32 protein-coding genes are annotated in these 41489 nt (G+C 47.6%); 21 read left to right on the top strand and 11 right to left on the bottom strand.

Annotated features, from left to right (window positions below):
* Positions 1-263 precede the first annotated feature (263 nt).
* From OXH00_25865 to OXH00_25830, 8 genes are all read left to right on the top strand, one after another.
* Entirely contained in the window at positions 264-1556 is a 1293-nt protein-coding gene (locus OXH00_25865; protein ID MCY3744457.1) for a redoxin domain-containing protein, read from the top strand.
* A gap of 59 nt (positions 1557-1615) precedes the next feature.
* Positions 1616-2509, top strand: a complete 894-nt coding sequence (locus tag OXH00_25860) for a hypothetical protein (protein ID MCY3744456.1) — start codon at positions 1616-1618, stop codon at positions 2507-2509.
* 146 nt (positions 2510-2655) lie between these two features.
* On the top strand, positions 2656-4533 hold the full coding sequence (locus OXH00_25855; GenBank protein MCY3744455.1) for a sigma-70 family RNA polymerase sigma factor: 1878 nt from the start codon (positions 2656-2658) through the stop codon (positions 4531-4533).
* Positions 4534-4923: 390 nt separating this feature from the next.
* Positions 4924-6003 (top strand): mandelate racemase/muconate lactonizing enzyme family protein, encoded by a 1080-nt coding sequence (locus OXH00_25850; GenBank protein ID MCY3744454.1) that lies wholly within the window; start codon positions 4924-4926, stop codon positions 6001-6003.
* Between the two features lie 263 nt (positions 6004-6266).
* Complete coding sequence (locus tag OXH00_25845) at positions 6267-6950, top strand: DUF547 domain-containing protein (GenBank protein MCY3744453.1); 684 nt, start codon at positions 6267-6269, stop codon at positions 6948-6950.
* Positions 6951-7102: 152 nt separating this feature from the next.
* On the top strand, positions 7103-8137 hold the full coding sequence (locus tag OXH00_25840; GenBank protein ID MCY3744452.1) for a Gfo/Idh/MocA family oxidoreductase: 1035 nt from the start codon (positions 7103-7105) through the stop codon (positions 8135-8137).
* Between the two features lie 12 nt (positions 8138-8149).
* Entirely contained in the window at positions 8150-8539 is a 390-nt protein-coding gene (locus OXH00_25835) for a RidA family protein (GenBank protein ID MCY3744451.1), read from the top strand.
* A 352-nt stretch (positions 8540-8891) separates the two neighbouring features.
* Positions 8892-10004: a terpene cyclase/mutase family protein gene (locus tag OXH00_25830; GenBank protein MCY3744450.1), complete on the top strand. Its 1113-nt coding sequence runs from the start codon at positions 8892-8894 to the stop codon at positions 10002-10004.
* Positions 10005-10208: 204 nt separating this feature from the next.
* Here the strand turns inward: OXH00_25830 and OXH00_25825 are convergent, their stop codons facing one another.
* Positions 10209-10424 carry a hypothetical protein gene (locus tag OXH00_25825; protein ID MCY3744449.1) on the bottom strand — a complete coding sequence of 72 codons (216 nt, stop codon included), beginning with the start codon at positions 10422-10424 and terminating at the stop codon, positions 10209-10211.
* Between the two features lie 157 nt (positions 10425-10581).
* Between OXH00_25825 and OXH00_25820 the strand changes: the two genes are divergently transcribed.
* Entirely contained in the window at positions 10582-11409 is an 828-nt protein-coding gene (locus OXH00_25820) for a carbon-nitrogen hydrolase family protein (protein ID MCY3744448.1), read from the top strand.
* Positions 11410-11419: 10 nt separating this feature from the next.
* On the opposite strand, the gene OXH00_25815 is transcribed toward OXH00_25820, so the two are convergent.
* Entirely contained in the window at positions 11420-13390 is a 1971-nt protein-coding gene (locus OXH00_25815) for a WD40 repeat domain-containing protein (protein ID MCY3744447.1), read from the bottom strand.
* Between the two features lie 384 nt (positions 13391-13774).
* Here OXH00_25815 and OXH00_25810 point away from each other — a divergent pair, with 384 nt between their 5' ends.
* From OXH00_25810 to OXH00_25790, 5 genes are all read left to right on the top strand, one after another.
* Positions 13775-15076 (top strand): ABC transporter permease, encoded by a 1302-nt coding sequence (locus tag OXH00_25810; GenBank protein ID MCY3744446.1) that lies wholly within the window; start codon positions 13775-13777, stop codon positions 15074-15076.
* A 200-nt stretch (positions 15077-15276) separates the two neighbouring features.
* A complete protein-coding gene (locus OXH00_25805; protein ID MCY3744445.1) occupies positions 15277-16578 on the top strand; it encodes an ABC transporter permease in 1302 nt (433 codons plus the stop codon).
* A 186-nt stretch (positions 16579-16764) separates the two neighbouring features.
* Positions 16765-18066 carry an ABC transporter permease gene (locus OXH00_25800; GenBank protein MCY3744444.1) on the top strand — a complete coding sequence of 434 codons (1302 nt, stop codon included), beginning with the start codon at positions 16765-16767 and terminating at the stop codon, positions 18064-18066.
* Positions 18067-18078: 12 nt separating this feature from the next.
* Positions 18079-19395, top strand: a complete 1317-nt coding sequence (locus OXH00_25795) for an ABC transporter permease (GenBank protein ID MCY3744443.1) — start codon at positions 18079-18081, stop codon at positions 19393-19395.
* 98 nt (positions 19396-19493) lie between these two features.
* Positions 19494-21380, top strand: a complete 1887-nt coding sequence (locus OXH00_25790) for an HlyD family efflux transporter periplasmic adaptor subunit (GenBank protein ID MCY3744442.1) — start codon at positions 19494-19496, stop codon at positions 21378-21380.
* Between the two features lie 118 nt (positions 21381-21498).
* Here the strand turns inward: OXH00_25790 and OXH00_25785 are convergent, their stop codons facing one another.
* On the bottom strand, positions 21499-22299 hold the full coding sequence (locus OXH00_25785; protein MCY3744441.1) for an MBL fold metallo-hydrolase: 801 nt from the start codon (positions 22297-22299) through the stop codon (positions 21499-21501).
* A 112-nt stretch (positions 22300-22411) separates the two neighbouring features.
* Here OXH00_25785 and OXH00_25780 point away from each other — a divergent pair, with 112 nt between their 5' ends.
* Entirely contained in the window at positions 22412-23173 is a 762-nt protein-coding gene (locus OXH00_25780; protein ID MCY3744440.1) for a GNAT family N-acetyltransferase, read from the top strand.
* Positions 23174-23181: 8 nt separating this feature from the next.
* Here OXH00_25780 and OXH00_25775 read toward each other — a convergent pair whose 3' ends face one another.
* The 6 genes from OXH00_25775 to OXH00_25750 form a co-directional block, all read right to left on the bottom strand.
* Positions 23182-24441: a DegT/DnrJ/EryC1/StrS family aminotransferase gene (locus OXH00_25775; protein MCY3744439.1), complete on the bottom strand. Its 1260-nt coding sequence runs from the start codon at positions 24439-24441 to the stop codon at positions 23182-23184.
* A gap of 135 nt (positions 24442-24576) precedes the next feature.
* Positions 24577-25524 (bottom strand): hypothetical protein, encoded by a 948-nt coding sequence (locus OXH00_25770; protein MCY3744438.1) that lies wholly within the window; start codon positions 25522-25524, stop codon positions 24577-24579.
* A 37-nt stretch (positions 25525-25561) separates the two neighbouring features.
* On the bottom strand, positions 25562-25774 hold the full coding sequence (locus OXH00_25765; protein MCY3744437.1) for a hypothetical protein: 213 nt from the start codon (positions 25772-25774) through the stop codon (positions 25562-25564).
* A 99-nt stretch (positions 25775-25873) separates the two neighbouring features.
* A complete protein-coding gene (locus OXH00_25760; GenBank protein ID MCY3744436.1) occupies positions 25874-26554 on the bottom strand; it encodes an HAD-IB family hydrolase in 681 nt (226 codons plus the stop codon).
* A gap of 11 nt (positions 26555-26565) precedes the next feature.
* Positions 26566-29184: an AMP-binding protein gene (locus OXH00_25755; protein MCY3744435.1), complete on the bottom strand. Its 2619-nt coding sequence runs from the start codon at positions 29182-29184 to the stop codon at positions 26566-26568.
* A 7-nt stretch (positions 29185-29191) separates the two neighbouring features.
* Complete coding sequence (locus tag OXH00_25750) at positions 29192-30808, bottom strand: SDR family oxidoreductase (protein ID MCY3744434.1); 1617 nt, start codon at positions 30806-30808, stop codon at positions 29192-29194.
* 190 nt (positions 30809-30998) lie between these two features.
* On the opposite strand from OXH00_25750, the gene OXH00_25745 reads away from it, so the two are divergent.
* Positions 30999-32180, top strand: a complete 1182-nt coding sequence (locus OXH00_25745; GenBank protein MCY3744433.1) for a SpoIIE family protein phosphatase — start codon at positions 30999-31001, stop codon at positions 32178-32180.
* A 148-nt stretch (positions 32181-32328) separates the two neighbouring features.
* Here OXH00_25745 and OXH00_25740 read toward each other — a convergent pair whose 3' ends face one another.
* A complete protein-coding gene (locus OXH00_25740) occupies positions 32329-33531 on the bottom strand; it encodes a hypothetical protein (protein MCY3744432.1) in 1203 nt (400 codons plus the stop codon).
* Positions 33532-33628: 97 nt separating this feature from the next.
* Between OXH00_25740 and OXH00_25735 the strand changes: the two genes are divergently transcribed.
* Both OXH00_25735 and OXH00_25730 read left to right on the top strand, forming a co-directional pair.
* Positions 33629-35170: an O-antigen ligase family protein gene (locus OXH00_25735; protein MCY3744431.1), complete on the top strand. Its 1542-nt coding sequence runs from the start codon at positions 33629-33631 to the stop codon at positions 35168-35170.
* Positions 35145-36092: a hypothetical protein gene (locus OXH00_25730; GenBank protein ID MCY3744430.1), complete on the top strand. Its 948-nt coding sequence runs from the start codon at positions 35145-35147 to the stop codon at positions 36090-36092. Before OXH00_25735 ends, OXH00_25730 begins: the two co-directional genes overlap by 26 nt.
* A gap of 81 nt (positions 36093-36173) precedes the next feature.
* Here the strand turns inward: OXH00_25730 and OXH00_25725 are convergent, their stop codons facing one another.
* Positions 36174-37241: a WD40 repeat domain-containing protein gene (locus tag OXH00_25725; GenBank protein ID MCY3744429.1), complete on the bottom strand. Its 1068-nt coding sequence runs from the start codon at positions 37239-37241 to the stop codon at positions 36174-36176.
* Between the two features lie 871 nt (positions 37242-38112).
* Between OXH00_25725 and OXH00_25720 the strand changes: the two genes are divergently transcribed.
* The 3 genes from OXH00_25720 to OXH00_25710 form a co-directional block, all read left to right on the top strand.
* Positions 38113-38715 carry an RNA polymerase sigma factor gene (locus OXH00_25720; GenBank protein ID MCY3744428.1) on the top strand — a complete coding sequence of 201 codons (603 nt, stop codon included), beginning with the start codon at positions 38113-38115 and terminating at the stop codon, positions 38713-38715.
* Between the two features lie 406 nt (positions 38716-39121).
* Positions 39122-39949 carry a hypothetical protein gene (locus OXH00_25715; GenBank protein ID MCY3744427.1) on the top strand — a complete coding sequence of 276 codons (828 nt, stop codon included), beginning with the start codon at positions 39122-39124 and terminating at the stop codon, positions 39947-39949.
* Between the two features lie 126 nt (positions 39950-40075).
* Positions 40076-41489 (top strand): hypothetical protein (locus OXH00_25710; protein ID MCY3744426.1); only part of this gene is annotated, 1414 nt, incomplete at its 3' end.

The following is a 41489-nucleotide window of genomic DNA, read 5'->3' as shown; positions in this document are numbered from 1 at the left end:
AAAAATCTGGTACTGCATATATGAACCTGCATTTCGACGATAAAACGCATGCCACTGTTGACATCTATCCGGACAAAGCGGTAGATCAGAGAAGTTTCTTTGAGGAAGTCGCTGGTGCCCTTGCTATTGATCCCATTGGAAAATTAGCAACAACTTGGGGTGTTATTAAACGCAAATAGAACATGCCACGGCTTCTATGGGCGTATTTTCTAATCCTACGGCGAGGTTTCCTAACCTCACGAGTAGTGTGTAAGGACAATCAAATGAAAGTGATTTTGACGTTAGGAATCGTGTTGGGGGTGCTGGTTAACTTCGCTCATGCGGAGATAGCAACACCAAAACCGCCTGAACAAAATGAAAAAAATATCGAAGTCTGCACCGAAAACCTGCTTGCTATCGGCAAGGCGATCCAAGCCTATCAGAAAGAGCATGGCGATTTTCCAGCATGGCTTTCAGATATCCATCCAAAACATTTGACAGATGAGAATGTGCTAATCTGCCCTTCAGATAAAGAAGGCGGTAAACCGATTTTTACGCAGAGTACAGATCCAGAAATGCCAGTGAGCTATAGCTATGAGCTTAACCCAAACTACAGAGCATCGAAAACTGAACAACGCAAGTTGTATGGTGATGCCATGCCGCTCGTCCGGTGTCGACATCATGAAAATGAAGAATTTATGGCTCTAAACTTGAGTTTTTCCTCAAGAATTTACTGGTCATCCAGTGTTTGGGAATACAGACCCGAAGAGATATACGAAAACCTTGAAGAAACCATTTCCACCTTGGCTGCTGGAATTCAGGAGCATCCAGACAACGAGGATCGGACTTATGTATATTTGGCACTTGTGCGCCTCTACATGAAAGTCGAACGAGCGGAAGATGCCGAGAATCTCACCAACCGTTATAAAGAAACACTAAAACCTGACAACCTTCGAGAACACTTTGTCCTCGGTGATATGCTTCGGATGATGAACCGGGATGAAGAGCTGCTGCAGCTTTTTACGAAACTTGAGGAGCAGTTCCCAGAAAACAGTGGTGTTTTCAGGAGACTTGCCAAGATTCATGAAAGATTAGGTAACACCGAACTGGCAAATGAATACCGCATAAAGGCTAATCCTGCGCTGGCGTTAATTGGTAAGACTGTGCCTAATTTTTCCGCTACGGACCTTGATGGCAATCCAATTTCACTTGTGCAATATCGTGGCAAAGTCGTCCTACTCGATTTTTGGGCAGTCTGGTGCGGTCCGTGCATCGCAGAAATGCCGAATGTCAAAAAAGTCTATGACACCTATAAAGACGAAGGATTTGACGTTATTGGTATTAGCCTTGACACTGATGAAGATATACTGCGGGATTACCTCAAAGAGAATGAGATTCCTTGGCGGCAGGTGTTTAGTGGGAAAGAAGGACAGAGCCCCGTCGCACGACAGTACCACATTAACTCAATCCCAACACCGTGGCTTATTGATAGAGATGGCACGTTAATTACGCATCAAGCGAGAGGGGACGCGTTAGAACGTCTGGTAGCAGATGCACTAAAAGATAAATTAGACTAATTATCAATTGAATTTCCAAGACTCACAGATTTTCTTTTTCGACGAAAAAGGGGAGGAAAATGGGACACCGACAATTTTTTACATGCCTCTTTTTGATTGCTATAATTCCACTAAGTACTAAAGCGTTGCCACCGCCTTCACCCGCGGGGGGTAACTATTTAGTCCTTGACGGGGTTGATGATTACGCCATTTTGGATTTTGAAACCTTTGGTTATCTCTTACCGGATGGCACGGAGGAATTCACCTTTGAAGCATGGATATATCCCACCACACCGCCCGACAACAAGGACACGTTATTGACAATACTTCATCAACAGGTGCGTATGGTCATCGTGAACGATGAATTCCAACCGTACCTAAATAATCTGGCTAATCTGCACAATATCGAACCCCTGAAAGGGGACCTCATCTTACTAATAAATGCCTATCGCTTTGGGGGAGCCAACAAAGGCAGGACCATACCTTTCCCATTCCCACTTGAGCTGAACCAATGGCACCACATCGCTTACCAGTCAAAAGGGGATCAGAAAATAACAATCGTCAATGATCTCGTAGGAATATGGCAAGACGGGGCACCTCTTGGACGCGTTGTTTTCTTGCGTCCACAAGACTTCGTGCTTGGAGGGTTTGGAAAAATAATTGAGATACCTGGTCGTCCGCCAGACAAAACGTTTTGGGGTTCCTTTACTGGATATATTGACGAGGTCCGCATCTCAACGGAGGCGCGTTACGATGTAGACAAAAAAGGCTTTATGCCAGACAACAAGTTCAAAAATGACGCAAAGACAGCTGCGTTGTGGCATTTTGATGAGCCGGGTGGCACCCAGCAATTTTCAGATGCATCGGGCAACGCACATCATCTGGAGGGTAAAAATGGCGCGAAAATTGGGAACGCGCTTGCTGTCGAAGCAGAAGGGAAACTCGCTATAACATGGGGACGACTTAAGCGATGAAACCTCTAAAATGATTTCTATCAGCAGCGTAAGGGGTACCGGTGTATAGGTAATTTTAGATTTTACTATAAATTTTTTGTGAGATAAATTATCATGGCAATGTAGGTACAACTAAATCTGCTCGCGCACCATGGGAGATTGTAACAGTGGAAAACGATGCTCAACTGATTCGCAGAATTCTGTCAGGCGACGATGATGCCTTTAACACTTTAGTTCAAAGGCACCAAAGGGGTGTTCACGCCCTTGCGTGGCGGAAGGTTAGCGATTTTCACTATGCTGAAGAAATTACACAAGATACCTTTCTTCAAGCATACAAGAAACTCTCAACACTCAAAAATCCGAATCAATTTGCGGGGTGGCTCTACGTCATCGCAAATCGACTTTGTATTAATTGGATCCAAAGACACAAACCCGCGATGCAGTCGCTGGAGGACACGCCTGTGGAAGAAATAGAAGAATCTTCTTATACCCATTATGCCGCGGAACAGCGCGAAGCAGAAGGCACCGAGCATCGTTATGCAATGGCCGAAAAACTTTTGTCCAAATTGCCAGAGAGCGAGCGTACGGTAATGACGCTCCACTATCTCGGTGAAATGACAGCGAAGGAGATCAGCAAATTCTTAGGAGTTTCCGTAAACACGATTACAAACCGTCTCTGGCGGGCGCGAAAGCGTTTGCGGGAGGACCAAGAACTCATGATTCAAGAAGTTCTCGGCGGCGTACAGTTCCCTGCCAATCTAACCGAGAACATCATGCGGGAAATCGCTGACCTGAAACCGACACCGCCTCCGGTCGCAAAGCCACTACTCCCGTGGGGTGCTGTTGGTATAGCGACCCTTCTGGTTACCATGCTATTAGGCGCAAGCAACCAATACCTCGCCCGCTTCCAGAAACCGTACAGTTTCGAGGCAGTAGCTGAACCCACGGTTGAAATTGTTGATACCGCTATCCTTCTTGATATTGATTCAAAACCCGATCTACGGAACCAGGTCGGACGACCAGTTTCCACCGATAAAAACATCGGGGCAGGACTACAGGCTGTTGAAACGCCTCTTGTGTCCGATACCCAGCGGAATTCTCTCGGACCCGCTACGTTGCAGTGGACACGGAAATCCGACATGCCAACAGCTCGAACGGGTTTTGCTACATCTGTCGTGAATGGAAAAGTGTTCGTGATAGGCGGGAACATACAACTCAAAAGGGGCGAATTTGGGGATATATCGGTTTCAAGAGTAGAAATGTACGACCCGAAAACCGACACATGGGAACGAAAATCGGATATGCCAACGGCGCGGGCTGGTGTATCTGTCTCAGTTGTGGATGGAAAAATCTACGCCATTGGTGGGTCAAAAACAAAGACAATTCAGGTGCCTCGCGGTTCCACTTTCGAGAGTGAAGAATTCGCAACCGTAGAAATGTATGATCCGGTTACGGACACATGGACCCAGAAAGCAGATATGCCGACACCAAAGAAAACCATGACCTGCGTTGTGAACGGAAAAATTTATGCCATTGGTGGGTGGTTAACTCCTAATGAAAAGCCGCACTTAGAAACTGTGGAGGTATATGATCCAGCAACGGACACATGGACAAAAGCCCAAAGCATGAACTGTGCGCGTTGTTCCGCAGCAATTGATGTTGTAAACGGAGAAATCTATGCTATAGGTGGGTTAGGTTCGCACCCTATTCAGGACCAGTCAGATCTGTATCTTTCCAGCGTTGAAGTATTCAATCCAAAAACGAATCAATGGCAAGAAAAAACAGAAATGCCTGCTCCGAAAGCATTGCACACAGCCAGCGTAATTGATGGAAAAATCTATGTCATAGGTGGTTACTTTAAGAAAGACAGGGAATTTAAAAAACTTTCAACGATTGAAATCTACGATCCCGCAACCGACCGTTGGACCCAAGCGTCGGACATGCCCATTGGTAAATGGGGACATAAAACTGAGGTGATAGATGGGCAAATCTATATTTTTGGGGGCGGCCCCGTGACGAGTGTCCAAGTTTACGACCCAAGATAAGTGGAAACGGGCAAACGATGAAAAAAAGTCGGTAATTGAATTTCCAATATTGTTTTTTCCAGATGTGTCTCCTTCTTCATTGGCGGGGTTTCTAACCTCGCCTTTTTCTTTTCCATGCAAGGTTTCGCTCACTCATATCTTCTGTAGAAGCGAGTGTTTTTGCTTGGGTATTTGATAGGGGTATTTGATAGGGTGTTTCTGCGGATTTCTGCGGATTTCTTGTCGCTCGCGATCATACCAAACCCCAACTGCTAATGGTTTCCATTTATACACTCTATCACATTCCATTTTTCCTGCAAAAAATGTGGCGGTTGTGATAGAATAAATGTAAATCGTGAGCACTAATACGACAAGGTAAATACTTTAAAATCAAACACAAATGCCTAAATCATGAAAATCACCGACGTTAAAACTTACGACTTACGCTACCCGCTCCTTGAACCCTTCGCGAATTCGCGCGGTTGGACGGGGACGCGGTCTGCCGTTGTGGTCGAAATTTGCACGGATGCCGGAATTACGGGTTGGGGTGAAGGTGTAAGTATCCCGTCCACCTCAGCGGTTGAAACACATCTGATTGGACAATCGCCCTTTGAAACGGAACGGATTTGGGAAGCGATGCGCGGCAACATCGGTGCCTTGAGCGGGATTGACATCGCCCTATGGGACATCATGGGCAAAGCACTCGATATGCCGATCTACCAACTCCTCGGTGGTGCGTTCCGATTGAAAATTCCGGCTTACGCAAGCGGACTTTTCAAGAAAGACAAACCCGACATAACCCAAACGTTGATGGATGAAGCGAAAGGCTATGTTGATGCAGGATTCCCCGCTGTCAAGATGAAGATCGGTTTCGGTGAGGCGTACGATGTGAAAAACGTCGCTGCAGTTCGACGCGCCATTGGTGACGATACCCTCTTCGCTGTTGATGCTAATTGTGGCTATGATGTCGGCACGGCAATTGACGTTGGGCAAAAGATATTAGACTACGACCTCTTTTGGTATGAAGAACCGATTACCAGTGACGATGTCGCAGGCTATCGGGAAATCCGAAACGCACTGAAGGTGAGAATTGCTGGTGGTGAGATGCTGATGGGACGTTGGGCGTTCCGCGACCTATTACAGAAACGCGGGTTGGATATTGTGCAACCGGATGTGAGCATCGCAGGCGGTTTCACGGAATGCCGAAAGATCGCCGCTATGGCGAGTGCAAATTACGTTCGAGTGCTACCGCACATGTGGGGTGGCAGCATTCGTCTCGCAGCAACCCTGCACTGGCAAGCCACCCTTCCAGACGCACCGCAGGCACTCAACGCGATCCCCTCACTCTTGGAGTTTGATATGACCGAAAACCGTCTCCGTACGGCACTGGCACAGCAACCGATAAACGCTATTGATGGCTATGTCAATGTCCCACAAGCACCCGGACTCGGAATTGAAATCGACCGAGATGTATTGGAAAAGTATGCATAAAAGCTTATCCGCTGGCGGTTTATTTTTCATAACAGAGTGTATCATCAATTACAAATCTTATTACAACGAAAACCGGTTTTTTGACAGGGGGCCCCACCCGTTACTGGGAAGAGGGAGAAAAACCGATCAGAAACCCCATAATTAAAAACATGAAAAACCGAATCTTAATTGTATGCCTCTTGCTCTTATCTGTGTGCAGCGTGCTCTTTCTCTATCATTTTCGCGTCGAAGCGGATTCGCGCACGCAGGAGTCTGTAGACGTAGTGTCATTTTCTCATGATCTATTTGATCAGGTTTTGCAGGAACATGTTGATAAAGAGGGACGCGTTAACTATACAAAACTGAAGGCGAACCCTGAAAAATTGGAGCGGTATTTGGATCTATTAGCGGTTGCCAAACCTACAGAATTGCCCTATAATGCACAGTTGGCGTTCTGGGTCAACGCTTACAACGCGCTTGTCATTAAAGGCGTTATTGATCACTACCCGACAACCAGCGTCCGAAAAGTCAAATGGTTCGGTGGGTTTTTCTCTCGACTAAAATTCCAAGTGGCAGGTGAAACTTACACACTCAATCAAATTGAACACGGCATTATCCGCACAGAATTCGTGGATCCGCGCGTTCACTTCATCCTTGTCTGTGCCTCGACGAGTTGTCCTCCCTTGGAAAACAGTGCTTTTTCCGCTGAAACAATTGAGGAACGTCTTGAGACTGCAACGTTCAAATTTGTTCAGAACCCTGAACAGGTTAGGATTGACCGCGCGAAACGTCGCGTCTACCTCTCGAAAATTTTTAAGTGGTACGACGATGATTTTACGGAAGGTTATGAGGGGGTAGCGGATTTTCTCACCGATTACCTGCCCCCTGAAGACGCTGAATTTTTGGCATCAACGGATGTGAAACTTCACCATTTGGACTATGACTGGACACTGAACGATCAACATTAGACATTATAAATTTGCAAATTAACTTTTAAATAAAGGAGTCGTCAGTCATCAGTCATCGGTTTTCAGTCAGAGATACCTTGTGGCGGTAACAGATAAAACTTCTGTCACAAGAGCGTAACTGAAAACTGAAAACTGAAAACTGAAAACTAATCATGGTAAATACTGCCGTTATCGGTTATGGTTACGCTGGACGCGCTTTTCATTCTTACCTCGTCGGCTTGGCAGATGGATTGAACCTTTACGCTATTGCCACGCGGAATGCTGAACGCCGCGAGGCTGCACGTCAAGCATACCCAAACGCACAAAACTATCAGACAATTGATGAAGTCATCGCAGATGATACCGTTGATCTCGTTGTATTAGCCACACCCCACGACACCCACGCCGAACTCGCTATCAAAGCAATGGATGCAGGTAAACACGTCGTCACAGACAAAATCATGGCGATGAATACCGATGAAGCGGACGCAATGATCGCCGCGAGTCAACGGAACGATGTTCTGCTCAGCGTCTTCCATAATCGCAGATGGGATTGGGACTATACCACGATCAGAAAGATTATTGACGACGGTCTGCTCGGAACACCTTATCTCTATCAAGTTGCGATTATGCGTTACGGCGCACCGGGGGGTTGGCGTGGCATTAAAAGCCAGAGCGGTGGCATCCTTTACGACTGGCCCGCGCACTTCGTCGATCAGGCACTGCAACTCGTAACGGCACCCGTTGAATCTGTCTTCTGTGATATTCACTACAACACGAGATGGAACACGGACATCGGTAACTACGGGAACCTCATTATCAAGTTTGAGAACGACGTCCGGTACCAGATTGAGATCGGCAACCTCTCAAAAGCCGAGAAACCGCGCTGGTATATCGTTGGAGATTTGGGTGGGTTGATCAAATACGGACTCGACCCGCAGGAGGGACCGATGCGCGAGGGTAACATTGATGCCGCGCAGCAAGACCCCGAAAACTATGCCAAAGTCTGGACAGAGGCAGGTGGTGAGAACCGTGAACTTGTCGTCGAAAGTATCCAGACGACGTGGAAATCCTACTACCAGAACATCGCAGACGTGCTGAACAAAGGCGAAGAACTGGTCGTCAAACCTGAGGAAATCCGAAAAGTCATGCAGGTCTACGACGCAGCGATGCAGTCTGCGGATAGTGGAGAGACGGTGCGGATATAGGAGGATTCCTAAATGAAAAGACAAAACATTTCAACAGGAATAAAATGGGAACCGATTGTAGGTTACTCACGGGCTGTCCGAATAGGACAACATGTCCATGTTTCAGGAACGACAGCAACAGATAAAAACGGCAAAATCGTTGGTGTGGGAGATGCCTACAAGCAGACAGTGCAGACCATAAGCAACATAGAAAATGCGCTCAGATCCGCCGGTGCTAGTCTGAAAGATGTGGTTCGCACACGTATCTATGTGACGGCTATCAACGATTGGGAGAAGGTTGGAATGGCACACGGTGAATTTTTTGGTGAAATTCGTCCCGCTACCAGCATGGTCGAAGTCAGCCGCTTGATTGAACCGGAAATGTTAGTGGAAATTGAAGCGGACGCGGTCGTGGTAAAATAGACATCTCTTACACACTGTGAAATCTCATTCATTTTAGTACACTTTCTAAAACTGTATCCAAAACTTCTAAAATAGCACTATATAATTCATCTTATAAGACCTTAGACAACATTAGGATTTTTTCTCATCGACACCCGATGGCAAGCCGTTAAGAGTCGGGATTTGGAAATCCCTCCTACAAGAAGGCGGGTAGATCCTAATCAAATTGTTCAGATTATGGACAATAGCGTTCATTTTTTGACACAATTGTTCCTTGAATTCCGAGGAATTAGGGGAAAAAAAGGCTTTCAGCGTTGGCATCGTATTTGCTACACAGTATGACACAAACAACTGGTCACAACGGAGAGACACAATGAAAACGAAAACACAGTATGGGTTCATACTGATATTACTCCTCGTATTTGCCGTTTTACAGAACGGTATAGCCGATCATCACGCAGCAGACACGTCAACATATACAGAATTAAACAAGCAGGTTGTCAAAAGCATTGACAAAGGGTTAGAGTGGCTCAAGGGACAACAAGCCGAGGATGGACTCTTCGCCAACCATCCCGGAATAACGGCTCTGGTACTCACCGCCTTTTTGCGGCATCCTGAAAAGAAATATGCAGAGGCGGATCATCCTTTCATCCAGAAAGGTCTTCAGCGATTGGTTGCGATGCAACAACCGAACGGTGCGATCTACGATGTTGAGATGCAGCCTGCACTGCCGAATTACAACACCTCTATCTCTGTAATGGCTCTTTCCTCAACCGGAAATCCAGAGTATAACTCTGTCATTGAAAAGGCGCAAGGCTTCCTGAAAAACCTACAAGTCACAGATGAGGAGAGCGTCTATTACGGTGGTATCGGTTATGGTAGCCGCCAAGATGTGAAAGACTTGTCCAACCTAAACATTGCTATCCAAGCCCTAAAAGAGAGTGGTTCTGATGACCAAGAGGTTTGGGACAAAGCGATTAAATTTCTCGAACGCACTCAGAATCGCAGTGAGAGCAACGATCAGAAATGGGCAGGCAACGATGGCGGTTTTATCTATTCGCCTGACGGTGAAAGCAAAGCCGGAACAGATGCCGCAGGAAGTCCGCGCTCCTACGCCAGTATGACGTATGCTGGTTTATTGAGCTTCATCTACGCGAATGTCGACAAGGACGATGAACGCGTGCAGGCTGCTTTCAAGTGGATAAATGAACACTTCACGCTTGAAGAAAACTACGGTATGGGTTCACAAGGGTTATACTATCACTATCACACAATGGCGAAAGCACTGCGGCTTTATGGTCAATCAACTTTTGTAGACGCAAAAGGCATCTCACACGATTGGTACCGAGAATTCGCAGAAAAAATGATTGAATTGCAGAAACCGGATGGATTCTGGGTGAATGAACAAAGTCGCTGGATGGAAGCAGATCCGAGACTCGTGACCGCTTACGTCGTTCTCGGTCTCGATACCGCTTACCCGAAATAGATGACCTATCTTACCAACCTTCCCGCCAAAGCCCCATGCTTAAGCTTGTGGGATGTAGGCGGGCTAAGGGTTTATGTCAAAAAAAAAACTTGACATTTACACAAAAATGTTGTATAAGTATACTGACACTTTGGACACCGTTCTGACCCTCTACAAACCCTGTAGAGGAGGTGTCCACTACCGTCAGAAGTAGTCAAAAAAGTGTTAGTGTTCAATACCACTGAAAAAGTATTTTGGGCAGTTCACGCGTAAGTTTCGGAGCGAAGGTGAAATCTCGCACGTTGTATTGCTGCCCACTTTTTCAACTTTTCTCTCTGTTTTCGGAGAGAGGTAGGCGGGGATAGCCAAGAACATTTCGACTTGATATGCCCGCGGAGATTTTTCACCCTTCGGGGAATCGCCTACTGGTGGAGCAGACATAAGACGTTCAACCTTCGGGAAGAACGCAAACTGCTACGAAGCCGAAGCCCCTATCTTCAGGTAGTGGGTGCTATCACAATATCTTTCACACTCCTGCGGGCGAGGTTCTTTAACCTTACCAGCGGGAATGAGGACTTCCGGAGCATGTAGGTGAAGCATGTACCAGTCAGTCAAAGTATCCGCAATTTCGCTGAAACCTATCAAATGGGATAAAGCCTCCAACGCTGAAAAATTGGAGGCTTTCTTCGTTGAAGCCGCCAAGGACGCGCCACAGTTAATTTTGGCGACCGAAGGTGTATTGGAAGGTTATGTCGTTATGGATATCATTGAAGGCAGAGCCACGCCAGAGGCGATGCTTGATATCGCAGAACCGCTTGATGGCGCATATATCCACCGATTCCGTAAACTTGCGAAGCAACTCAAGACGTGCCTCTGTTTCGGTTTCGCTGAACGGTGTGGTTCCGCCTCCGTCTACAATTCCGCTGTGTTTATTGACAGCAATGGTGAGATATGCGGTACCTATCATAAAACACAATTCGCCGAAGGCACACATCCATCGTGGAATTTTAACTGCATCGGCGAGACGATTCGTGCGTTCAACACACCCTTCGGACGCACCGGCATCTTAATTTGCAATGATCGGTGGAATCCATTGATTGCACGAACGCTGGTTTTAGATGGGGCGCAATTTCTACTGATCCCTTCCTATGGTTCAAAGGGCAAATCACAAAATCAAACCGTCCTCGCCAGAGCCCGTGAAAACGGTGTGCCGATTGTAGAAGCAAACGTCGGCATGAATCTCATCATCAGCAAAGGCGAAATTGTCGCCTACAAATGGGGAAACGACCAGATCAGCACCGCAGACATTGACATTCCCCAACCACCTTCAACCGAGGCTGCACGTCGCTCGGAGCAAGCGTATTTACAAACGCAGGGACCTGAGATGGAAGCACGTTATCAAAAAACCGTTGACCGTTTGCGGTAACACGGATACACTACCTATAGGATGTTACATCCCACAAATAGGTAACTCCATCAGAACCGCCACTTGCAAGCAGACGACTATCAGGCGAAAAAGCGAGAGATTGAATACCGCGCTTGTGTCCGATGAATGTTGCAATAGGCTTTCTTGTCGCTATATCCCATATTTGAACCGTCGGTTGCCGTCCACTCATACCGACAGCGATGCGGGTGCCATCAGGCGAAAATGTGAGGCATGTTGCGTTGACTGTACTCAGCGTTGCAATATCTTGCCAAGTTTTTGTAGATCGGATATCGGTTCTGCCAGCACTCGTAGCGAGAAGTGTGCCATCAGGCGAAAACGCTATCGCTCTGACTTCATCCAGATGTTTAAAGGTAGCAATATTTTCCCCCGTTGCTACATCCCATACCTTAGCCGTTCTATCCACAATACTATCGCGCAGGGAAAGGATATAGGTGATGCCATTGTGACCTTCCTGTTCTTCCCAATTGCGGCTACCACTACTCACCAGAAGTGTGCCATCAGGCGAAAAGGCAAGTGTTTTAATGGGACCTATATGACCGGACAATGTCTGCTGAAGTTCCTCAGTTTCCACGTTCCAAAGTCTGACCTTTTTGTCCTTCCCTCCGGTCGCTAACAATGTCGCATCGTCCGATATTTCAGCAGCCATAACCCGCGTCTCGTGTCGAAAAAGGACGACAATTTCCGCGCCCCAAAGTTTGACTGTGTTTTCAGGCATAATGCTAATCCCAAGATAGTCTCCTTCAGATGAGAGTGCCACTGTCTTAGTGTACCCACCAGTACTTGTGAGTGTTTTGACATGTGCCGCAGTTTTAATATCTCGCGCCCTGATTGTATTGTTCGCGCTAAGACTGATGAGATATTTTCCATCCGGTGAAAATTCGACATGCCCTCCCTCCGACGTATGTTCCGCAGGTAGTTTCTTCGCGTTTCTGCGAATCCACGCTTCCGTATCTGGATCAAGAGCGATAGGTGTACCATCCTCAACCCCTAATACATGAACAACCTCGTCGGAGAAGTACGTTGCGATAAGCGTTCCATCCGGTGAAAATGTGATAGATTTAGCCGATTCTGCGTGGGTAACAGACCAACGTTGTTTTCCAAGCGCAATATCCCACAATTTAATATCTCTGTCCTGATGGATACCACCCGTTGCCAAAAGTTTGCCATCGGGTGAAAACGCGACGCAACGAATACCCCCTTCATTGTAGGGCATGGTGTGACCGGACGGAAATGTGACAGATTTATGGTGGTCCGGGTGCGCAAAAGATCGGAGCTGCTTCCCAGTTTCAATGTCCCACAACTTTGTGGTCCCATCCATACTGCCTGTAGCCAAGCGTCTACCATCTGGCGAAAACAGGACTACCCTTATAGAATCTTCATGTTTGAAGGTGAAGCGGATTGCCCTATCAGCAACATCCCATAACGTAGCACTATTGTCCGAACTCCCTATCGCTAAGAGTTCTCCATCGGGTGAGAATGTAACCGAGGTCACAGCACCACCATGAAGAAAGATGGGAAGATCCGCCTCAACGTTTTCAATAAAAACATTCCACAATATTACACGACCGTCCCTATATCCAATAGCAACTTGGGCACTATCGGGTGAAAAAGCGACTGTTGATGGAATACGCCTATGTTCAGAAGAGAGTAGCGATAAAAATTCATCGGTGTAAGCGGAATAGAGCCATACACCAACACTGGATGCTACAGCCATGAGACTTCCATCTGGCGACACCGCGACATGGGATCTACCGCCTCTTCCAAATCGCGCAACTGCATCGGATGGTAAAGCAATCGTGGTTTCTTGTGGATAGATATTTGCTAAAACTTTTGGATCTATATCTACTGTTTCAACCTGCTTTGCCCGCCCTTTCTCGTCAACTAAAACTGTTGTGAAAAAAGAAAAAGATATTAAATTGGCAAGGAGCAATGCAAGGATTGATAGCATACATTTAAACATTGGCGCGTTTCCTTAGATGGTGGTTAATAGGGACCTTTGGTCACTTAAAATTATCCAAACTTAAGTCGTAATTATAAAGAGGTAGATTTTGAAAAAAAGGTTTAAAAAAATGAAAAATTCAGAGACACACCTATCAGATATTCCATGCTGAACCGAATAGATTGACTGAGAAACCGGTTCCGAGATGCTCAACATTTTCAGAAGCTTCCCTTCAGGTCAATCACTGGTACTATCCTAACATATCTGTAAAAAAACAAGAAACCCTTTTCGCTTTATGTGAAACTTGCTTAAACCTATCTCCGTTAAGTCAGTCAAATACCTCTATGTTCTTAATGACATATCAAAAATACACGAATAGATCCGTTAAAATACTTAGGAGAAAACATGCGTTTAATTGAAGGAATATCTATTGGGGTCGCTGCAATTCGAGCGCACAAAATGCGTTCGCTATTAACGATGTTAGGAATTATCATCGGTATCGCAGCGGTCCTGGCAATGATCGCCATTGGTGATGGTGCTAAAGAAATTGTAATACAGGATGTCCAAAAGTTAGGCGGCGCGACCCGATTCACACTCTACCATACATCATACAAACGCGAAAATAACAGATGGATCCGCATCCGTAGCAGTGAATACATGGCATACGAAGATGTATTGGCAATCGAAGCAGAATGCCCTTCCGTGAGCGCAGTCACGCCTCGACTTGCCGACTGGAGAGGCGTTTTGTTTCAAGCCTCGGATGGTACTGAAGCCTACGCCGGTTATAACGGCGTAGATGCCACCTATACAACCGCAATGGGTTGGGATGTCAAAGAGGGACGCTTCATTACAGATGGAGATGTCGAAAACGCAGCAAGAATCTGTGTACTGGGTGATGAACTCGCGACCGAACTGTTTGGTAATCAATCTCCGATCGGACAAGAAATCAAAATTGTAAAAAGGATTCGCTACCGCGATCAATGGGGACGGAGGGCAAGCAGGCGATCCACCGAACGCCTCACGGTTGTTGGGACAATGGTGCAAAGGGGTACCAGTCTCCAGTTCGGCTGGTGCTACGACAATCTCGCTTTTATCCCTATATCAACCGTACAAGAACGCTTCACCGGTAACGATAGGATTGGGGACATTATGGTTTTTGCAAACACCATTGACGTTATCCCGAAAGCAATTGAAGAAGTGAGAACAGTCATCAGAAAACGACATAGAGACCAAGATGACTTCGTTAGAATTCGGGCGATGCGTTCAGGCATGGCACAATTAGAAAAAATCAGCAAGGTGATTAAAGTCGCCTTAGGCAGCATCGCCGGGTTCTCGCTCCTCGTCGGTGGCATCGGTATTATGAATATGATGTTAGTCGCCGTCACTGAACGTACGCGCGAGATCGGCTTACGAAAAGCACTCGGTGCCAAACCTTTAGATATCCTACTTCAATTCTTGATAGAAGCCGTAATCATGTGTGGTGTTGGTGGCGCAATTGGCGTTGGATTAGGTATCTTTGCCGGCGAAGGTATGGCGATGCTCGCCGTCAAAATCGCTAAAATTGTGCCCGAATGGCCCGCCGTCGTCTCTATGGAGTGGGTACTCATCTCGGTATCGTTCTCCGCGGCGATCGGTATCTCCTTTGGACTCTATCCTGCCATAAAAGCCTCTATGCTCCAGCCCAAGGAGGCTCTACGCACAGACTAAACCCAGCATTCAAGTAACATCTGTTCTTGTAGGCGCGCTCAGAAAGCGCGCCTTAATTTTTTCATTTCCATCCCCAGAACCGACATCAATCCAGAATCAGAGATTAACCGCTATAAACCTATTTCGCTTAATTACGTCTAATTAATCCAAACAACGTGACTACAATCAATACATAATTTTAAAGGTTTTGGAAACATTATATGCGTCTAATTGAAGGACTCTCCATCGGAATCTCCGCTATCCGCGCAAATAAGATGCGCTCGTTGCTTACAATGCTCGGTATTATCATCGGCGTCGCTGCAGTGCTGGCAATGATAGCTATCGGTGATGGTGCCAAGATAATTGTGCTACAAGATGCACAAAAATTAGGCGGCGCGAACCAGTTCACAATGTATCGAACGTCGTATAAACGAGAAGGTGGACGCTGGATTCGCATCCGTAGCAACGAATACATGGAATATGAAGATGTCCTCGCGATTGAAGCCGAATGTCCGTCGGTCAGGGCAGTCACACCTCGAATCCCAGATTGGAAAGGGTTGTTAATTCAAACCGCTGACGGAACCGAAACCCGCGCAGGCTATAACGGCGTAGATGCCGCCTATCCAACCGCAATGGATTGGGATGTTCAAGAGGGACGTTTTATTACAGACGCAGATGTCGAAAATTCAACGAAAATCTGTGTCCTCGGCGAAGAAGTCGTTACTGAACTCTTCGGCGACAAGTCGCCTTTGGGACAGGAGATCAAAATCGCAAAAGGGAGTGGTCGTTATGACCGATGGGGACGTAGAGACAGTAAACGCTCCACAGAACGGTTCACGGTCGTCGGAACAATGATGCCTCGCGGGCGAAGCCTCCGGTTCGGTTGGAGTTACGATAATCTCGTCTTTATACCGATCTCTACAGTCCAAGAACGGTTCACGGGCGATAACCGAATTCAGGATATCGTCGTCTACGCGCATACCGTCGCGGATGTCCCGAAGGCAATTGAGGAGGTAAAAACAGTTATCCGAAAGCGGCACAAGGGCGACGATAAATTCGTTGGAATCTTTGAGATGCGTTCAGGCATGGCACAATTAGAGAAAATTAGTAAGATGATTAAAATCGCCTTGGGCAGTATCGCAGGGTTTTCACTCCTCGTCGGTGGTATTGGTATTATGAATATGATGCTCGTCGCTGTGAGTGAGCGAACCCGCGAGATCGGCTTACGCAAGGCTCTCGGTGCTAAACCCTTCGATATTCTGGCACAGTTCTTGATGGAAGCTATTGTCATATGCAGTGTCGGCGGCGCAATCGGCATTGGGTTGGGTATCTTTGCTGGTGAAGGCATGGCAATGCTCGCCGTCAAAATCGCCAAAATCGTACCCGAATGGCCCGCTGTTATCTCTACGCAATGGATATTGATCTCCGTGTCGTTTTCGGCTGTGATCGGTATCTTGTTCGGGTTATATCCTGCGGTAAAAGCATCATCGCTCTCGCCGATTGAAGCACTCCGCACGGAATAGCCCACGCCAACACAATACGGAATACTAAACCGATTTCAGGGGATTGCGTCTAATGAAGTGGTCAGTTTCATGAAAATCGCAATTTAGGATCGCCTCTAAGAAAATTATTCCAAAAAAAGCGAACTTTGTTTACCCTTCTTTGTCTAAAAATTAAGCATAGGAACACACTTAATTTGGAGGCGAGAAATGCGTATATTTGAAGGGTTATCTGTTGGAGTTTCTGCGATTCGCAGCAATAAGTTGCGCTCCTTGCTTACCATGCTCGGTATTATCATCGGTGTGGCCGCGGTACTGGCGATGATCGCTATCGGGGATGGTGCCAAGGCGATTGTGCTGCAAGACGCAGAGAAATTAGGCGGTGTGAATCAGTTTACGATGTACCGCAGTTCTTACAAACGGGTTGGAAGTCGTTGGATGCCGAACCGTAGCAACGAATACTTTGAATTTGAAGACGTGTTAGCGATTGAAGCGGAATGTCCATCTGTGGAGGTTGTCGTGCCGCGAATTCCAGAATGGCGAGGTGTCCTCGTCCAAGTCGCCGATGGCTCTGAAGCACGAACAGGCTATAACGGCGTAAACTACACGTTCGCGGAGGCGATGGATTGGGACGTTGTGCAAGGCCGGTTCATTTCTGAAGAAGATATTGAAAACGAAACAAAAGTCTGTGTATTAGGTACAGAGGTTGTGATGACCTTATTCGGTAACGCCTCACCTATAGGTCAAGAAATTAAGATTAGCAGAGGCGGCGATCGGTATAGCCGGTACGGGCGAAAGGAAGAAAATCGCTTAACAGAACGGTTTACCGTCGTCGGAACGATGGCACCCCGCGGGCGAAGCCTACGATTTGGGTGGAACTTGGATGACATGGTCTTTCTCCCACTCACAACAACACAGAAACGTTTCACGGGCAACGATAGGATTATGATGCTTTCCGTCCACGCCAATACCGTTGAAGAGGTTCCACAAGCGATTGAAGAGGTGAAAGCCGTTATGCGGAAACGGCATAAGAACCAAGACGATTTCTTTTCGCTCAGGGATATGCGCGAAGGCATGGCGCAATTGGAGAAAATCGGTAAAGTCATAAAAATCGCACTTGGGAGTATCGCAGGGTTCTCGCTTCTCGTCGGTGGCATCGGCATTATGAACATGATGTTGGTCGCTGTAACCGAACGCACGCGTGAGATTGGGCTCCGAAAAGCACTCGGGGCAAAACGTGCGGACATTCTGGTGCAGTTCTTAATAGAAGCCGTTGCTATGTGTGCTGTCGGAGGGGCAATCGGGGTTCTGGTAGGTCTATTTGCTGGTGAAGGGATGGCACTCCTTGCTGTTAAAATCGTCCAAATTGTACCCGAATGGCCCTCGGTTATCTCCACACAGTGGATACTGATTTCCGTGTCATTTTCAGCCATAATCGGTATCTCTTTCGGGCTATATCCTGCAATAAAAGCATCAGCACTCTCACCGATCGAAGCACTACGTGCCGAGTAGGAGGCACTATAAATGAATTTGATTGAATGTATCATTTTAGGGATTTCGAGTTTGCGGCGAAACCCGCTCCGCTCCGCCTTGACGATCTTAGGGATTATCGTGGGTGTTGGATCCGTTGTCAGCATGGTATCCGTCGGAGACGGATCAAGTGCCATGGTTCTACGTGAGATTGAGCGAACCGGTGGTACGAAAATCATTGAAATCTATAAAGACGATTGGGACAAACAGTCTGGAACACTGAGTCGCGCAGCTGGGGAAGCCGTACGCGGCAGAGGCCGCTGGCAAAGGAATCGCGCCGAGAACTTGGAAACCGAGGATGCTTTTGAGATCTTAAAGTATGCCCGCGGTGTTATTGATGTCGTTGCTGAGGATGATATGGGCGGATGGAACGTGAATTATAAAGGACGATCAAAGGAATCCCGTATCGTCGCCTCAACCGCTGGATACGACCGATCGCATAACTGGTACCCCTCAAGTGGTAGATTCTTCACCGCTGAAGAGGTGGAAGCTGCGAGTAGCGTCGCTGTGATTGGCTCGAAAATTGCCGAAGAAGTCTTCCTTGAAGAAGACCCTATAGGGAGAGAAATCAAAGCCTCGCGTCCGTCTTATTGGCGCGGAATGAGTGGACTTTATGAGGTACGTCTCAAAGTGATTGGTGTGATGGAAGAGAAAGGCGACGCAATGGATACTTCCGGTTGGGATGACCGGTTCATTATTCCGATAACCACACTCCAACAGCGTTTCAAAGGACGCCAAGACGTTGAACGCATCCGTGTCGAAGCCGTTGATGTTGATACTATCCCCACCGCAATAGTGGATGCCAAAGATATATTAGGGAGACAGCACAACAACACCGGTGAAGAATATAACTATTGGACAGCTACAGAGGAATTAGCAACCGCCAATAAGGTCGGCTTGGTCATGAAAGCCTTGATGGGCGGCATCGCTGCTATCGCGCTCATGGTCGCGGGTATCGGCGTGATGAATATTATGCTCGTCTCTGTCACTGATCGGACAAAGGAAATTGGGCTCCGGAAAGCACTCGGTGCTACGCGGAACGATATTTTAGCCCAATTCTTGATCGAGGCATCGGTGCTGACGCTTGCGGGGGGTATTCTTGGTGCGATCTTAGGTGTCTTTATGGGGCGCGGTACAGCTGCACTCATCTCTAAGTTCGTCTGGGAAGGTAGCAACTGGCCCTCGGTCATCTCATTTGGAACGATGGTGATTGCGTTACTCGTCTCTGTCGCAATCGGTGTCTTCTTCGGGTTATACCCTGCCAACAAGGCAGCGAAATTGACACCTGTCGAGGCACTTCGGACCGATTAGTCAGAGGAATGGCTGTCAGCCTTCGGCTGTCAGCAGTCAGAAAGAGAACCTGATAGCCGAAGGCTGATGGCTAACGGCTACTATAGGAGGGATTAGCCTTGAAAAATCTAATTATTACTGTCGCCGTTGTCTTGGTCCTCGTTGTAGCAATCGGTTGGGTTGTGCTTGGACGTAGCAAAAACGGTGCCGATCCGGCTGCATTGAAAAAAGTCGAGGTCGTTGAACGCGGCGATTTCCAAATGAGTATCCGCGCCACCGGCAACCTAGAACCGCTTATTGACGTAGAGGTCAAATCCAACGTCGAAGGTGAGATCGTTGGACTTCATGTTAAAAACGGTGAATACGTAGAAGAAGGTCAAGTCCTGATAGAACTCGATCCCGAACTCTATGAGGAAGAAAAAAAACAGGCGGAAGCGGATGTCCGAGCTGCTAAAGCGCAACTCAAGCAGGCGGATCTGAACATCTTACTCAAAAAGGAACGCCTCGAAAGCCAGTTGGTTCAGGCTGAATCCGACTTTAAAATCGCTCAGGCGAATTTTGAGACGACACAAGCCTCAACCATAACACAAATCAATCAAGCAGAAACAGACATTCTGACCGCGAAAAACTCACTTGACCAAGATAACATCGCTCTGGAGCAAGCCCGAATCGCGCTTGAACAGGCAAAAATCACACTGTCTGAACAGGAGACATCACTAAATTCAGCCAAGATTGCCTGGGATAACGCGAAATCGGAACTCGATCGAAATACCGAACTTTATGACAAGGAATTGGTTTCCAAAAAAGCGTTGGAAGACGCGCAAGCTGGACACGTGAACGCCAAGGTGCAATATGAAAACGCCGAAAAACGGGTGGAATCACAGAAACAGACGATCACTTCACAGCAAAGAACGATTAAAGTACGAGAAACTTCCATAGCATCACGCGAATTAACATTGGAAAACCAGAAGCACAACCTTGAAGATCTGAAAAAGATGCGGAAAAATTCAGAAGAAGAAGCCAGACTCCGCGTCGAAAATTCTCGAACCCGTTTAGACGAATTGAATCTCACTCTTGAAAACGAGAAATCTCTAACCGAGCAATCCAGAGTGAGTGCCGACGCCAATCGACTCCGACGCGAGAGTACGCTGAAAAACCAGACAGAACGGCTGGAATGGACGACCATCAAGGCTCCTATGGCAGGAATCATCACACTTCTCGAACTTGAAGAGGGTGAAATCGTGACTTCCGGACGTTCAGCATTCTCGCAAAGTCCACCGTTGATGACCATCGTTGACCCATCAAAAATGGTCGTCAAAACCTTCATCAACGAAGTGGATATGGAACGGTTGAAAGACGGACAACGAGCAGAAATCAAAGTCGATGCCTACCAGACCAAAACATACGAAGGTAGGGTTTATGAGATATCGCCCAGTGGACAGCAACAGGACAATATCATCTCTTTTGAGGTAATGATAGAAGTACTTGGATCCCCAGAGGAACTCAAACCCGGTATGAGCACAGATGTTGACATCATCACCTACGAGGAGAAAAATGTACTCATGGTGCCCATTGATGCCCTCATCAACGAAAAACGTGTGACGGTCAACGCACTGGTGGGTAATACATCTCCTTTCAAACCGAAGCAACCCATTGAGATGCAGACCATTAGCGAGAAGATATTCAATGGCACGGTTGAGAGCGTTGGGGACGGTAGCGTCACCATCAGTTTGGATAGCAGCCAACGTGGGATTATGCCAGGCCCCTCGACTGTATCACTTCTGATCAAAGGGAAAAAGGAAGCCGACGGTGTCCGCGCCCAGGTAAATGTCTCAAAAGGGAAGTTCGTCATGTTGGATGATGGCAGTGCTAAAGGCAAGAGAACGCCCGTTGAAACAGGCATGCAAAACGAGACGAAAGTCGTTATCACAAGCGGTGCCACCGAAGGCGACCGAGTTATTCTGCAAAAAAGAAAACCGCCACAAGGCGGCGGTTGGGGAAAATAAGATAACTTAATCTATATCACAAGCGGTTATCGGCTATCAGCCTTCAGCAATCGGAAAGAGGTTTTGAAGTTCCGTAGACTCTCTTAACTGACCGCTGATGGCTGACGGCTAATGGTTATTATAGTTGAATAATCTGACCATCATAAGCTAAATCAGCGTTATCAGGCAGTTCAATGTCTACCTCTTCACACTGCTCTTTGAAATAACGATGATCCAGTCGGTGCATAATGTGCGTGAAATAGGTTTCCCGCGTTTTCAGCGCATCGCTAATCTCTAACGCCTCACCAACCGAAAGGTGCGTTGGATGCCTCGGATTGAAACTCAGCGCGTCAATCACCAATACCTTTATCCCGTTTAACAAGTCCTGCGATTCCTTTGGAAGTCGCTTCACATCTGGCAGATACCCGAAATCATCAATCCGGTAGCCGTAAGTGGGAACATTTCCGTGTTCAACAGGAACCGGAATAATATCAAAACCGAGCAGCTCGAACCTTTGATCCCGTTCAACGACATTCGGGAGCAGATGACCAACACCACCACCTTGGAACGTCTCCTTTGTGAACATATAATCGAAGTTCCGTTGTAAGATACCAATCGTTTGCTCCGGACCGTAGATCGGCATATCCATCTGCTGTTTCCGGCACGGCATCACAATATCGTTTGTTCCACTGACGTGATCGGCGTGAGAATGTGTGAAGATAACAGCATCTATCCTGTCAATCCGATTTCGGACAATCTGATCCATGAAGTTGGGTCCGAGGTCGAATTGGAGATGTTTGCCATCTTTCTCAATATGGATTGATGAACGGGTCCGGTAGTTTTTCGAGTTAACATCCCGTGCATCTTCGCAGGTCTCGCACTCACATTTATACTCAGGAACGCCTGTTGAGGTGCCTGAACCCAAAATCGTAATCTTCATTTATTATCTCTCAATTTCTATAGTTTTCTATCTCGGAGACGTGGTTGTCGGTTTTCATGTAGAGACTTGTTTTCTTTCGGATAACCGACAACTGATAACTGACAACTATTAAATGACCAAACTTACACCCCAAGAATGTCTGGTTCTGGCTGATGTCCTCGGTGATACTCCGATGACAGTTATCTCCGCATCCCGTTTGAAACAGGGGATGTGCAATGCCTATGTCGCTGGCACGCTGCCGGATGTAACCGCTGCACTTGTTTTTGATGCTTACTGTCCAGATGAGCCGTGCGGTTTCGGCACCGATGCCGACGCATTGTGGCAGCTGTTAAAAGCAACCGACGGTTGGGGTTGTATCAACGTTGACACCCCATGCGCTGCATCGCTCGGTGCCCTTATTGAAGCAGACAGAGACACAACTATCCGCTATTATGGCGATGTCTGTCACGCGCTTTTAGAACCTGTCCACCGTCATTCAAACGAGGCAGTTCGCCTTCTAACCTTAGCGGATGTCGAACGTCTGACAAAAGCCCCTGCAGAAGTCCAAGGCAACGGTTACAAAACACACGAGGCAATGGTAACAGAGGGCATCACCGCTGGAGCCGTTGTGGACGGCGATATTGTTGCCATCGCGCATACTTATGCAGAAACCGACCTGCATGCCGACATCGGTGTCTCCACACTTGAACAGTGGCGCGAAAAAGGATTCGCTACCGCTGCGGCATCCCTTGTCGCCAAGGAGATTCAGGCGAGAGGTAAAATGCCAGCTTGGAGCTGCGGTGAAGACAATTTCGCCTCGCTCCGCGTCGCGCAAAAATTAGGTTTCACCGAAGTCGGTCGGCGTACTTATGTTATTCCCACTTCACCAGAATAGAATCTCTATTATCCGAGAGCATCGTCCACTTTATTAATCGCGGCAGCCATCAATCGCGCGTGCTCTTCTTGCATATTCACGTTGAACCCAAACCGTAGCGCACGCCCTAAGATAGATAATGTCTGTGGACACATATCCCGTGAATACTCAACATCCCCTTTATAGCGCGGATCCTTCCACGGATACCCCGACGCGTCGGGTGAATGCTTGAATAAGATGGAGTCCCAATAGGTATAGATGTGTCGATCAGGGAAACCCTCGTTGTAAGCGGTGCCAGCATTGAGCCCCTCAGACCTGAGCGCATCGGCGTACTTCTTCGCGAGTTCCACATCACGCACGATAATCGCCGCACTTATACCGCACTCACCGGTTGGATCATCTACATGTTGCCGGATATAACCCTTCGGATCGTCGGCAAGTTCTGCGGTGAACGCCTTTTTGAGGCGGCGTGTATGTCCCAAGATATCTTCTAACTTTGAGAGCTGCACACGTGCAATCGCCCCCAAAATTTCACTCGTCCGGTAGCACTGCCGCGAGAAGGGTTTGTTCTGCCATTCAGAATCGCTCATCCACATCGGCAGACCGGGTTCCGCCGCGAACGCTGCGCGCTCATAGACATCATAGTCGTCGGTAAAGACGAGTCCTCCTTCTCCACAAGAGATCACCTTGTAGTAATTGAGACTCCATGCCCCCGCATGCCCCCAAGTTCCAGCATATTTACCCTTATACTGCCCGCCGACACATTGACAGCAATCCTCAACAACTTGCAGATCGTGCTGCTGTGCAAGTTCGACAATCGCCTCGAGACGGCACGGCACGCCTTGCATGTGTACAGGTAAGATGGCTTTGGTATGCGGTGTAATTTTCCGTTTAACATCAGCGACATCTAAACCGAGTGAATCGTCAATTTCTGCGATGACCGGAATTGCCCCCACACCGACGATGGCCGCAGCAGTCGCAATGAAGGTGTAACCGGGTAAAATCACCTCATCACCCGGTCCGATACCGATACCGGTAAGCGCGCAGATGATCGCCGAGGTACCTGAGTTCACCATTAAAGCGTGTTTTGCCCCGAGGTATGCGGCTGCTTCGCTCTCAAAACTGGCTACATTTGAATCCTCAACGAATCGAAAGAGTTTACCACTGCGCAAGACCTCGGTTACAGCATCAATCTCACGCTGATCAATCACACTGGGTCCATGCATTCCGCCGGGTATAGATTCGGCGATAACGGGCGTTCCGCCATCTATTGCTAAACGTGCTGCCATCTTTCTCCTCCACAAATGTTAGGGTGTAGTTCAGAAGTCCGGATAAAAAAGGCACGAAATATGGTGACACTTTACCAGATGCATCCCTTTTTGTCAACCGAGTTTCTCTATTTTAGCCGTGACGTTTCAATGCCGCTACCTACGCCACCACGCTTTTTTGCCCTGATAGGAGGCGAGGAGTTTTGAAATCTCCTTCGCCTTTTTGTCCAAACGCAATACCGCCTCACACGCCTCAATCACTTTCTGTTTCGTCTCCTCGTCTTGTGTAGTTTGATAAACATAGTGATAACTCTGCGCCACAGCAGTATGGTATGCGATAGGGTCTACACCTTCTGGAACTTCAGCCGAAAGTTCCGCAATAATCCGGACAGCTACATCCCAAGCCTCTACCCCTGCATGACAGATAACGAGTTGGTAGCGCGGATACTGCTGTTCTGGATCCAGCCAACATGTCTGCTCATAACACATTACCGCTTCCGTCCAAGCGGCGTTGGCGATGTGCAGCTGCGCAAGTTCAACATAAAAGTTATATAACCCCTTTTCTGTGATTGTATAAAGCAATGCACCTGTATTCACGAGCCAATCCCTTTCTAATAGGAAATTGATCGCTGCGTTTCGCTCATCTTCCGTGATCTGGATATCGGTGAGGAGATGCTTCGCCATGGCGGCATTCGGGAAAATCTTGGTTCGACTTTTTAGCAACGGGTAGGCTTGTACGGGTTTCTCCATCGTCAGGAGTTTAATCCCGGTAGCAATACGGAAGAGGGACACAATCTGGTCGCTGTTTTTGCGGGACATCTCATCGGCAACCGCCTCCCGATTCTCTGAAAAATGCTGATTGAGTTCAGTGATCGCATCCCGGATGTTGGCATTACTTGGGTCAAGTTGATGTGCCTGTGCAAAAAACCGTTGTGCTGTGAAAAGTTCTCGCCATTCCTGATAGATAGTACCCAGTCGGAAATTAGCCAGCGCGAGGGTTGACGCGTCGTCCGTTGTATTGAGGATGTCGTCGTAGGCTTGGATGGCTTCAGCGAATTCGCCCTTTGTTTCTAACGCCTGTGCATCAGTAATTGGATTTGACATAACGGGTGTGCTTCCTTGATGCTTGTTTGAGTCTTATCTATGGAGAACCCTCTGAAACCCAATCTTTGGTCGCTGCCTCGAATTCCTGAGACAACTCCTCAGAAATCGTCTGCTCCAAGAGTTCAATCAGATCCGCGCGGAATTTAACCCAATCGTCCCCACGACGGGTAAATCGGTGTCTATCCCCAATTTCAACAAACATCGTATCGTTGGGTTCAGACATGGATTCAAAATAACGTCTCACATTCATAATTATTCTCCTTTTTCATATCCATTAGCAGTCGGTTTTCAGAGTAGTTTGTGGCAGAAAGCAGGACGCAACCGCTACACGCTGATAGCCGAGAGCCATTCAAAGCCATTCGTGCATCTCCCACCCAGATGCAGATGCTTTCTGGCGAAGTGATTTTGCTGGATTCACGACAACAGGATTTCCAACACATTCCAACATTGGGAGATCGGATTGACTATCGCCGTAAGCATAACTTTCCTCGAGTGAAATTTCGTGTTGATCGGCGTAGTTGCGCATCGCTTTCGCTTTTTCGTCACCGATGAGAGGTGCGGTTGTGAGTTCACCAGTAAACTGCCCGTCCTCTTCACGAAGTTGCGGTGCCAATACAGAATCAACACCAAGATAATCCGCGATGGGTTGGACGATAAAATCAAGCGATCCAGTTACGAGAACCACAGCTGCCCCCTGTTCTTTATGTTCTTGAATTTGAGATACCGCTTCCGAGAAAATTTTGGGACGAATGTAAGCCTCGAATATCTTTGTAGACAACGCTTTAATCTCGGCAGCATTTTTCCCACGATAGTTACGATAAAACACCTGATTGAAACGGATTCGACTTATACTGTCCAAAATCAGATAGTACACAATTTTGGGGAGAAACCCGATGAGCCACAAGTGTTTTAGAAAGAACGGAATCTGTAAAGATCGTATCCAGATGTAGCAATGCACAATTGTGGACTTCAATAAAGTGCCATCTACATCGAAAAATGCAGCTGTCTTTTTCGGGGCTGGAACCGACATGATAAACCTTTCTAAGCGTCTTTTTCCTGTCTTAGCATCGTTCCAAGTTCTGCAACTCGGTTTTGTGCCAAGTCCAAGAATTCTTGGTATCTGTCTGGGTCAATCGGTGTCCCATCTTGGCTGCTCCAACTCTCTCGTGGGAAGGTGAGCGGTTCGCCAAAAATAATACGCACTGGATGCCTCTTAGGCAAATTTTGCCCCTTCGGTAAGGCGTGGTAAGTGCCTTCAATATACGCCGGTATAATCGGAACATTGGGACCGTAAATAAGCAGACTCAGGACCCCCGGTTTAAAAGGTTGAAGGTTGCCATCAAGCGAACGTGTACCTTCAGGGAAAATAAGCAGACCGTTATTGAGTGCCATTACTTCGTTTGCGGCTCTTAAGTCCTGTAGGAACTCGGTGAAATTGCCTTCCCGCTCTATCGGGAGTGCGTTGAGACATGTCCGTGCGAACCATCCTTGAAGGCGAGTAGCAAACCAGTAATCCCGCGCGGCGAGTGTCCAGAGTCGGTATGCCTTGGTTCCGAGAGCCGTAATCACCGTCAACGTATCAAGATGGCTTGTGTGATTCGGCATGATAATGTACGGTCTCCCTCGCGGGATATGTTCAAGCCCTTGGCACTCCAGCGAGAAATAGTTTCTGTAGATACCGGTAATCACCGAACGAAAGGCACGCGCGTACCATCGTGGGACCTGTCTAAACTCTATTTTTTTTCTTTCGCGATATTCATCTCCTGCTCGCGCAGCGTCTGTATGGAATGTCTCGATTAACTCAACAACGTCACCCACCGTCTCCAAGTTAGCGAGCAGTGCATCCGGAATTGTCTCGCCAAGTCTGTTTTCAAGGACCAATAATAGATCCAGCCGCGTGAGGGAATCAAGCCCTAAATCGGTATCCAAACGGCTTTCTCGGCGAATCTGGTGTGTCGGCATACGTGCCAATCTCGCGAGCGTAGAGAGAATTTCTTCGGGTATATTCATTCTGGGTACGCCTACAGTCTCGCTTTCTGCTGCGGAATCTTCCTGTAGACGCTCCATCTCTTTAATATGCGCCTCTAAGCCGCACCTTAGATGTTCCCGATCTATACTACCGTTTGCAGTCTTCGGTAGCGCATCCTCCCAAAGATGGAATTTGTGAAATTGCTGATAACTCGGTAACGCCTTTGCACACGCTTGAAGGTGTTCATGAATCTCTGTTTTTGTCGTCTCGCCAGATGCCGTCGGCACAATTACAGCGTGAATAGCAGTATCCGATCCATCTTCGTATGGGATACCGACAACACATATTTCAGAGATAGCAGGACTCTCCCGATAGAGTACCTCCAATTCAACAGGATAGACATTCTTTCCAGAAGCTGGAACGATGATGTCTTTACAGTGACCTGTAAGATAGAGGTAGCCATCTTCGTCCATATAACCGAGATCACCCGTGTAGAGCCATCCATCGCGGATAGCCTTCTCTGTCGCATTAGGGTTCTGATAATACCCTTTCATTGTACTCGGTCCCTTAGCGATGATTTCCCCGATGCCGTTACTGTTTGGATTCTGAATTTGAAGTTCTACCCCCTCCACTGCCGGACCGACCGACCCGCGCTTGCTTTTTAGATAAGGATTAACACTGAGGACAGGGGCAGTCTCCGTCATGCCGTAGCCTTGATAAAGCGTCATACCGAACTTTTGAAATCCGTCATAGATGGCATCGGCGAGCGAAGCACCTCCGCTGACGAGCACGCGAATCTCACCACCCATAACAGCCTGCGCCTTTTCCGCCAACGTCTCACCGGGTGTATCTGCTCGCGCCGCCTGCCTTTCAATCGTGCTCTGGAGCATTTGAAATAGACGCGGAACACCGATAAAAGCCGTTGTCTTCGCCTCACGCATCGTCTTCAGGAGTGTTGTCGGACGGAGCGCATTGACATAGGTTGCCGTGGTCCCGCTGTAGAGTGCCATCAATAGACTGCACGAAAAACTCAAGGCGTGATACAGTGGAAGTGCCGACAGGATGCGTTCTGTGTCCGTTGGTGGGAGTGCTTTCGCAACCGCTTGCACGTTAGAGATAAAACCGCCGTGCGTAAGCATTGCTCCCTTTGCTTCCACAGTAGTCCCCATTGTGAAGATAATTGAGGCAACGGTATCTGGTGTGACTTCCACATCAGGGAAATCGGTTGGAATCTCAGCATCCGAAGTACTGCCCCCCACGATTTCACAGTTTTTATTGATGTTGTGTAGACCCCGTTCTGCCGCTGACAAGGCTTTACCAGACTGCCCTAACACACTTTCAGAGGCTAAAATTGATTTGGCATCGGTGAACTCGGCAATTGCTAAGATTTCGCGGGTAGGTGTTTGCGCGTCAAGTGGAACGACAGCAGTACCAATCTGGACAGCGGCAAGATAGGCGATACACCACTCAGGTTGATTTTCGGAGATGAGAACAACACGGTCACCTTTGCGCAAACCGCTTTGCCACAACTGCCACGCAACCCGGCGTGACAGCGCGTAGGTCTCCGCATAGGTATACTGTTCCCACTCACCCTCATTTGCCATTAGCAGTGCAACTTTATCAGGAATTCGCGATGCCTGTGTTTTAATCAGATCTACAATCGTTTTTGGGGCAATCCGTTCAGGTCGCATATCCTACTTACGCCTCCGAATCGTCCTCTGTGTCATCTTCAAGTTTCAATACATGCCGTTTGATACCGGGGATATGTATCTCTTGAAAATACCGTTTCCAATGGATTTGTGAGACATCAAAGTTAAACTGTTGCTGCTCCGCCGGAGAGAGTGCCTCGTAAAGTCCTTGCATTTTTTGCGTCTCAAATTCAAAACTCGTCCGCGTGTAGGGTGCGTAAATTCGAATATAATGCAGGAGTGCCTTAATACCGCTCTGCTTAAGCACAAGTTGGCGACGTTTCCGCTTCGCAGCACGCATCGGGAGCTTACCGAGCGTATAAACGGCAAGGTTCGCCAGACGCATACGGCTATCCAACTTCCGTTGAAATTCCTCTAAACTTGGGTATTCCCATATTGGCACCGCGATCGGTTTCCCATTTTCCAACATCGGATATTTGACGAAGTACTCGTAAGTCGCCTCAAAGATACCGCGAAAGTAAAGAGGATTCTGTGTTCCAGTTGCAATGTGATACACTTCAATACCACCGCGTTTCGCTATCGCTTCAGCGGCTGCCAACATAGCGTTCACAACAAAATCAACAGGAATAATATCAAGAATAATATTTGGATCTGCGGGGAAATCTGGAAGGCGACCCTTTCCAAATCCGACGATCAAGGGTTCGGACATCCGAAACTTTCCAAGCCAACCGGGTTCAGGTTCATCAAAGCTGCTTTCAATGATTGAGGGGCGCACGATAGCGGTAGGAAGTTCCTCGCGCAATTCCATAACCATCTGTTCAGCGAGGAATTTCATGTAGGTGTAGGTATCGTTCCAGCCGCGCGAGCGGGCGTGCTTCAGTCCCGCTTCAACCAAACGGTTCTCAAGCCACTCTGCCTTCAGTTCTTCAACTTGCACATCGACCGCCTTGCGGGTACCTTTTGTCTGCTGCTCTGCTTCTTGCTGGAAGCGTTGAAGATTCTCAGGTGAACCAACTTCGGCATGAATAGCAGTACTCAGAGATAACAATCCTTCAATTTCCTCAGAAAGCGTCTCTGGAATAGATGTTCCGGTCTTTTCACGGTGTGCGACCGCATATTGTTCATAGGGGGGTGGTAATTCTTCAGGTACGTGTCCGGGCTTGTCACCGCAAACATAAGCTGTTGAGACATGCAGGAACACTGTATCTTGGCATCCCTTCGCGAAGTTGACGACGTGTTTGGCAGCAAGCGCGTTGCCCCATAAAGAGTCATCAAAAGGTGGATCGAAATCCACGAGTCCTGCGACGTTAATAAAGACCTGTACTTCGTTCTGGAGCCTCTGGTAATCGGAATCGCTGAAGCCGAGGCGTTCGTCGGTGAGGTCGCCTTCAACAGCTGCGAGTTTCTGCAGTGCCCATGTATCAAAATTTTCACCATGCCGACGACGGAGGGAAGCAAAAACATCCGAGGTAAGAAGTTCATTTTCTAACCGTTCTTGGGCAGAAACGCGTTTCCCGGAAGTATCGGTGCGACTTCGGATGAGGAGGTAAATCTTTTCGACATCGGGAAGCGCGGTCAAAACCTTTGCTACCAACGGCTGCCCCAAAAATGCGGTCCCACCAGTGATGAGTAGAACTTTTCCTCGAAAAAAATCAGTTATTGACATAATTCTCTTTTCTATGGCATGATAGATACTTGATCATGTAGTACGAATTCTTGATGTTCCCGCATTGCTCTCAATTGATGTCCCTAAATTTCGCCTAACGTTTCGGCAAATCACTCAGGACGTAACTTCGAGCAAAATATGGTATTAAAAATAACACATTTCCCACAAAAAGTCAAAGGCTGAATCGATAATGCTGACAGAAGCAGATAAACTACAGTTTTTACAGAAGACAGAACTATTTTCGGAACTCCCGCAAACCGAGTTAAAATCAATCTGTCAGATTGCAAACGAAGTCGCTTACCCTGCCGATGCAACGCTATTTGAGGAAGGTGATGAAGGCGATTCGCTCTATCTGATGGTTGATGGTGAAGTCAGCATCATCAAGGCAGGAACTGAGGTCTTGTTCTTTAATGAAAAAGGCTACTGCCTCGGTGAAATCGCGCTCATTGACAACAAACCGCGGAGTGCTACCGTCAAAACGGTGAAATCCACACAGTTCTTACGAATCACGAGGCACGATTTTTACAACGCAATGGCGCGTGAGCCACGGATCGGCAGCGGTATGTTCCGCGTCTTAAATGACAAAATCCGGCGCGACCTTGAGATTCAGATGAGTGCCATCCGCAAGGAAGTCGCACAGGAAGAGTCAATGCGGCTCGCTGCCGAAGTTCAACAGTCTCTTCTCCCCGATCAAGAAATCTCGCATCCTTATGTCTCTTCTGCAGGGTATTGCCGACCGGCGAACAGTGTTGGTGGCGATTATTATGACTATTTGCGTCTCTCCGACAACAACATCGCCATTTTCCTCGGCGATGTGATGGGGCACGGCTATCATTCAGCGATGGTAGCTGCAATGACAAAAAGTTGTTTGCAAACACAAATCCGCTTTGACGCTTCCGTGCCTGAAGTCATGAAAGCCATTACCCGAGTCATAGAAGATTCGCAAACCTTCATCTACATGACCTGCTGTTATCTTATTATTCATCCAGACAACCGGTTCGAGTTTGCCAACGCCGGTCACCCGCAGATGCTCCTCTATCGTGGAGACAATGGCGACCCACTTGAGTTAGAATCCTCGTTTATGCCGGTCGGTTTCTCAAGATTCAGTGAAAGTGAATCAGAACAATATTACAGCACCGAAGTGGGGTGGCACTCTGGTGATCTGCTCGTGCTCTACTCAGATGGCATCACCGAGGCATTCAATCCAGATGCCGAAATGTATGGATTGGAGCGTCTCAAAGCACTCATCTCAGAAAAACGTCATCTCTCTCCGCTGGAGATTAAGGCAGAGATTCTGTCCGACCTCCAAGCATATCAACAAGACGAAAGTGTCAATGATGATATTACCTTAGTTGTGGCGAAGTTTCTTTAAGGGTTGTCGGTTATCAGTACGCTTTTTTTCTGCGAAAAAAACTTTCAGTTTTCAGTTAAGAGGATTCTGGTGGCATGAACAGCAAAAGTGAATACCACAACATAACTCCTTAACTGGCAACCAATAACTGACAACCGATAACTGATAACTACTTCAGTTGATTGACAGCATAATACATGATATTTTCCATGAATGCTTTGTTCACTGAAGTCGTATATTGACCGTCGTTGCGAAGGCTCGTGATAATGTATAAACCCTTACCGGAGCGTCTTACACCTATAACCAGTTCTTTGTTGTCCTTAGTGGTCGCAAAAACCTCATCTTGCCGACCCCAATTAACCCAAGCATCATCAACAAAGATTTTACCTGACATGATAGCGTTAGGGGTCGAGAAAAAGGAACTCCCTTTCTGGGTAACAACGAAATCTTGGGTTGGTGGACTTTCAACACCCTTCAACTTGCCGCCTTGTAGCCACCCGATACCACACGGCTTTTCGGCACTACTGTCCTGCCCGGCAACGACAACGATACCGCCGTTTTTTACGAACGTTTTAATCTTTTTCTCGGCTTCAGTGGAAAGGAGGTAGCGTCCATAACTCGAAATTTCTTCATATCCGATCCACAAAATATCGGCTTTCTCTAATTGCGGCAGGGTCCGTTCTTTGGTGAGTTCATAACCAACAGCACGTTTGCCACTCTCTTTAATCGACCGCAATGTCTGATATTCATACGTTGCAACGTTAGCACTCACAGGTGTTTGACTCCATGTCGGATACGTACTATTCCCTGTCAGGACTAAAACTTTTATGGCATCTTTCGGCGCAGCAACCCACATTTTACCTGCTAACATGTCGCGAACAATTTTTTGAAATGCCTTCGTCTTGCCATCAAATGTCCGAGACATCATTGGGTCAATGTGTGTGAATGACCACCATGAACCGCCACCATATCTGCCGCGATACGCACGCATCTGAAACCATGTGTCATCAACAAAGCACATGCTATCAATACCGTAATGATCACGATAAAAAACGATGATAGGCATTCCCGGTTTGAGCAATTTCACCAACTTTTGTGGCGAAGTGCCGCGTTTGTAATGCCCGGTGGCGAAATTCATTTTGATTTCTTTAAGATCACTTTTACCTTTGACATCTTCTTCGACAGTGACAACACCCCGCAACCGGTTCCGATCCACACTTTTTACTTTGCCGAAGACAACGTTCGTGCAAGCATTGAGGACTTCACGAATCGTATATTCTCGCTCAATAAATGCGGACGCGGGTGGCGCGAATAGTAAACCGATAAGACAAAACACTAAGAGTGAAGCAACGAGACTGTATGTAAAGCGCATGGTGAAATCCTTTTTATACATGAGGGATTGTCTAAGTTAACGGATATTGTATAACATCCTCCTTATATTTTTCAAGCACTATTTATTTTTCACACTTATGTCAAAATTGAAACTTTCGTTCCCTTTATCCTTCACATCTGAAACAGTCTTTGATATCACCATCTATATTGGATTCCTAATCTTTGTGCTTGCATTGCCTTTCGGCTATTCAACAGTGTTTCTCAACATCGGACTCTCACTCGTGCTCATCGGGTGGGTCGGACGCATGGTTTCAGAACGGAAACTCGGTTGGCAACGCACACCGCTTGACATCCCCATCGCACTATTTTTAGGATTGGCTTTCATAGCCTGTTTCTTGGCTCCACACCCTGCCACGAGTAGCCTCGGTTATTTCTGGAAACTGCTCCGTGCGATTCTGCTCTTTTACGCCGTCATTCATAGCCGCTTGGGCTCCCGTTGGAAACATGTCGTCATTGCCTTTATCGCAGCAGCAGGTATATCTTCTGTACTCGGACTCTGGTACTACGCAAACGACACACGTTTAGCGATTGACTTTATGGGACGGGTCGGGTTACAATTTAAGGAAGAACTCGACGGAGCAAACAATCCAGATTTACAAATATCGGAAGACTTTCGCGCCGAATTACGGGCATGCAACGTACCGCTCTCTGAAAATGTCTCAATTTCACCTTCAAATCGGCTTCCCAATGAATGGCGGATTAACGATCCTGCGCGGCAGAGACGGTATATGATTCGTCCGAACGAAACGCATCTGATGGTCTACATGATCGAACAACGGCTCACCGGGACCTTTAAGATGCCAAACGACCTCGGGGTGTACCTCGCGCTCAGCCTCCCATTCGTGATGGGCTACTTTGTGGTAAGTTGGCGAAGAGACCCAAAACAGAAGTATCGGATATGGAGAATCTTGGGACTTGGTGCTGTTGTAATCGTGATGAGTGCTAACCTCGTGCTGACCCTTACACGTGCCGCTTGGGTAAGCACTATTATCGCCACAGCCTTCCTCGGTGTCTACTTCATTGTGATAGCATTGCGGAAACTTGACGCCGAGTATGGATTATGGAAACGTATACTGTTGGGGTCCACTATAATCCTCGTACTCCTGAGTCTATCGTTATTTCTCGTGCCGCAACATATTAAGGCACGTTTCCAAACGATGATTGAGCATCCTGTTGGATTCATGGGTGAACGTCCGCAGTGGTGGCAAACCTCGCTGGAACTCATTCGGAAATACCCATTCACCGGCATCGGGTTAGGTAGATTTCGCTATGAATACCAAAATAGTGGACCGCCTGAACAATATAACGTCCCCTATCACGCGCATAATATCTATCTGCACATCGCTGTTGAGCACGGCATTCCATCGCTTTTGCTGTTTATGTGGATAATGGTGATTATCTATCAGCAGGTTTTCGCTGGTCGGCAGGCGAATGATTTCTGGGGCAGCGGCACTTTCATCGGGGCGAGTGGATTTCTAATCTCTGCACTTGTTTATGGACTCGCAGACAACATTCTACACCAACGCACAGTGTTGCTTTTCTATTTTATTATCGGCATAATATTTTACACAAACCTACTTAAGGACAAAAAACATGAAAAAAAAACCGAAACCGGTTGATATATCTTCTGTAACAACCTACCCGCTACAGGATCGTATCAACAAAGTCTCTGTTCACGATTTCGCGACACTCCCAGAATCAAAGATAGACCTGTCTCCCTTTTTAGCAAGTCTACCGAAGATTCTCAAAGCACCAGACTTTCTATCACTCATTGATGACATCGTTGCTGCATATCAAAACAAAAAACCGGTCATCGTGATGATGGGGGGACATGTCATCAAGTGCGGGTTAAGCCCCCTCTTAATTGAATTAGTAAAGCAAGGTGTGATTACTGGATTCGCTTTCAACGGTGCAAGTAGCATCCACGACTTCGAGATTGCCCTCATCGGTGAGACCTCCGAAGATGTTTCTGCCTATCTCCAGACAGGTAAGTTCGGAATGTGGGAAGAGACTGGACAGTTGATGAACAGCGCAATTCAGCACGCTGCAGATACAGGCATCGGAATGGGTGAAGCGTTGGGAAAGCAACTGATTGAAATGGACGCGCCCTACAACACATATAGTCTCCTTGCTGCTGGCATCCAATACGATGTCCCAATCACCGTGCATGTCGCCATCGGTACGGATATCATCCATCAACATCCGAGTGCGAACGGTGCTGCTATCGGTGCGGCAAGCTTCACCGACTTCCAGTTGTTGACAACTTTAGTGACAGATTTGGAAGGTGGTGGCGTTGTATTGAATTTGGGTTCGGCTGTGATTCTACCGGAGGTTTTCCTGAAGGCGTTAACCATCGCACGGAACTTGGGGCATACCGTATCCCACTTCACCGCTGCCAATTTCGACATGAACCAGCAATACCGCCCTGTAGAAAACGTCGTCAAACGCCCGACAGAGATGGGGGGTAAAGGGTACACATTCACGGGACATCATGAGCTGATGATCCCACTTCTGGTACAGGCGATTCAGTCACGCCGGTAAATAATTCTATAGTTCACACTTGTAGCATAGGCTGTCAGCCTGTGCCATCGGAACACACAAATTCACAGTCCCTCATTCACCCTATTCTTCTTCCCTTTTTCGCAATAACAAAGGAGACGTAAGGTCCCATAGACGGACTGTACCATCCATACTGCCGCTTGCAAGCGTTACACCCGGACTGAACGCAACACTCTTGACAGGTGCTGTGTGCCCCGTGAGGGTTGCGATGTGCGCACCGGTAGCAACATTCCAGAGTCGGATGGTCTTGTCATGACTCCCACTCGCGAGGGTTAATCCATCCGGACTGAACGCGACACTCCACACAGTCAGCGTATGTCCAGTAAGCACTTTCAGTTGCTGCCCTGTAGTTGTATCCCAGAGTCGAATGGTCTTGTCCCAACTTCCGCTTGCAAGCGTCTGACCATCTGGACTGAAAGCAACGCTGAAGACCCAATTCGTATGCCCAACGAGTGTTTTCAATAGCGCACCGGTAGCAATATCCCACAAACGGATCGTGTTCCCCGCATCGCCACTCGCTAACGTTTTGCCGTCCCTACTGAAGGCGACACTAAAGATATTCTTCGCATCTTCGGTAAGAGCTTTCAGCCTTCTACCTGTCTCCACATCCCACAGATAGAGATTGCCATCCTCACTGCCACTTGCGAGTATCTTGCTATCGACACTGAATGCCACCGTATTGACCCAATGCAAAGCATTCGGCGCATTTTCCTTCATGAATCTGAGGTTCTCACCCGTGGCAGCGTCCCAAATACAAATAACTTCACTTTCGTTGATCCCACCTGCGATCATCCGTCCATCGGGACTGAACGCGACGCTGTTGATATCCGCAGTGAAGTTTCCCTGAAAAGCCACCCAGAAATTTTGCTCCATCTCTATTTCCTGTCCTGTGACAGCATCCCAGAGCTTGACGGTGTTATCTTTGTCACTTGCGACTATTGAACCGTCCGGACTGAACGCGACACTGTGAACACCTCTCCTTGTGGCTAAGTCAATGATGATGTGAGACAAATCTTGGGCAGAAGTTGTTTGCATCGTGGATTCCTCTTTTTGAGTCGCATTTTCAGATTTCACTGATACCATCTCAGCACCGCCTAACATCAAAAGTGCTACCGTCACCAGCGTTCTCATAAGTTACCTCCAACTCCCCATAGTGTCGCTACTTGTGCAAAAACAGTGGCGTAATTCTGCCTGTCTTTCGATGTATCAGTCGTTTAGATTTTACTATAAAACTCAAACTGTGTCACTTTTTTTATCATTAGTCTGTCCAGTTTAAAATTGGCAGTAACCCGTTTGTAGTAGGGCAATTCTGCGGTGTACTCGCCTGCCCCCCTGATAAGGGGGGATAAAGGGGGGTTGCGAAGTGCATTATTGCCCGTTCTGATCGACAGACGTGCGATAAATCGCACTACTACGAACCAATCTATCTACATTTTAAAGATGGATGGAACATTATGCACGATTTCCACCGAAAAATGAGGTTTTTAAAGGAAATAGGACGATAATAGACATTATAACGATTAGAACTTACGCATTTTCTCTTAAAGTCCCCCTGATAAGGGGGATTTAGGGGGTTAAATATACCAAAATATCGCGCTGCATACTAAATTTGCGTAAGTCCTGAACGATTTAAGAACATATTGTGCAAATTAACTCTTAGGATATATTTCACGTTGTTTTGTTGTCTTTTAGCGGGATCATTTGCGAGTTGTTCTCATTTTGCCATTTTAAGCAAAATGTGTTTGTCGAATGACCAAAAATAGGTGAATAAGGGCACACAATTTACCCACTACTATGTCTAAGGTCTATTTTATGCAACCTTTCGTCCTAACATACGCGTTACAGTAATATGAAGCCTCTATTTTTGTTTCTGGAGGCATTACATGAAAGTCAGTTTAATGTAACCTTTTTGCTCAATTTTGTCACTAAACACTAACGTACTGTTAACGTACTGTTCTTGCTGTTCTTGTAGACGGAATTTTGGTTAGGAGTTGATGAAGGCTTGAGCGATGGAGAACTCGTAGAGGATTATCTAAAAGGGGGCAGAAAGTCGTGGGATAGCCTCTGCGAGCGATATATAGGTGAACTTTTCGGGTTTTTCGTGAATAGGACCGGAAACTGTGAAGATGCAAGAGACCTCGCTCAGGAAACGCTCATTGAGGCGATGGTTAACCTCTCCGAACTTCAGAATCCTGAAAGTTTTCGGGGGTGGCTCTATAAGATCGCACATGGAATCTTGGCAAAATTTTTCAGAGATAACGCCAGCCGCGGGATACATACGCCGCTTGACGAGGCTCCCGCCGCTACCATCATAGCGGAGCCGAGATCTACCTATGCCATACCGGCATATCAGCAACCCGAGCATCTCGTTGCTGCGCAAGAACATTTGGACATTGTCCGCAGTATGGTGGATCGGCTGCCGAAATCGGAACGTGAAGTGTTCCTATTGAAATTTGCGGATCCTGACACGCCGCAAAAAGAGATCGCCAAAACATTGGGGATCTCCGTGAATGCTGTGAAAACTCGATGGCGGCGAGGCAAGCAAAACCTCCGAAAGCAGCTGGAGGCGAAATACCCGGGTGAATTTACGTATCTATTTGAGTGAGGTAGAGGTGCGAACCTGTTTTGAATTGTTAGGGGTTGGCAACCTTTGCCCGAAATAGCAACGGAGACTTCTATCAGCGGTTGCTATTATCTTCTAACCCGTTTTCTTGATAGGTTCAGCACCCCCTGAATAGGTCTTGAAAACAATCTTCCTTTTGGGTTTTAATAGGTTATGGTATTGATCTTCTCTGTATGGAAACGACTGAAGCGTTGGTTGCCGGTTGCACTGCTGATAGGTGCGGGTATAATCGTCTGTTTGTTTACACGCACCCAAGAATGCCCCGAGGCACCCCGCGATCAAGTTTGCCCGTATCCGGCTCCTACTTGTCCATACAGAGCAGATAACACACCAAAGCCTTAATCCCAACATCTGATTGGTGATGTCCTAACCGAAAGGAGAATAAGAAATGTTGAAAAACCTGTTATCCAACCGCATTTTTATAGGTATTTTGGTTCTTATCATCTGTGGTGTCGTGAGCGTTTACTTCCTACGCACAGACCTCCCCGAAGAACCGATCAAGATTTATACGCCTGTCGAACCCATGCCGAAACCGAAAGCAGAAATTCCTATTGGAGAAACGGAACGGGGTGGACACGTCCACGAGGATGGCACTTGGCACGAGGGGACTCACGAGGCACACGCGCCGCCCACTGCGCCAAACATGACACCCCCTGGTGCGGCGACAACCCCTGATTTCCCGTCTGTCGATCCCAACGAGGATCCCGTTGAAGCGGCGTATAAACGGCTGGAGTATATCAAAAACAATCCGTATGCGTGGGGCGGTGTTCACTCCGAACGCGCCACTGAACTCATCGCGCAGTTAATGCCACCACCGATTTTGATGGACGAAGATCACGGTGAGGTTGTCATCGAACAGATTTTAGAACTCATCGCGCAGAACGACCCACGCGCTGCGGAGGTCTTAATCACGCACATGTGTGAAGGGCACACTGTTGGTGAACCGATGTTCGAGGGCTTGGATACTATCGGGCCGCCAGCCTTGCCTTACATTCTGCCGTATCTTGAAAAAGGCGTGACAGAGGGAGGAGATATTCGGTTGGCAGTTTTTGAGAGTTTAGGTCGTCTTGGTGCGCGGTATCGCGGTGATCTCGGCGGTATTGTTGACCACATCATCATCCCGAAGTTAGAGGTGATCGCTGCAGATGAAGATAACGAGTTTTATAGGTATGCGGATGTAAAGCGTGCCAGTGAAGCACTTTCCGTGTTGAGGTAATAGGAGGTTATTTGTATGTTGAAACGGTTTTTGTTTTTTTTCTATTTGTTTTCAGTTGTGTTCCCAATCTTTTCAGCGACCCAGAGGCAATCGGATTCCGGATCAAGTCTGTTGGGTAAGCCGTCGGTGAAGTTCAAGTCGTGGCAGATTGGTCGGAGTGATAAAAGTACGGACAGCAGTAACGATAATCCGACCTCGTTTATCACGAGTACACAGGATAAATGCCATTTTACAGCGTCTGTGGGTTATGACGGCAATCAAGGGGATAGTGTCTCACCGATTGATCCATCTACGGTTTCATGGACTGTTCCTAATGCCGACCCATCGAGTATGAAACTTGTTACCTCGCAGAAAAACTGGTCGGGTACGAAGCATCCGTCGAAGTTGGACCCAGGCACCTCATTTAATGTTGTCGGTACGATCAGCGTTCCTGCGTATACTCCGACGGCGAAGCCAGATATATGTAAAGACGAGAACAACCATAGACGGCACGAGCGGACCCCACTGCATCGTGGTAACAAGAAGTTAGGGTTCACGCTTAAGTTCACTGCGGATACCGAAGACGGTCAAGAAGTGGAAACGGAGTTGGTGTTGAAGGCAGACGACATAGACCAAGTGCGTCAGGAGTATGTTGATCTGAACAGACCGATCCCTAAGCGCAGCGAATTTAAAAGTGAAGACACCTACGACTTCGGACACTACGAGAAAATGCTCAACGAGGGGCTATCAGGTTGGTATCAAAAGTGGATTAATCAGATGAATACAGATTATCGCGGGAATAAAGCTGCTTTGACGAAGAGTAACTTCACATTGAACAGCGGTTATCGTAATCCGCATCACAACCACCACCATGCAGGTTCAAGCGGTTTGAGTCCACACATGTATGGGTATGCGTTGGATGTAGCAGGCAAAGACCTTGATGGCAACGGCACATTAGACAGGCAAGATATGGTGGATGCTGCCTATGCGATCCCCCAACCGAATCGAGCACGTTGGTCTCAACTGTATTCCGGTACGACGCATGTTCATGCCGACTGGGCACCGAATTCGCCTGTTAGATGGGCGGCACGCAAGAAAACTGCCAAAGATGCGCGGACGTTTTCGTTGCCGCCGCAAGGCACGGATAGTGCTCTCCAGAGTAGTAACAACAATAATAACAACCCAAACAACGGCAATGCGGGGAACCCTGGTAGTAGCGAGACAACACCACAGACACGCCCGTGTGGTCACAGTCTCACAGCGTCCGGCGATCATTCCCTCCAAGCGAGTTGTTCGACGGACTCCAGTTGTATCGCAACCAACTTCTATCTGTGTTCACATACGCACACATACCCGCAAGTCACGGGAGCCTGTGGGCATACCTATCCATCAAACGAATCGTTTTCGCATCGTGAGGTGGCATTTCCATGTCGGAGCCATCTGTATTATGTCTGTTCTGAGCCATCCACTTCCGAGACACGCCGACATCATCGAAAGATGTTGCCGTGTGGTGAGCATCTCGGGCGTTTGTGTGCTGCTTCGTCGTATCATACACAAAGCG

It is taken from the genome of Candidatus Poribacteria bacterium (genome assembly GCA_026706025.1).
Lineage (GTDB): Bacteria > Poribacteria > WGA-4E > WGA-4E > WGA-3G > WGA-3G.
This window is presented reverse-complemented; position numbering and strand designations above follow the sequence as displayed.

Bases quoted from the DNA above. Each gene is read 5' to 3' on its own strand.
- OXH00_25740 (MCY3744432.1), bottom strand. From the start codon at position 33,531: ATGCGCTTTACATACAGTCTCGTTGCTTCACTCTTAGTGTTTTGTCTT.
- OXH00_25835 (MCY3744451.1), top strand. From the start codon at position 8,150: ATGAAAAGACAAAACATTTCAACAGGAATAAAATGGGAACCGATTGTA.
- OXH00_25715 (MCY3744427.1), top strand. From the start codon at position 39,122: ATGTTGAAAAACCTGTTATCCAACCGCATTTTTATAGGTATTTTGGTT.
- OXH00_25860 (MCY3744456.1), top strand. From the start codon at position 1,616: ATGGGACACCGACAATTTTTTACATGCCTCTTTTTGATTGCTATAATT.
- OXH00_25825 (MCY3744449.1), bottom strand. From the start codon at position 10,424: ATGTCTGCTCCACCAGTAGGCGATTCCCCGAAGGGTGAAAAATCTCCG.
- OXH00_25785 (MCY3744441.1), bottom strand. From the start codon at position 22,299: ATGAAGATTACGATTTTGGGTTCAGGCACCTCAACAGGCGTTCCTGAG.
- OXH00_25730 (MCY3744430.1), top strand. From the start codon at position 35,145: ATGAAAAAAAAACCGAAACCGGTTGATATATCTTCTGTAACAACCTAC.
- OXH00_25765 (MCY3744437.1), bottom strand. From the start codon at position 25,774: ATGAATGTGAGACGTTATTTTGAATCCATGTCTGAACCCAACGATACG.
- OXH00_25755 (MCY3744435.1), bottom strand. From the start codon at position 29,184: ATGCGACCTGAACGGATTGCCCCAAAAACGATTGTAGATCTGATTAAA.
- OXH00_25830 (MCY3744450.1), top strand. From the start codon at position 8,892: ATGAAAACGAAAACACAGTATGGGTTCATACTGATATTACTCCTCGTA.
- OXH00_25805 (MCY3744445.1), top strand. From the start codon at position 15,277: ATGCGTCTAATTGAAGGACTCTCCATCGGAATCTCCGCTATCCGCGCA.
- OXH00_25815 (MCY3744447.1), bottom strand. From the start codon at position 13,390: ATGTTTAAATGTATGCTATCAATCCTTGCATTGCTCCTTGCCAATTTA.
- OXH00_25770 (MCY3744438.1), bottom strand. From the start codon at position 25,524: ATGTCAAATCCAATTACTGATGCACAGGCGTTAGAAACAAAGGGCGAA.
- OXH00_25760 (MCY3744436.1), bottom strand. From the start codon at position 26,554: ATGTCGGTTCCAGCCCCGAAAAAGACAGCTGCATTTTTCGATGTAGAT.
- OXH00_25820 (MCY3744448.1), top strand. From the start codon at position 10,582: ATGTACCAGTCAGTCAAAGTATCCGCAATTTCGCTGAAACCTATCAAA.
- OXH00_25780 (MCY3744440.1), top strand. From the start codon at position 22,412: ATGACCAAACTTACACCCCAAGAATGTCTGGTTCTGGCTGATGTCCTC.
- OXH00_25725 (MCY3744429.1), bottom strand. From the start codon at position 37,241: ATGAGAACGCTGGTGACGGTAGCACTTTTGATGTTAGGCGGTGCTGAG.
- OXH00_25840 (MCY3744452.1), top strand. From the start codon at position 7,103: ATGGTAAATACTGCCGTTATCGGTTATGGTTACGCTGGACGCGCTTTT.
- OXH00_25775 (MCY3744439.1), bottom strand. From the start codon at position 24,441: ATGGCAGCACGTTTAGCAATAGATGGCGGAACGCCCGTTATCGCCGAA.
- OXH00_25735 (MCY3744431.1), top strand. From the start codon at position 33,629: ATGTCAAAATTGAAACTTTCGTTCCCTTTATCCTTCACATCTGAAACA.
- OXH00_25750 (MCY3744434.1), bottom strand. From the start codon at position 30,808: ATGTCAATAACTGATTTTTTTCGAGGAAAAGTTCTACTCATCACTGGT.
- OXH00_25800 (MCY3744444.1), top strand. From the start codon at position 16,765: ATGCGTATATTTGAAGGGTTATCTGTTGGAGTTTCTGCGATTCGCAGC.
- OXH00_25795 (MCY3744443.1), top strand. From the start codon at position 18,079: ATGAATTTGATTGAATGTATCATTTTAGGGATTTCGAGTTTGCGGCGA.
- OXH00_25745 (MCY3744433.1), top strand. From the start codon at position 30,999: ATGCTGACAGAAGCAGATAAACTACAGTTTTTACAGAAGACAGAACTA.
- OXH00_25810 (MCY3744446.1), top strand. From the start codon at position 13,775: ATGCGTTTAATTGAAGGAATATCTATTGGGGTCGCTGCAATTCGAGCG.
- OXH00_25850 (MCY3744454.1), top strand. From the start codon at position 4,924: ATGAAAATCACCGACGTTAAAACTTACGACTTACGCTACCCGCTCCTT.
- OXH00_25865 (MCY3744457.1), top strand. From the start codon at position 264: ATGAAAGTGATTTTGACGTTAGGAATCGTGTTGGGGGTGCTGGTTAAC.